The following is a 56,631-nucleotide window of genomic DNA, read 5'->3' as shown; positions in this document are numbered from 1 at the left end:
GTACCCGCGCGGTACCCGGATCTGCGTGCAGTTCAAGGGCCTGTCCACGAAGGCGTGTGTCTCGCTGAAGTGACCGGCCGGGGGCGGTTGCAACCGTTGACGTTCGGGGTTTGTCTTCATCGTCATGACAGTCACTCGAAGATCGCCGTCTGTGCCGAACGATCGGGAGCTGCGGTTGTGGAGGGTCGGCCGAGCACTGACCCTCTCCTTCTTTGTCGCGGTCCTGGTAGCGGGCTGCATCTTCATGGGCTTGGTGTACCTGCTGGACTTCCAAGAGATCGACAACACTAAGAAGCTCGATGCCAAGACGCTCTTTGACCTGGTGAAGCTCTCCTTCGGAGTGGTCGCCGGGGCCGGGGCGCTCGTCGCCCTGGTCGTCGCCTACCGCCGCCAGCGCGTCGACGAGGCTGGCGCCCACCGCGACGCCACCCGCCTACACACCGAACGCTTCTCCCAAGCCGTCGACAAACTCGGATCCGACTCACCAGCGGTCCGGCTCGGAGGCGTCCACGCCCTGGCCGGCCTCGCCGACGACGCCCCCGACGACGACTTGCGCCAGACCTGCATCGACGTCCTATGCGCCTACCTCCGGCTGCCCTTCTCTCCCGACCCCGGCGACCTGCCCACCCTGCCCGACGGGACTCCGCCCCCTGAAGAACGACGTGACGCTCATCAGGACAAGAAAAACCGGTACCTCGCACTGCGCGAAGTACGGCACACAATCCTGCGGCTTATCGGGGAGCACTACCGCATCCCAAAGGGCACTCACCGCTCGTGGCAAGAATGCAACCTTGATCTGACGGGGGTCACCATCGACGGCGTGATGGACTTCACCGGCGCGACGTTTTCCGGCGGCGATGTGCACTTCGACGGTGCGACGTTCTCCGGCGGCAGCGTGCGCTTCGACGGCGCGACGTTCTCCGGCGGCAGTGTGCACTTCAGTGTCGCGACGTTCTCCGGTAGTAGCGTGCGCTTCACCGGCGCGACGTTCTCCGGCAGCGACGTGCACTTCGTCGGCACGAACTTCTCTAGCGGCCACGTGCTCTTCACTGGCACGACCTTCTCCAACAGCTCCGTGGACCTCTTTGCCGCGAGGTTCTCCGGTAGTGACGTGTACTTCGGCAATACGAGGTTCTCCGGTGGCAGCGTGCGCTTCATGACCACGACGTTCTCGGGCGGCAGTGTGCACTTCCACGGTGCGACGTTCTCGGGCGGCAGTGTGCACTTTGACGACGCGAGGTTCTGCGGCGGCCACGTGTACCTCGACGGGACTACTGGACCTGCTCCATCTGGGCTCCTCGAAGCAGTCGGTACCCCAATACCAACCGAAGTTCACCTGCGCCCTGACTGGCTTCCTGTCATTACATAGGAGCGAGAGCAGAATTAACAGCGGAGCGGGTTGACAAACGCTGTCCTCAGCAATCGACGAAGCCATGGCAGAGACGTGCGCCGCACTGATCTGTCAGGCTGCCCACTCGAGTCCGAGGGCGGCGAGCACGGCGAGTTTGTCGGCGGCGAGCTTGGCCCGGCGGGTCTTTGAATTCGTGAGAAATACACCCAGCTTCACGGGGTGTTCCTTTCCGTCGACGATCACGGTTTCGATGTGGGCCCTTGGGACGGTCACGGTCCCGGTGCGGTTCTTGTACTGCTCCAGCGCGAGGACACCTCGCTCGAATGCCCCGGCCGCCGGAGCCGTCTTCCTGGCCGGCGCTGCGGGCAGAGGTGTCAGCCCGAGCCCTTCCAGCAGCTGTCGCTGTTCGGGGAGCAGGCTTTCCCACACGGTGTGTTCGCGTTGCCGGTTGATCCATGCTCCGACGTCGCAGCCGTGGACGACGACCCCCGGCAGCACTTCGGTCAGCCCGCCTTCCTCGGAGAGCAGGGCGCGCGCGGTGGCGTAGTGACGCTGCCACTCGACGGACCACTCGGGGCACCATTCCGGATCGATGCTCTCCAGGGCGGCCCGCCGCTGCGCGGCCCGCTCCTCGTCCTTGCCGAGCCCGCCGGCCTTGCGGAGGTTCGCGAGCCACTGACCGACCGCCACCCCCTGCACCATCGCGTCCTTCGGGGCAGCCAACGTGCCGTGGACCGCGTGGTAGGTGCGAGCCGCGGTGAGGTTCTTCCAGAATCCGGCGTCCGCGACCGACCACACCATGCCGAGTTCGTTCAGCAGCTCGGTCCGCCAGGCTTTCAGAGTGCCGAGTCGGAAGGCCCTGCGCTGTTCGCTGACCCATGCGCCCAGCGCATACGTGATGCGGTCCTCGCCGAGCTTCACGGACGCGTCCAGCGGCACCTGGGCGTCGCCGTGCTCGCGCGCCCAGGTCCGCAGTGCGTTGTAGCCGGTGAGCCAGATTTCGGAGTCGGGGTGCAGGACCCGGGTGCGCAGGAACAGCGCGACCGCCCCGGGATTCCGGGGGAGGGAAAACCGCAGCAACGGCACGTTGGCGCCCGGGTGTTCCTCCTCCTCCTCCTCCTCGGCGGTGCCGTCCTCTGCCGTTTCCTCGTCAGTGACGGTCTCGGTGCCGGCCGCCGCCTCGATGTCGTGGTCGGCGTCGTCCTCCTGGACGTCGCCGTTGTCCTCCTGGTCGTCGCCTTCCTCGCGGACGGGATCGAGTGCGACCACGGACGTGGCCTGTCCCCGGGCGGTCGTGGTGGACAGCGCCATACGCTCGATGACCCGCTCGTCATGAGCGCGCAGCCCCTGGAGGACCGAGACCAGGGGGCGGTAGCTGGAGGACGCCATCATGTCGGAGGGGTCCTCGCCCGCCTCCAGGAAGACCGGCACGACGATTCGGGACACCTTTCCCTCGCCGGGGTCCTGGCGCAGGCCCCGCCCGATGATCTGCACGATCTCCACCGGCGAGCTGCGGGTGTCCGCGAACACCACGGCTCCGACGCCGCGCTTGCCTCTGATGTCGACGCCTTCGCCGAGCACGCGGCAGCTGGAGAGGACACCGAGGTCGGTGACCCATCCGTCCTCGTCGATGCCGTCCGCGAACCGGTCCAGCACGACCCTGCGGTGCGTGGCGGGGTGTTCGCCGCACAGCCACTCCGCACCCACCCGCCCCGGATAGGTCACGGGGTCCGTGGCGTGGAACTCGGCCGCCGTCTCCGGCAGGGCGCGGGCAAAGGCCATGGCGTCCATGGTCCGGGCGTGGAACGTCATGAACGACCGCACCCCCGACTCGTCGGCATGCTTGAGCAGCGCCTCCTGGAGCGCGGCGAGCCGCCGCCCGCGCCGCTCCTCCGGCGACGCGTCCGGCCCGGGTGCTTGCGGGTCCCGGATCTCCAGCACGTCGATCTCGAACCGCGCCAGAATTCCGCGCTCGACGCTTTCCATCAACCCGAACTCGAACAGCACCGGCCCATACAGCTGCTCGTCGTCCATGGACGCGACCAGGCGCCCGCCGGTCTCGTCCGTGCCGGCACTTCCGGGTGCGGCTTCCCACAGTCGGGGGGTGGCCGTCATGTACAGGCGCCGTTCGGCAGGGATGCGCGCCTGGTCGTGGACGGACGCCCACGCCTTACCGAGATCACCGGAGGTGCGGTGTGCCTCATCGACCACCAGGAGGTCGAACGGACGCATCTGCTGCCCGTAGGAACCGCGCAGCGCGCGTTCCAGCACTCCCGGAGCCGCGCAGTTCTCCTCGTCGTCCTGGTCGTCGATGAGGCCTTGGGGGGAGAGGCTCGCGTACGTCGCGAAGACGAGCATGGGACCGGCCTGCGCGGTCCACAGGGCGAGTTGGGTGGGGTTGGTCGTGCACCGCACATCGAGGGCGTCCAGCAGCGGATCGGCCCCGAGACTGCACACCGCGACCGCCGGGGCCTTGTGCCCGACCGCCCGCCAGGCTTCAACGGTCTGGGTCAGGAGATCGAGCGTCGGGACCAGGACGCCGACCACGCCCCGGGGGACCATGCGCAGCGCGGCCACGGCCGCCGTGATCGTCTTGCCCGAGCTGGTGGACATGTGGACCTGCCCGCGCTGCCCCGCCGCAGGCACGGAGCCGTCCGTGGGGAGTGAGAGGCCCTCGATGATCGAGTCCACGGCCTCGACCTGATGCGGCCGAAGCGAGATAACGCCCTGCATACCCACCACTCCCGAGATCGACGTCCGACGCACCGGACGCCGTTGCTTCCCGCAGCGCCGTTCCGTTGTGCTGACGACGACGGTAGCGCACTCGCACAAGACTTGGTCACTGAACGTCCAATTCAATGCCGGAAGTCGTCCAAGTGCGCTAGGGTCGCGGCATGAGCCAAGAGAACAGCGTGGAAGCGCTGCTTGAGGAAGCGAGGCTGAACGCCTCCATTCCGGCGCCGGCTGAGCGTCAGCGTCTGCGCGAGGCCGCGAACCTGTCCCGCGCGCAGGTCGCCGCAGCGGTCGGCGTCGGCCGTACGACGGTTGCCAACTGGGAGACCGGCCACTCGGATCCGACCCCGCCCGGGCGCCTGCCATACCTGAAGCTGCTCAAGGGCCTCGCCGAGATCTACCCGGCCACCTCCGCACCCGCAGCCGCAACCGAAATCACCGCGGATCCGGCCCCGGAAGCTGCCCCGGTTCCGCCCGCGTTTGTCGCGGCCCCGGAGACGCTGCGCGGCCCGGACGGGCGGGCCATCGAGGGAGACCCCGGCCCCTGCATCCGCTGCGGTGTGGAGACGACCTACCAGTCGACGGACGGCCGCCCGCTGCACTCCGGCGCCCTGTGCCAGCCCGCCGGCCCCGCCGCCCCACAGACCGCGCCCGCCGCCGCCAGCTCTTCGGCGGCACCCGCCCCAGCCGCCGCCCCGGCTGCACACGCGCCTGCCTCACCGACGCCGGCGCCCCTGCCTAACCGGCCGGAGCGCCGAGCCCGCAGCGCGGCCCGAGCCCAGGCCGACACCACTCTCCTCATCAGCCGCGCCGTCCAGGAGGAGGCCGAGCGTGCCGGCGGGGACGAGGAAGCGGCGCTGAAGGCGCTGATCAAGCGTGCGATCCCCGACGTGATGCACCTGTTCAACGAGACCCGGGCCACCGCCCGTTACGACTACACCGCCTACCCGGCGCTGCCTGACATCCTGAAGAAACCGTCGAAGAAGGACCCGGATCAGATCTGGGAGGCGCGCCCCAAGTTCCACCACCCCGGCTACTCGCTGCGGGCCCCCGGCGACATCAAGGTCACCGCGCTCGATGTGAACGCGGCCTATCTGTCGGCGCTCAAGTGCTGGCTGCCGATCGGGAAGCTGGAGCACAGCACCGGCAGCGAAGGTGTCGAGCCGAAGCGCTCCGGAGTCCACCTGATTACCCCCGCCGAGTGGACGCACGCGCATCTGCCGGACCCGATCGGCGACCGTGACGAGCCCGGCGCCCTCTGGGTTACCAACAGCACGCTGCGGCTGCTCCAGCGCCTGGCCGGTCCGAAGTACGGCCTGACGGACGCTCCGGTCATCCACGAGTCCTGGACGTCTGGCGCGACGGAGAACTTCTTGGACGCCCTGCGCAAGCTGCTGTCCGCCGCCCGTGACGAGGCGATCGAGAACGGGGACGCGCTGACGCTGGAGTACGTCAAGGCGATGTACAGCAAGTTCATCTCGACGATGGGGGAGTCGATCCACAACCGCGAGATGGTCCGCCCGGACTGGATGCACATCATCCACTCCCAGGCCTACGCGAACCTGTGGGGCAAGGCGTACAAGGCCAGCCAGGCCGGTCTCGATGTCGTCGCGATGATGGGCACCGACGAACTCCACCTGACGGGCGACTGGCGAAAGGTGTTTCCCGAGGGCCGGGGTGTGGCCCAGATGAAGATCAAGCACGGTGACGGCAAGGCGTCCGGTGAGTACACCGTCGGCAAGGTGGCCGGCTGATGGCCGGGCGGTGGATGGACCTTGGCATGTTCAACGCCCGCGGCGTCCCGGGCGCGGACGCGTTGGGTGCGGCAATCGAGAACATGGTCACCGGCATCGCCTCACCCGTGGACAGCGACCGCGGGCTTTCCGCCCGCCTGCGCTACCTCACCAAGACCGATGCCGGATACGAGGCCATGGACCGGGCCGGTATCCACGTTTCCCCGCGCACCCTGATGGCCTGGCTCGCGGAGGAGCGCACCCCGAACAAGGCGAACCGGACCCGGCTGGACGCGGCGTACTGGGATCTGCGGCGTCGCAACGTGGCCACCGACCTCAAGCACCGCCTGAACAACGAGGGCCGCGGGACCCGGGTGGAGATCAACCCGGTCGACCAGTCCGGGGTCGAGCGAAGGCACCAGCGCGATGTGGCCAGCCGCAGCATCAACGTCCGCGGCGTATGGGACCGCGCAGTGGACGCCTGGCTCGAGGAGGACCTGGCCGAGCTCGACGCGATCTGGGATCAGATCATCGAAGACATCGGCTCCGAGTACGACGCGTACAGCAACGTCTCCTCCATCGGCTGGGCCGCCTGAATAAGACCAAGGCCTCGCCACAGGGCTGCCGGTGGCGGGGCGTCTGCGCTACTCCTGTGCCGGCGGGAGCTGGGCCGTCGGCGGCTCGGAGCGCCGACGGTGACGGGATGTCCGTGCGGCGCGGGCAGCGGCGGCGACTGCTGTGGTGACGACGGCGGCGGCCAGGCTTCCCAGGAATTCCGGAAGCGTCTCGCGCAGGACTGTGAAGAGGTGGGACACGAAGGCGGTACGGCGCGCCGAGGACTCCGTCGCGCGCCGGTTCCTCTCGTGCTCGAAAAGGACACAGCTGTGCACCGACTGGCCGGGAGTCTCGGCCGTGGACAGTAAGGACCACGCGCGGCGTCCGGCGTGTTCCGCTCGTCCGTGCGTGGGTGATCCTCCCTCAGTGCGATGAACATCCTTCCGTCCCGGTAGGCGCCGTGTCCCGGCTTTTCCCGAACATGGCCCACGGACTTCCGCACCTTCGATTCGGCGCCTCCGAATCGCGGACGGTAGTGACCGCGCCGGAACGCTGGAAAAAGGGTTACCCGACGAGCTGCCTTGTCCGGCTACCGTTCCGGCATGACGACCACGCCTCGCCCGCGCTTCACTGTTCGTGCCGGCCTCACAGAGGCTCCCGAACATGACGGCCCCTTCGAGGGCATGCCCGGGCACCTGACGAAGCCGCTGCAGGAGTGGGTGGGGCACGCGCTGGAATCTAGGGAGTTGGTCAACTACTCCGACGAGGAGGACGTGGAGCGCACCATCTGCTTACGACTGCGCATGTCGCCACCACAGCGTCTCCAGACCTCGGCGCCCTATCACTGGACTCTGACCCACGCCGATGGCGCGGATCTGCTGGACGTGGTCGACGCGGTGCTCGCCTACAAGGTCGAGCGCGAAGTGAACGACCCGGAATCGATCCGCAGGCTCAGCATCCTGCTGGATGAAGCGGGGTCTGCCTACCGCGTTGCTGAGACCTTGGACGGGCTCGAGGAACGCGTCACCCCTGGCGTGCGGGACGCGGTTCGCCGGACCGTCGCGGATGCGGCAGTCGCACCAGCCGCAGGGTCGGCCGCGGATCATCTCGCTGCCGCGTGGCAGGCCGCCTACGGGCGCAGCCCTGATCCGACGCGTGCGTACAGCGAAGCCATCAAGGCGGTGGAGTCCGCGGCGCACACGGTCGTCCAGCCCAACAACACCAAGGCCACACTCGGCTCCATGCTGGGCGAGATCAAAAACGTCCGGCATAAATTCACCACCGCGATCCCCACTCCGAGCGACAACCCGATCGCTCCGGCGGAGGCGATGATGCGCGCGCTGTGGGAAGGCCAGACCTCGCGCCACGGCGCCCAGAGCGGCACAGTGCCCGAGACCCTGGAGGCCGCCCGCGCGGGCGTGCACCTCGCTGCCACGCTCGTGCAGTGGTTCGTCTCCGGAGCAGTCGCCCGCTCCTGATCTGCCCTTCGAGGCTGGCCTATCGGTGGTGGCCGATGCGCTGGTGCAGCTCCGTCTCCCTCGTGGTGGCGACGTACCCGCCCGAAATGGCGAGGTATCGCTGCGCACGCTCCAGGATCGGCGTGCCAGGGAGCTCGGTTCCGTGCACTGCCTGCTGCACGAGATGCCGAACGGCCACCACCGCGTGAAGTGCAGCCTCGATCCGGGCACCGCCCGGTGTTGCTCCCGCCAGTCCTGACGGCAGCCCCAGCACGTGGTGGTCGTGATCCTCCACGACGCCGGAGTCGATCGAGGCGGCCAGGGTGGCCTGGACCTCCATCAGCATGATCACCACGTCCTCCCACTGCTCCGGAGTCGGCCGCTGCGAACGCTGCTCCTGCATCTACTGCCCCCGTTCTCTAGCTGGTCTGTGCGTGTTGCCCTGCCTCTTCTGGGCTCCCCGCTGAGATGGCAGAAGTTGACGGACCAGACGCAAGGTGGCTATGACGTCGTCTACCGGACCCAGTGTGACGGCCCGAAATGGCCCCACTTTGTGAAGACCACCGACGGGCGACGGGGCCGTGTGAGTGACGCTCAATGCCCCACGACCTAACGGAAGTCGTGATTCTGTTACTCCAAGCGCCACCGTCCAGCACTGGGACGGGGTGGCGGTCAGGGGCAGGCGTGGGGAGAGGTAGAGGTGAACGAGGAGAGGTTCAGCGAGATGGCGGGCCAGCTCGCTCGGGCCAGCTTGGATTCGTGGCGCGCGGGAAACCGAGCCTTCGCGGTGCTGCATTGCGGCATCGGGTGCGAACACATTCTCAAGGCCCTCTTGTGCCGCCACGACCCGCTTCTCATCTCAGAGAAGGGCGACCGGGCCCACCGCTTCCATGCCCTCGGATTCGGAAACGCGCCAGGAGTCAAGCCGCTGGCCGAGGCTCGAACCATCGGCATCACGGAAGCGTTCAGGGACGCGACGGTCTTCATGGACGGACGTATGCCCCTCGACGAGCGCGGCTTTCACCCGGTCGCCGCATCACGCAACGGCGTTGCTCATTACGCGCACCACAGCGAAGAGTCTGCGGCCGAGGTAGTCAAACTCGGTCTCCAGGTCATCGAAGCCGTACGCGCCGAACTGTGCCTCGACTCCTCCACCTTCTGGGGCGAGTACCAGCCCGTCTTCACGAACCTGGACAAGGTTGCCGACCTGCCGAGCCAGAAGGGTCAGAGCGACCGGCCGGCCATCGAAAGAGCGACCGAGGACCTAGCGTTTCGCCAAGCCCAGAAGGTCTTCAGCGAGCTCACCACAGCCGCCCGGACGGCTCAGTCGGTCATTTCATGGTGGGCTGAGGCGCGGCACGCCGACGTCCAGGAAGCTGTAGCCCGCCCGACCTTGAGCGCAGCCCTGCTCACCGCCCTCGACTCCGCTGGGGACCGGATAAGGGACGCTGCGAGAGAGCTTCTCGTCGCCTACGACATAGGCCCCTACACCTTCCCGCTCGAAGCTCCGCCCAGCCCTCCCGAGATCGAGCAGCGGGCGCGGACCGCAGTGATGGTGAAGGTTGTACTCGCATCGAGCGTGGGCGCCGCCATCCGTCGGGTTCACAACGACTTCCCTGCCTTGTCCATCGCGCCGATCCTGGCTGAAGTCAGCGCTTCAGGGCGTCTACTGGAAGACGCCCTGGCGAAGCCCGGCACACGCCGCTGGTGGCATAACTGCCCGGCCTGCGGATACAGCGGCAACGTCTACGGTGACCTGGAGCCCAGGGGCTGCTCCTGCGAAGGGGAGTGGGACACCTGCCCGCACGACGACCGGAACGAGGGGGTGGGAAGTATCCAGTCGTTCCTCTGCCCGTTCTGTGGGCTACTCCTGAATCACAGCGCGGAGCTGGCGGCGGCCGGCGTCGCGCCAGAGACGGCAGTTCCCTCGGACGCGTCACCGGCGAGTGGGTGACATAGAACCACCGCCTGCGCCAGGACAGCGTGCAAGATCCGCCGGACAGACCCTAAGCGCCACGAACACCAATGTCAGTGGCATCGGCGACGATGGCCCCGCCCGGCACCACACCACCCCTTGGTCTGAGAGGACTCCTCGTGGCCCAATCCTTCACCGTGCAGCTAACCTTCGGCAGCCACCGCATCGAGAATGTCACCTTGCAGTGGGGGGTTGGGATGGGCGGCGATACGCGAAGAGACGCTCCCAGCTGGGGCACTGACATCGAAGTCCCGGCTGTGATTGAACTCCTCGATCTGATTACAGCTGGAGCGATCACTGCCGAGCAGGCCCGAGACAAGCTGGAGCGTCTGACAGCCGCAATCAAAGAGCGGATGGATCGCGAGTATGAGGAGATGATCGAACTGATGGAGCAGCCCATGCCTCGTGCAGTGCGCGAAAAGATTCGCTTCGATGACCGGTGGGTGTATGCCATATCGACCGACGGCACCCCTGGCTCAGTCAAGATCGGCGTTGCGAAAGACATAGCCCTGCGGATCAAGTCGTTGCAGTCAGGCTCCGCGACCAAACTGGAACTTCTCTGGAGCGCTCGCGGTGGGTTCCCTCTTGAGCGCTACCTGCATGAGCAATTCAACGCCAGGCGCACCCACGGGGAGTGGTTCGACTTCGAAAGCTGCCCCGACCCCGTCAAAGAGATCAACGAGGCCGCTCACGCCTTCCTCCAGCAGTTCGCCGAGGAAGGCTCCACAAACCCCTAAGTCCACTGGACTCGTGCATGCCCCCGCGGTGGACTCCTTCATACCGTCGGTGGTCTTCACAAAGTGGGGCCATTTCGGGCCGACCCGCTGGGGCCGGTTGACGACGTCATAGCCACGCAAGGCCAGGCTCCCGGTATTGCCCCGGGCCACCTGGCCTCACTTCTGAGAGCCCACGGCCCTCAGCGTCTTGACTAACGTAGCGGTCAGCCGACGCGGGCGGCGACGTGTCCTCTGATGCGTGCACGTTCGCCCTTCAGCTCTTCTGATCTTCTCTGCACCAAGTCAAGCGAGACAGTCAGGGTGATCCCCCTGCCGCAAGACGCCCGGAACGAAACCTGACCGGGATCGCACTATTCCGGCTTGCGGACCAAGAAGCTGGAAATCGCTGCCTTCGCCTCTTCTGCGGGAGGCTCCACCAGTCGAGCGGTGACAACGAACCCCGTCTGCTGCAGCAGTTCAGAGATCGTGTCCGCTGGCAGTCGATAGGACTCGAAGGTCGCCGGATTTTCACCATAGGCAAGCATTCGACGCTGGCGCTCACGCTCTCCAACGCGACAGACCAGCATCAGGTATCCACCAGGCGCCAGCGTCCGGTGGAACTCGCCGAACACGGCCGGCAGCAACTCCGGCGGCGTGTGGTGAGTGGAGTAGTAGGCCAGAATGCCGCCAAGATCGTGGTCGTCGATGGCCAACGCGGTCATGGAGCCCACCGCAAACCGCAGGTGCGGATAAGCATCCCGGGCCAGTTCGATCATCCTCGGCGACACGTCGATACCGAACGCCGAGAGCCCCAGGTCAGCCAGGTGCGCTGTCACCTTGCCAGGACCGCACCCCACGTCCGCAACCGGCCCACGCCCGGCCGCCTGCACAAGTTCGGCGAATGCGGCCAGCATCGCGCGCGACAGCGGATCCAGTTCGGCAGGGGCTACTACGGTTGCTGCGTAGTCGGCGGCCACAGTGTCGTACGACTCTCGGACCGCGGCGAGGTAGGTGGTGTCAGTCACCCCGCGAGCCTAGCTGCAGGGGCACCAAGGACATCCGGGGAACCTGCCAATCCTTGATCACGCGCTTCTCCCTATACCCCCGCCTGGGGCGGGTGGTTGGGATGCCAAGGGAGAGTTGAGGACCGTGGTGGGAGCGATGGCCCCGCGGACGGTGCTGATCTGTCGTTGGAAGGGGAACGGCGCCTGTTCGAACCGGGCTGCGGGCATTCAGCGGCTCTTCCGCAGTGCCAATGGACGAGGGGTCCGTCCCCCAGAGGGCTCGGTCCGTTGTTGTGGGGCGGTAGGGAGGGCGGTGACGCCCAGGGCGGCGTCCCGCGCGGTGAGGGCCTCGTCCCGTTCGGTCAGGGCCTCGGCCCGTTCCCCCGCCAGCCGTTCGATCATGACCGCGTAGATGCCCACCAGCTCCGTCAGCTGCCGCTTCTCCTTGCGGACCCGGGCCAGCTCCTCGCGGAGCTTGTCGATCTCGGCCTCGGCCTTCTTGACCGGCTCGCTCTTGTGCCGGGCGGCCTTGAACTCCGCCTGGTACTTGGCCATGAGCTTGTTCGGATACTTGTGTGTCAGCAGCCACCGCTTGACCTGGGCTTCCTCGGCCAGGTCAAGGATGGTGAGCTTGCCCGAGGAGTGCAGCGGCGTCCCGGCCAGCAGCCGGTCGGCGGCCGTCCGCAGCTTGACGCACAACTCCTCCGGCGGATCCGGCTCAGGACTCACGACACGCCTCCCTCGGGCCGTCCGCGTTCATGCTCGGCAATGAGGCTCTCCAGATGGGCGAGGCGCCGGCGTTCGCGTCCGTAGCGGATTTTCGGGCTGGCCTCGTCGGCGACGATGAGTCTCAGTTCGCCGGTCTCGGCCCTCAGTTCGTCGATGTTCTCCTCGGTGCGGGCGATGTTGCGGCAGGCCGGCCGGCAGTCGTCGGTGTCGGGGGTGACCCGGGCGTCATCGAGTGCGGGTTCCAGCTCGCAAAGCGCCGTCGGGAAGGCGAAGACGCAGGTCATGCCCTTGCCCGGGTAGATCTGCAGCGAGGGGTTCGCCATGACGTGCCGGGCCTGCTGACCCGTGCGAAGCACCCGTCCCGCGAACTTCGTCGCCCCGCCCGTCACCCGGGACCGGTAGGTGTCCGCCGCCGGACCGCTGACGTGCTCGCCCGCCTTCAGACGCCGGTCGGCCTCCTCCAAGTCCTCCAGCCGGGTCAGCCACCGCTCGAACGCGAGATCATCGGGGAACCCAGACGCGTAGTTGCCTAATGGTGGAGTCGGGTATTGGAACTGTCTGAATGCCCCGACAGCAGCTCCACATTGGTAGGCAGCCTGGGAGCGTGTGAGCCACCCGACGGTCGAGACATCAGATGTGCGCATTGTCGTGAATCGCCCGTTTCATTGCAGATAGCCGCTAATAAGGCTAGTTGAGGGATGGTGGAGTGCCGTTCCGTGGAGTCACCCCCACCCGGGCTCAGTCGATCGCGGCCAATAGAGCAGCGGGCGATGAGGCGCAGAAGGTAGGATCCCAATCAATTGCCGTGTCACGGGGGGATCTATGGGAATCGACGATCGCGGATCGGCTCCGTTTCGTTTCGAGGTAATCAAGAAGTACCCTCCACGAGGGCCTTTGCATCAGTACCGGCTCGCTGCAGCAACGACATTCACTTGCTCCCGATGCGGGAGAGATAAGAAATCTAAACTCGTGGTCTCCATTCACGACGAATGGGGCCTCCTCTTGTGTAACGGCTGCTATGGGCGGTTGCTCTCGATCTGGGAAATTAAGGCCGGGGATCTTGAAGATTCGGATCGCCACGCCGAGTTGATTCGCCTACTGGTCGGGTTGTCTGGCGAGGCAGATGTTGAGCAGGCGCGTACTGTTCTTCTTGCTCGCGATTCTCGATCCACCCTGCTTTCGGCGCCCGCACTCACAATGCTGGCAACGGCGGAGGCTGTCGCGGACGGGTTCGCAGTGAAAATGGCCACCGAGCTCGACTGGTCAGCTGCGATCATCGGCCTGTGCAAGGCCGTCGAGTTGGAGGCCCTCCGCCTGATCTGCGATCCCCTGCGCCATGCAGTGTCCGACCTGGACCTGGCGACCGACCTTGCTGACAGGGACTTTCGCCGGATGGCACAGTTCTGCAAGAGAGGGAAGCCAATTGAACTTGGAACCCTCGCCCACTTCATGGAAGCCACGACTAGGTCGCAGAATAATGGGACCAGTCCGCTTGCATCCGCGCTTCGGTCTCTCGCTCTCCAGTGGCCCCGGTCCGATTGGCTGTTCGAAGCGGACGGCTTTGTAGCCAAAGTGCGGATGCTGACCAAAAATTACAGAAACCCGGCAGCGCATACGGCGTTGCTTTCCCATGCCGAATACCGCTCCTGCGTTGAAGTCGTTCAGGGGAAGGACGGCCTCTTGTGGAAGATGCTTACTTCCGTTGACTCGACACGACGCTAAATCTATATTCTCTCAATGCCTAAGGTCGCGATTGTGTCCTCTGGCTGACGTCGGCGGCATAGGCGGCCCAGTCTCCGGCTGATGCTTGCTGCCACTGGACGGCGACTTTGATGTGGACGCCGAGCATGCGGGCGAGGATCGCTGCGGGGACTTCGGTGGCGAGGGTGAACAGTGCGGTGGAGCGGTCCTGCTTGGGCCGGATCCCGATCTTGTGGAGGCGCTGGCCGATCCGGTCGTCGCCGAGGGGGCGTCCTGGCTGGCCTCCGGGGAAAAGCCAGGGAGCGTCCTCCGAGGTGCCGATCTTGGCCTTGCCGCGGCGGGTCGCGACGAGCTCGCGGACCAGGGCGGCCAGCGGCGCGGGGAGGACGACCGGCGAGGTGCCGAACGTGATGGAGACGGTGTCGTCGTCGAAGTGGACGTCGTCGACCGTGAGTTGGCTGATGGTGGCGATCTTCTGTGCGTAAAGGATCAGCAGCAGTCCCGCGACGCGGTCCGGGGTCGGCAGCGTGCCGTCGTTGAGGAGTCGGCGGGCGTCGGCCCAACGTTTCTCGCTATCGATGGTGCTGAGCGGGCCGGTCCAGCGGACGGTGCCGTAGGTCAGGTCACGGGCATGCCGGTGCTGTACCGACCAGGGGACGAAGTGGCCGGACTCGTCGCGGTAGCTGACCGTAGGGTCGGCCATCCAGCGTTCCAGGTCTGCCTGGGCGCAGGTCCCCGGTGTGAGCCCTTCGCCGCCACCAGCCGCCGCACGTTCCAGGACGTCCCGGTGCTGCAACACGACCGGATCCGTGTACGCGAGGGGAAGATCCACGCTTTCCCCGTGAAAGTAGACCCTCCATCTCACCTGTCGGATCTTGCAGAACCCCACGTCACGCCAGGACCGCTACGGCCGGCGTTCACCCAAACGAGCTACATCCTTCGCGACGATCCCGAGCAACACGGATATGCAACAACACGCGACTGGATAGAGAAGGGACGAATGTCCCGAGTGGAAATGGTGCGTCTGCCGCTTTGGTGGGTGGGTCAGGGGACGTCGCCAGCCCAGTCCCATCGGTCGGGGTCGCTGGCCCGCGGTTCGTAGTCGGCGCGGCCGCCAGGCCCGAACTGTCCCTGGTTTGTGATCAGCATGGCGCCGGCGGTGCGTTCCTGGTGGGTGAGGCCGGTGACGTCCAGGAGGAGCCCGTCCAGCGGCCCGCCGACCAGTTCCACAGGAGAGCTGCGCCCCTTCGGCTTCTTCCTGGAGTCCGTAGGCTCAGCGTCCTTCAGCGTCCCCGGCTTACCCGCCGTTCTGAGCGCGCGGGGCTGGCCAGGCCACTGCGGGTGATGTCTGTCAGTGTGGTCGGCAGCGGATCTCTTTGCCCACCTGATCAGTCAGCTTGTGCGTGATCTCAGGGGCGGTAGTAGCGGGCCAGATGATGACGAGGTGTTCTTCGACGGGAGCCTCATCGGAGTAGACCATGACGCGCTCGTATCCTGCGTCGCGTCCGCGTGCATGGACGCGGACGCGGAACGGCCCGGGCTGTGCTTCAGTCAGGTCGGGGAGGCCGGTGTCCGGGCCATCCGCCGTGATGATCGGTTGGTCACCGGGGAGACTCAGACTAACTTCGACGACGTCGTCCCAGCGCGATACGTCTACATCTGCAGGAGGCTCTCTGCGAACATCGACGGTCACGAAGACGCCGCCTGTCTCCGTACCAGTCATGATGACTGCGAATTGTCCGGCCACCGCCAATCCTCCCGGCGCGTTTAGTGACGCGATCAAACCATTGAAGCCGGTGTAGTCCCATTCGGTCACGTCAAAGACGTCGCCCACGATCCAGTACTGACCGTAGGAAACTTCCAGCCGTGTGGATGCTCTGGTCATTCCGTCCTCCTCAAACCTCAACCCAGAACTTATCGCCATCCAGGACCCGTTGAGCTTTGAAGAACCCGCTTACGAGCCCGCCTTGGCTGTTCTGCTCACCGACAGGCACCCAGGCCCACCCCCAGTCTGCTGCGGGAGATCGAGAAGCACCTTCTCTCGTTTTGGCAAAGGGATATTCGTCGCAACTTTGGCCAGAGGGACGTGGGCGAGAGCGTGGGCAAGCTGTACGCCGGTTGGCCTGCTCCAACGTGGCACTGGTGGTGCGGGTCAACGCGACGCCACCCAGTGCTTTATTACCCAGGTGAGAAGGGCTGCCCTGCTGGATCCTGCGGATGTTCGCTGCGATGCCGGGCAACCGCTGCATCTCCGTGAGCGTTGGAACGTACTCAGGGAAGACGCAGCCCGCACCGATTCCCTTGATGGTGTCGTCGCACCGGTAGATGGGCGAATGCCAGTTCGTCGCGCCCTCGGAGAAGCCAGGCCTTTCGATCTTGATGGCATACCGGATTTTGTCCGAGTGTGCAGAAACTGGGGAGTCTTGGTGCGTGATGATGCCCTTCACGACTGCATTTGCAGTCAGGTCTTGCCTGCTGGATACGGGGCTGGTCGTCTTGCACGTCCCCCTGCAGTCCGCGTCCAGTGTGAGCGTTGTACCTGAGGTATCTCCGGTGACGCTCGTTACTTGGAGATTGAAGTCCTCAAGGGACGTGAGGCTGTTGTTTTTGAGTTGAACTTCCTGTCTGATCACGAAGTGAACTGTTCCGACGGGAAGACCACCGCGGAAGAGTTCAGCCTTGCCCGTCGAAATCTCACAGGCCTTGAACCGGTCGAAGCCGCCAGGCAGTGGAGCACACAGCATGCTGGAGGCCGCAGCCGGGGGCTGAGGTGTAACCCCAGCGCCGGGAACCCGCGTGACTACGATCTGGCCTGGACCGTTCTCCGTATCAGTGCATCTGTCGCGCGACGAGCTGGTCTCCGCTTGTGTTGTCCAGGGCACCAGACCACTTCCTCGTTGCCCACTACCGTCACCGGCCCTTTCATACGAGACCGATGCGGCACGAGGGGAGGACTGTGTGGTCGGATAAGCGGCTACAGGGCAAGGTGTCCGTTCCGGCTCTGCGGGCCCTTGCTCCGCAACCTTCCGTGCGGTGTCGATGAGTGTGCGGAGGTCGCGGTACTTCTTTTTGGCTTCGTCTGCTTTCTTCAGGAACGGGGGTAGTTCCTTGGCGGTCTTCTTGATGGCGCTGGCGAGCTTGCCTGTCTTCTTGACGGCACCGACGCCGAGGAGGGTGCTTCCGACGTCGGTCACTGTCCAGAGGCACTTGAGTAGGTCGCCCTGTGCGCACTTGACGATGTCGTTGATGTCGAAGGTGTCGAGCAGGATGTCGAGGCCGTTGTCCTTGAGCCAGTCGGTGATGCTGGTCTCGAGGAGCTTCTTCGCTTCGCGGTACTCCTCGACGCATTCCTGACCGCAGGACTCGGCGAGGAGTTGTTCGTCCTTGTGCTGCTGGGCGATGTCGGCCGCGCCGCCGAGCCGGGTCCAGTCGGCCCCCGTGCCGTTCCAGCGGTAGGCGGTGGTGAGGTCGGGGGAGAGGCCGTAGAGCTGGGTGTCGCTGACGGTGAAGGTGGCGCCGGGTCCGCCGATTTCGGTCCACGCGTCGGGGGTGTTGTTGTACTGGTGGATGTTGCCGGTGGTGGGGTTGGTCGCGAAGAGGCCGGCGCCGCCGGCGTAGATGTTCTTGGCGGGTCCGCCGATCTTGGTCCAGGCGGTTCCCTGCCCGGTCCATTCGTAGACGGCCGTGTGGTCGGGGTTGATGCCGTAGACGCGGTCGTGGCCGACGGCGAACTGGGCGCCGGGACCGCCGATCCGGGTCCACTTCCCGGGCTTGCCGTTGTACTTGTAGAGGTCGCCGGTGTGAGGGTTGGTCGCGAAGAGGCCGGCACGTCCGGCGTAGATGTTCCTGGCCGGTCCGCCGATCTTGGTCCAGGTGTCGCCGTGCCATTCTCCGATGCCGTCGGGGACCAGCCGGTAGAGGTGCTTTCCGGTGACGGCGAACTGGCCGGCCGCGCCGCCGATCGGGTTCCAGGCGTTGGTGGCGGCGTTGTACTTCCGGACCTGTTCGTTGCCGTCTGCGGTCGTGAAGACGCCCGCGCGGCCGGCGTAGACGGCGTTCGCGGCGCCGCTGAGGGGTGACCAGCCGTCGCTGCCGCGCTTCCAGAGACCGCTCTTGTCGGCGGTGAGGGTGTAGAGGTCGTCCTGTGCGGTGACGGCTATGCGGGCGGCGTGTTCGTCCAGGGTGTCGGACGGCCCGGCGGACTGGACCGGCGCCGGGGTGATGTCCCGTTGCCCGTTCTGGTCCGGGGCGGGCGCCTCGGCGTCGGCTTCGGCCGGTTCGGCAGGGTCTCCCGCGCTGTCTGTCTCTGCCCCTTCCTCTTCCACCGGGGCGGGGACACCTTCCTGCGGTGTCGGGGCGCCCGGGGTGACGGGGGCGGGTTCCTGTGGCTGGGGCGGAGCGGGTGCCGGCGGGGGCTCCTGGGCCGGGGGAGGGGCTGGCGCGGTTGTGGGTGCGCCGAGGGGGGTCCAGTCGGTGCCGGTGCCGGCCCATCGCAGGACCGCGGTCCCGTTGGGGGCGAGGCCGTAGAGGTGGGTGTCGCTGACCGCGAACCCGGCACCGGGCTCGCCGGTCTTGGTCCAGGAGTCGGGCTGCCCGATGTACTTGTTGAGCTGTCCGCTTATGCGGTCGGTCGCGAAGAGCCCGGCGCCACCGGCGTACAGGTCCTGGGCGGGGCCGCCGACCCGGCTCCAGTCGGTGCCGTGCCCGCTCCATTCGAAGACGGCCGTGTGGTCGGCGGCGATCCCGTAGAGGCGGTCGCTGGTGACGGCGAAGTCCGCACCGGGTTCGCCGATCTGTGACCAGGTTTCGGGTGCACCGTCGTACTTGAAGATTTTGTCGTCGGGGGCGGTGGCGAAGAGCCCGGCGCCGCCCGCGTCGAGGTCCTTGGCCGGCCCGCCGACCTTCGCCCACTGCGTGCCCTGGCCGGACCATTCGTAGACGGCGGTGCGGTCGGGGTTCAGCGCGTAGAGGCGGTCACTGGTGACGGCGAAGTCCGCACCGGCCTCGCCGATCTGCGACCAGGCTTCGGGGGTGCCGTCGTATTTGAAGACCTTGCCGGTGTCCCGGGCGGTGGCGAAGAGTCCGGCGCCGCCCGCGTACAGGTCCTGGGCGGGTCCTCCGACCTTGGTCCAGTCGGTGCCCTGCCCGTTGTACCGGTAGACGGCGGAGTGGTCCGCGGTGAGCGCGAAGAGCTGGTCGTCGCCGGTTGCTGTCACCGAGCCCAGCGGGACCGGGGCACCGGCCGGGTTGGGTTCGTCGGCCAGGGCGGGGAAGGCGGAGAGGACGCCGGCGCTCAGCGCCCCGGCCAGGACAACGCCAATGCGTCGCAGGACGGTCGGTGTTCTGCCGGTGCGGGACCGGGCATGGTCCCCCACGGGTGTACGGGTCACGGGATGCTCCAGGGTTTGGCCGGGAAGTGCTGGAGCTCTCACGGTGTGACCTGGTCTGATTGTCCTCAACTGCCGTTATGCGTAAGCGCAGATGGGACGCTGTGGAAGCGGTGGACAACGCGGACAACTAACGGGGGATCCACAGTTATGAAGGCTGGACGTCCGCAGGGCGGGCCCAAGGGGCAGTCGGAGCAGGCCAACGCGCTGGCGGTGTTCCTGCGGAATCTGACGAAGGACCTCACGGTCCGCGAGCTCGCCGACCGGTACGCGGGCGGCAAGACACTCTGGGGCGAGTACCGCTCGGGTACGAAGACGGTCCACCTGCACCTGCTCGAGAGCCTGGTGCACGACACGGTCAAGGACGCGCGCTCCCGCACCGAGCTCCTGGCAAGGGCACGACGCCTGCACGCCGAGGCGGTCGCCGCACAGCAGCCCGCCACCCCCGCGGAGCCGGACCATGGCAATCAGGGGGTGAGTCCGGAGCAGGCCGTGGGCCAGGCCACGACGACTCTGCAGGACGCCGAGCGGCTCATCCACATCCTTCTCGGCGTCATCGCCGGCCTTCAGATGCAAGCCACGTCTCCCGGATCTACCGCGGCGGCGGGTCCGGTGGCACTGACCGCTGCGCAGAGCACGCAGGCGGCGGGTGATCTGCGCGAAGCGCAGGACCGGCTGATCCAGGTCCGCCTGGTCCACGACGCGGTAACCCGCGTACGGGACGAGGCAGCCGCCTACCTGCCGGCACCCCATCCCACCGACACCGAACAGACCCCCGGCAGTCAGGGCCCCGGTGACGATGCCGCTCTACCGGCCCGGTACGCCGCGGCGTCACGCGGCGCGGCCGCGATCCTGCTCGTCTCGCGCACGGCGCTGGCCGAGCAGCACACCGCCGCCCGGATCCTCAGCGCCCGGACCGCGGGCGTCGGCACGGTCCTGTACGGGGTCGAGGCAAGCTCCAGCCCCGCGACGGCTCTGCCCCCGGCCGTTTCGCCCGAGACTCTCGGCGGGCCGCAAGCCAGGGACCGGTCACCGCGGTGGCGAACCGCCCTCGTCGCGACGGCAGCCGCCGTCGCGCTCACCGCCGTGGTCTCGGGAGCCGTCGTCGTCACCACGCTCAGCATGCGCAACCACGACTCCCCCCAAGACGCCCAGGAGAAGAGCCCCGAGCCCGCGGCTGCGGCACCCCGCTCGTCCCCGGCCCCGAGCCTGAGCCCTTCGCCCACCGCTACCGCGATGCCTTCACCGACCCCCTCGACAGGCCCGTCCTCCATACCTTCACCTGTCCGGACCCGCAGCACCTCCACCGTTCCCGACCCTTACGTCGGCGCCTGGGAAGGCGAATTCACCGAGCCCGGCGAACAAGCCCCCTCACTGCGCCGGATCGTGGTCCGCAAGGGAACCGTAGGTACGAAGATCGCCGACGTCATCACCCTGTCGCGGACCACCCTGTGCCAGTCCGAGGGAACCCTCCGCTCCACCGGCACACTTCTCCTCATCACACCCAGACCGACGTCCGGCACCCCCACCCATCTCTGCACATCGGCCAGCGACATCGCCCTGCGGCGCGACAGTGACGCAGGCCTGACCTGGAAGTCGGACGGAATCACCGTCCCTCTGCACCGGGCAGCCTCCTCCCGGAGCGCCGTGCCCGCTTCCTACGTAGGCACCTGGTGGGCCCAGGACGGGAACGACCCCACCTCCACCGTCCGCATGACCATCCGCCAAGGTGTTCCCGGCAGGACACGTGCCGAGTTCACGTGGGACGGAGACGCCCACCACTGCGAGGGCTTCTCCGTCCTTGCCTCAGCCGGCGACACGCTGGCCTTCGGCCCGGAGACCGTCACCGCGTCCGAACCCGAAGGCTTCTGCACCCAGACCCCGAGCCGCACCATGACCCGCCCCGACAACGGGAGCATGCACGTGGAAATGGCCGCACCCGACGGAACTGCACCCCGCGCCTTCACCTTCACACGGGCGAACTGAATACCTCCGGCATGCCTTGGCGCCTCGGCCGGCCCTCGCGGCGGAGGACCGAGGTGATCGCAGCCGGACTTGCGGGGGCTTGCCCCTCAATGGGCCACACTGCGTCAGGGCGTGTCACCGGCCCAGTGCAGCCGGTCCGGGGCGCCGGGCTGCCCCCGCCCGGCCCGTGCGCGCCGAGCTCAGTGATGAGCGCCGCGCCGTCCAGCAGCTGCCGCACGCTCCACCCGGTGACGTCGAGGCGCTGTCCGTCGAGCGGTCCGCCGATGAGCGCCGCGTACTCCAATAAGAGGCGTGTGGTGCGGGTCGGCCGGGTCTCGCTCTACTGGCTGGTGTGCTGTTGAGCCGTCCCGCTCAGCTCTCCTCGATGCTCTCTGCGGTCTTCTTCCTCGTCACGCGGATGACTCGGCGCCGTTTGATCTCGGCGGTCTCGTTCAGGCGGTCCAGGTGGAGGAAGTGCACGTTGCGCATGTGCAGTGCGTCTGCCTCGAATGGACGCACAGAACTAACAAGGGCGGGCGGGCCACGTCCTCACCTGCCCGCCGGGTGCCGGACTGGTCTTGCGCTGTGCATCGTGCGTGTTGTTACAAGGCGTCGGCCCACGCGGGTACCGGCCAGTCGTGCACGTCGCCGAGTGCGAGACGCACGGGGCCAAGGAGCCGGTGTGCGAGGTCGGGGGAGAGGTCCTCGACGGCGAGTGCGACGGCGCCGCACGCGACTGACTTCTGCTCGTCGGAGAAGCTCCCGATTCTCTTGCCATGGGAGCGCGCGGTACGTGCCAGGGCGTCTTCGGTATGCCGGATCAACACGTTTTTCAGCCCAGCGCGGCCCCGGGATGCCGCGAGGTCTCCCGCCTCGTACCAGGCGGGGTCTTCACGGTCTGTAGGCCATGCCTTGTTGTAGGAACGCCGCAGTGTCAGGACCTCTTGCCACGTTGCCTGTTCGAGGCGGGACACCAGCGCCGCTACTTCACGGCCTCGCGGCCCTAAGGGCTGTCCCGCAAAGATCCTGAAGCCGCCTCGGGCATGGCGGCCGCCTTGCTTATCCGGCGAGGGCGAGGTTGTGCATCCGGGCGATGCCGAGCATGGCGTGGTGGACGCCATCGCCTTTGAGGCGGCAGTCGCGGAGGATCTTCCAGGTCTTCATGCGGGCGAAGACGTGCTCGACGCGGGCCCGGACCTGTTTGTGGGACTTGTTGTGTTCCTCTTTCCAGTCCGGGAGTTCGCTTTGGCCGCGCTCACGGCGGTGCGGGATGACGAGGCCGGTGCCCGGGTAGCCGCCGTCGGCGATCGTGACGGTGTTGCCCACGGCAGCCTTCGCGCCGGACTCCTCCCACGCCTTACAGTCGTTGCGGTTCCCGGCGAGCGGCCGGCCGACCACGACGACCAGGCGGGTGTCGGCGTCGATGACGACCTGGTGGTTGGTGGAGTACCGGTAGTTCTTCGACCGCTCGGCGATGGCGTGGTCACGGGTGGGGACCAGGGTGCCGTCCACGATGAGCACGGTGCCCTTGGCGAACCGCCTACGGGGCTGGAGTGCGAGCAGGGGGCCGAGGTGGTTGATGACTCGGCCGGCCGTGGACTTCGAGACGCCGAACAGCGGAGCGAGCTGCCGCAACGTCAAATTGGTGCGCCAGTAGGCCGTGACCAGCAACACCCGGTCCTCCAGCGGCAGGCTCCACCGCCGGCCTCGGTGGACCACATCTGCTCCATCGCGCCGCAGCGTGGTCAGCAGCTTGCCAAAACAGCGCGGGCTCAGCCCCGCGAACGGGGTTATGCAGGACGGCTCCGATGCCGTGATCACACTCACCACATCATGATCACCACTCAGGCCGGCCCAATGCCGAAGCAATCCCACAGTTACCCTGCTCGGGGCAGTCCACAGTGCGCAAGACCGGGGGAAACCGTGAACCGACCTCTGCTGTTCCTCGACGTGGACGGGCCGCTCAACCCTTACGCGGCCAAGCCGGAGAGACGTCCCGACGGCTACACCACACTCAGAGTCCCACGGAACGACGCCCATCAGGACGACAGAGGCCTCTCGTCCCGACGGCCCCTGCGGCTCTGGCTCAACCCAGAGCACGGACGATCTCTGCTCCAGCTCGGCTTCGAGCTGTGCTGGGCCACCACATGGATGGACGACGCCAACCGGTGGATCGCACCGGTCCTGGGCCTTCCAGAACTTCCCTTTGTGGACTTCGGCGACGTCCTACTCCAAGAGCGCCCGGATGGCGTCCACTGGAAGACCGGGCCGCTGGTGGACTACGCAGGCGGCCGTCCTTTCGCATGGGTGGACGACGAACAGAGCGAGCTGGATCAGACCTACGTGACCGCCCACCACCAAGGCGCCGGGCTCCTGCACCACGTCAACCCGCGGATCGGCCTACGGGAGAACGACTTCCACTCGCTCGCCGACTTCGCCCGGTCCCTGGACACCTCACGAACCACCAGTTGAGCACCTCGCCAGCTCTTCCGGCTGCTCTGCACTCGGAGCCAAGATCTTTGCGGGACAGCCCTTAGGCAGTGTCGTCAAATGTCACGCCCGCATCAGGAGCGATGCGAGGGTGAGGTCCAAGTCGTCGTATGCCAGGCCCAGGAGCTCTCCGCGCACCGCGACCCGCCGGCCGCCAGTGGAAGACGGTCGGTGCACGACTACTGGGGCGCTCATGCCGAGCGACTGCCCCCGCCTGCGCGGCCTACGCCGCTCCAGCCGCCCAACGAAACCCGCAGGTCAGACAGCGATATCCTGCTGGAGCACTAGATGCGCGGCCTGGACAAGTCCTAGCCTCGTGATCCTGCCGCAGCCGTGTAGCGGGCGTACTGGAACTGAGTGTGCAGGGTGTCGGGGTGGTCGGGGCCGAGTACCCGAATGCGATCGGGAACCAGATCGGCGTACAGCTCACTTGCGCCTGCCGCGTCACCCGCCTCAGCCATGCAATAGGCATGCCAGTCCCGCGCCCGCAGCGTCTCGGGATCGTCAGGGCCAAGCACTCGAACGCGGACGGAAACCAGATCGGCATACGCGTCCCGCGCAGCCCCCATATCACCTGCCGCAGCCGTGTAGCGGGCGTACTGGAACTGAGTGTGCAGGGTGTCGGGGTGGTCGGGGCCGAGTACCCGAATGCGATCGGGAACCAGATCGGCGTACAGCTCACTTGCGCCTGCCGCGTCACCCGCCTCAGCCATGCAATAGGCATGCCAGTCCCGCGCCCGCAGCGTCTCGGGATCGTCAGGGCCAAGCACTCGAACGCGGACGGAAACCAGATCGGCATACGCGTCCCGCGCAGCCCCCATATCACCCGCCGCAGCCAGCGACTCTGCCTCAAGGGTGCGTTCTTGCAGATCCGTTGTAATGGGACGTGTCGTCGATGGCGGCTGGAGCGGGGCGGTCGGGGCCGCGGATGTCGGACTACCGAAGCCTTCGATCACCGCAAGCGCCTTTGCGGGGAGCCAGCTTGCTGCGAAGTGGGGCGCGACGGTCCGGTCCCGATGGTGCCTGAACTCCTCCAGGATCTGGCCCAGGGTGGGCCTCACTTCCGCCGCCTTGGAGAGGCACCGCCCCACCAAGTCAGCCAGCTCGCTCGGCAGACCATTCAGGTTTGGCGGCTGATACAGAGTCTGTGCCAGGACATCGCCCACGCTCGGCCCCTCGAACGGTGAGTGCCCCGTCGCCGCGAACACCATCACCGCACCCAGCGCAAACACATCACTGGCCGGCTCGGCGGCTCCCCGGATGTGCTCCGGGGCCATGAACCCCGAGGTGCCCATCACATTCGTGGAAGCCGTACCCGCCGCGTCCAGCGCCTTGGCGATCCCGAAATCGATCACTCGCGGCCCATCAGCAGTCACCAGCACATTCGCCGGTTTCAGGTCCCGGTGCACCAACTCAGCGCCATGGACCGACAACAGGGCCTCCGCGATGCCAGCCGCAAGCCACCACACGCCTGCCGGTGGCAGCGTCCCCGCCCGCTCGATGAGGGTGTCAAGCGGCGGCGCGGCAACGAATGCGACGGCCATCCAGAGCAGTTCCGCGTCCGGGGGGGACACCTCGACCACAGGGGCGGTGAACGCTCCGCTCACCGCCCGAGCCGCTGATGCCTCCCGCACGAAACGTGCCCGGAACCCGTCCTCGTCCGCAAGATGCGGGCGGATTACCTTGAGTGCGTACAACCGCGTGCCGAGGCCACGAGCGAGGTAGACACGGCCCATTCCGCCCTGCCCCAAGACCCGCAGCACCGTATACGGACCCACCATCGTAGGGTCCCTGCCGTCCAGCGGACTGCCCCACATCAGATCCGCCACGAAGCTCCCATCGAACGGACTGGCCCCTGCAGCCCATCATTGCCGAATCGAAGACGTCATCGCCACCGCCGTGTGCGGGATGTGACTCAGCGCCGCGTCCAGCCCCTGGCGTAGCCGGACCGACCAACGGCCAGGAAGCCAGCCCGGCCGCCCATCCAGCAGCCACGCGACTGAGTGGACAACTCCTAGGTTTTGCGTCAGATGATCTTGCGTGGTGGATCAAGGTCCGGTGATACGTCGCCCTGAACTGTCGGATGCCGAGTGGGAGTTCATTCGGCCTCTGCTGCCGCGGGCGCAGCGAGGGCGGAAGCGGCTGGACGACCGGACGGTCCTCAGCGGGATCGTCTGGAAGTTCCGGACGGGCACGCCCTGGCGGGACGTGCCCGAGCGGTTCGGGTCCTGGGCCACGCTGCACACCCGCTTCCGTCGATGGGCCAGGGACGGCACCTTCGAGCGGATGCTTCGGGAAGCCCAGGCGCGGGCGGACGCGGCGGGTGAGGTCGATTGGCTGGTGTCGGTCGACTCCACCATCGTCCGAGCCCACCAGCACGCTGCCGGGGCCCGAAAAGGGGGCTCCGAAATCCGGCACTCGGCCGCTCCAGGGGTGGGCTGACCAGCAAGATTCACCTGGTCTGCGACGCCCTTGGACTACCGCTCGCTTTCGTCCTCACCGGCGGGAACACCAACGACTGCACCCAGTTCGCCGCCGTGATGGAGGCGATACGGGTGCCCGGCATCGGCCCCGGCCGCCCCCGCCTGCGGCCCGATCATGTCCTGGGAGACAAGGGCTACAGCTCGAAGGCGATCCGGGCCTGGCTGCGGCGCCGGGGTATCACGCACACCATCCCCGAACGGGCCGACCAGATCCGCAACCGCGCCCGGCGGGGCAGCCGCGGCGGACGCCCGCCGGTGGTCGATCGCGAGATCTACAAGAAGCGCAGCGTTGTGGAATTGGGGGTGTTCTCGACTGCCCACTTGCGGAAGAGGATGAGTGCCTCGGTGAGGTTGCCTGGTCCGCACGCCGTGTGGAAGGCCATCTCGGAGGTCCAGGCCATGACCCAGTCGTCCTTGCCGCGCTTGAGATCGTGGCGGGGGAATTCGTGTCCCTCCAAGTCGGTCTCCTCCAAGTCGATGCGGACTGACCAACCGGGGTTATCGAGCGTGACGATCTTGATGCCCCACTCGTGCTCCCACTCCTCATTGCACTGGGCGGAGTACCAACCCTGCAGCCAGTCCAAGACGTTCTCGGCATCGTTCATGGCACGAGATGCTAGGCCAGCCGCGAGTCCAGGACCGGGCGCGGCTGGTTCCACTTGCCCTGGGAGTCGCGGTGGCCGAGCCGGTACACGTGCGAAGGCTGACCGATCAGGAGGGGCAGCAGCTGCAGCAGATCGTGCGACGAGGCAGCACCAACTCGGTGCGCTACCGGCGCGCGATGATGCTGCTGGCTTCGGCCGGCGGGAACCGCGTGCCGGTCATCGCCCAGCTCGTGCAGGCGGACGAGGACACGGCGCGCGACGTCATCCTGGCCTTATCGAGAAGTAGTGGTTCTGGCGCAACTTCTGTGAACTCGTATCGGCCTCGACCATGGCCTGCCTCGGAGTAAGCCGTTAACCTGCCGGTTCTTCAGGACGGCCGGCCTCCGTCGCCGAGCGACGGGTCGCCTTCACGGAAGTTGAGCCAGAACCGCAGTAGTGACGTCACCTGTCGATGGGTTCGGGAGGCGCCCCGATCCGCGGTCAGGTGATGTTGATCCATTTTGGAGGCGTGAGGGCTATTGCTCTGGCTTTTACCGCCTCGCGAGCGCGTGAGCACGCGCCGAGGATCCCGCCACGGTTGGCGGACCACAATTCAGCTCGCCAAAGTTCCCTGGTGGAAGTACAGGCGCCAGCTCGTTCCGGTCATACGCCACAGGGAGCTTCGCCATACACGGCGCCCGTTGTTGTCTGCGAAGTACGTCAGGTGAACGAGTCCCGGAGCGAGTACGACCCCGGACATCTCGCTGACCTCGACCGGAGAGTCTGGGTCCACTGAACCGGCACTCGTCACGGAGAGAATCGACCTTGCGTCCCAGCGCCTTCCGGATGCTCCGATCTCGGTGAAGTCGGGGTCAAGAAGCTGCAACACCAGGGCCGGCGAGGCGCGCACGGCGGGGTCGAGAAGCCGCAGCTCCGCCTCGCTAGCCGCCTGAACTGCCCGCTCACTCTCGCCTGCCATGGACGCACCCTACGGACGCCCTCGTCCAGTCACAGCGAATAGTTGCGCAGGCGAGCAACAACCGGCAGTGAGCCTCTTCCAACCTGACGGGTAGTTCAGCAGGGACGAGGGTGCGAAGCCCCTTGAATCTCCTCGGTCGGTAACCCGCCGCGTACGGAAAGCCGGTCTTCCGAAGGCCTCGTCCGCCCCGGCGTCGGCGGTGCCAGGTTCTTCTCCTGAGCGACAGCTGGCCCCCGTCGGGCTGGAGCGGAGTCGGAGTCCGGGCCCGCGTGCCACCATGACTCCCGAGCGCTTCGCGACCGACACAGGGGAGGGAACGTGGGCAGCACCACGTCCGCTAAATGGTCCGGCTGGCGCAGCCGGATTGTCGAGATACCGGGCGCAGGGGACGGAAAGCCGGTCCTCTTGGAGTTCCGCGGAGGCTTCACCACGAGATTCGACCTGTCGACCGTGCGCAAGGGCCCCTATCATCAGCGGGCTCATGACACGCTCGTCACCATCGGCCGGACTGGGCCGTCGCACGTCGTCCTTCCGGCCGACTGCGACGCCCTCGCCATCTGGCGAATCACGGTGGGCAACGAGGGCGCCAGTGGCCTGGGCCGGTGGAAGGTGCGCATCGTGGACAGCGACGCGCTGCCTCAGCTCCCGACCAAAACAGCCCGGGGAAAGGGAACCCAGACCTTCGGCTATTTCAGCCCCAGGCCGTACTTCGAATACGCCCCGGTTGTGCACTACGACTTCATCGACTCCCCCGGCACCATCATCTACACGCCGGCCGACGGCGGGAAGCAGCTGATCCGTTTCACCTCCGCTGCCAACCAGAAGGGCACCTTGCGCCTTCCGCAGCACGGATACGTCACCCTGTCCGAACACGGTAAGTGGGAAATCTCGGTGACCTGACCCCACCGATTTGAGCGCTCTCCATTTTGATCAGATGGCGAGTTCGAGGGTGACGACGGCTCTGACGACGGCGGTGATCCGGCGACCGTACCGACGGGTCAGCCCTGGCAGCTGCTCGGCGAACGTCCGGCGCCCGCACGAGATGACCGGGCAGAGGAACCTGCGGACCCGCAGGCAGAGGATGACTCGTCTGCCTCCGCTGGGCGCATCAGCAGGAAAGCCCAGGTAGGAGCTGTGAATCCGCCGTGACCAGTTTCCGCACTCGGGACAGATGGCGGACTACCGTACTTCGGGCCTCTATGCGTACCGCTTCGTCCTCCACGTCGACCGACAACACCGCCACGTCGGCGATCGCCGGGAACAGCACCTCATCCAGCCGGAGCACCACTTCTTCCACGGGCCGAACTGTCAGCCACACAGCACCCGGTACAGGTCAGTTCCGGGCAGCCTCGCCAGGTTCCGATCGCCTGACAACCGTCACTCAGCGTGCATGCTCCACGAAAAGTGAGCCAGACCCTGAGAACGGCGTGCGGGTCATGTTGGAACGGTTGGCGGTCCTCAGCGAACGGATTCCCGCCCAGACCGAGTCCCGCGACCTGTTGGAAGTAGAACCCTTGGGAAGACCGGCGATCGCATCCGCCCGGTGGTCTGGCCAGTTGTTCACTGCTGAGGTCGGTGTTCTGCCGGAGCGAAGCGAGGCAGCCTCGATCGACGGCGTCGCGCGGGTGCGGAGGGGGCGGTGTCCGGAGCACTTCTCGTGCCTGGCTTGCCTTGTCACGGGCTGAAGGCGCGCAGTGTGGCGTCGACGAGTGAGTCGGTGTAGGCGATGTCGAGTGGACCGCTGCGATGTAGCCACCGCTCAAAAAGAGGGGCGTAAAGCATGGCGAGCGCGAGGTCCAGGTCCGCGTCGACGTTCAGCTGGCCGGCTTCCTGGGCGCTGCGCAGGCGTGCTCTCTTCGCCTCCTCCAAGGGCTGGGCGAGCCTTGTGTGGTACTCGGCTGCCAGGGCCGCGTCGTGTGTGATTTCGGTGTTGAGGGCGCGGATGAGCCTGTCGAAGGAGGGGTCGGCGAACTCCTCCGCTGTGGCACGCAGGACCAGTTTGAGGTCTGCGGCGAGGTCGCCCGTGTCCGGCAGCGTGACCGACTGCCCGTCCGGGTCTTCACTCAAGGCCAAAAGCGCCGCGAAGACGACGGCACTCTTCGAGGGCCAGCGGCGGTAGATGGTCTGTTTTCCGACGCCGGCGCGGGCTGCGATGGCTCCCACGGTGACCTCGGCGTATGGCTCTTCCGCAACAAGGGCACGGGTGGCGGCAAGGATGGCCTGCCGGGACCGTTCTTTGCGCCGGGAGTGATCCGGCCCTGAGGGGTGGGACATGAGGGGAGCATATCCTGCATGAAACGAGACGAACCGTATTGCATATCAGTCCCCGATGCCCCTAAGCTCCTTATGAAACGAGACGAGCCGTTTCATAAGGGGTGAGAGAGCATGTCGAAGGTGTGGTTCATTACCGGCGCGTCCCGCGGGCTCGGCCGGGCGTTCACCGAGGCCGCGCTGGCAGGTGGCGACCGAGTGGTGGCCGCCGCCCGCAGCATTGATTCCCTGAAGGGCCTGGCCGAAGAGTGCCCCGGCCGGCTGGTGCCGCTGCGGCTGGATGTCCGGGACCGAAAAGGCGTCTTCGAGGGAGTGGAGCAGGCGGCAGCCGCGTTCGGCGGTCTTGACATCGTCGTCAACAACGCCGGTGCGCTGCTCTACGGCATGGTGGAGGAAGCGACGGAGGAGCAGATCCGAGCGCACATGGATGTGAATTTCTTCGGTGCGGTATGGGTGGCCCAGGCGGTCCTGCCTCATCTGCGGGCCCGCAGTGGGGGGCGGCTCCTTCAGGTCACCTCGATGGGCAGCGGCGGCGGGATGGCCACCGTCGGCTTCTACGGTGCGGGCAAGGCGGCACTGGACTCGGTGAGCGAGGCTCTCGCGATGGAGGTCGAGGGGTTCGGCATCAAGGTCACCATCGTGCAGATGGGCGGCTACAACACCGGCCTGTTCACCGCCGGCACAACGAACACCGAACCTCTGGCGCAGTATCAGCCCCTGCGTACCGAGATGGAGGCGATGTGGGGCGACGCCATCGCCCCCGAGCCGGAGACCGCTGCTCCAGTCATCATGGAGCTGGCCCGGCTCCCCGACCCGCCCCGGCGCCTGATCGTCGGCAGCCAGTCCTTCGACCACGTGCTGGAGATGGACCAGGCCCAGGCCGACCTGTACCGGTCCTGGGAACACCTCAGCCGTATCGCTCCAGGCTGATGGCCGGCGCCCCGACGTCATTGGGCAGATTCTGTATCCCGTTGATGGACAGCGGATTCGGCGGGTACCCGGAGGTAACGCAATCGGCGGTTGAAACCGGTCTTGACCGCTCAGGGACAGTCGCCTGTAGTACGGCTCTGCTGCCGCTGACGACTGTGGGCGCCGAACCTCGGCGACAAATCCGATGCCTGCTCATCCGTCGTTGGGGGCAGCGTGCCGCCCCTCACGATCCGCCCCACGATCAGGCTGGCTGAGCATCCTGATGGCGGATTCTGAGGATCGTCGCAGACAAGTGATCGCCGTTGTATGACGGCGAGCAGTCTAGTGCCGGATCAGGCAACGTTTGCCCTGTCGACGACTGGGCGTAGGCGCCGGTCGTCGGCATAGCGGTTTCGCCAGATGATGTAGCGGCGGATCATGCTGCCCTGTTCCTTGTGAGTGGCGTGATCGGTGCCGTCGAGGGTGAAGTAGCGCAGGGCGGTGAACTGGGCCTCGATGCGGTTCAGCCAGGAGGAGTTCGTCGGGGTGTAGGCGATCTCAACGTTGTTCGCGGCGGCCCAGTCACCGACTCGCTGGCACTTCTTCGTGGTCAGGTGCGGGGAGAAGTTGTCACAGACGATTGCGATGCGGACGTGGGCCGAGTAGAGCGTGCGCAGGTAGCGGCAGAATTCCAGGAACTGCGTTCGCCTCTTGATCGGCTTGATATGGCCGTAGAGCTTGTCCTTGGCCAGGTCGTAGGCGGCGAACAGGTGACGCACTCCGCCGTAGCGGTTGTAGGTCGCCCGTCGACGACGGCGTGGCTCACGGTCCGGGTCCTTGTGCTTGCCGCCGCGTTCGGCCCACTGCTTCCCGGGGTGGGGCATCAGGTTGAGTGGTCCGAACTCGTCCAGGCAGAAGACGACTTCGGGCTCGCCGTCCTCCGGTATGACCTCCCGGTCGGCGATAGCGTAGAGGTGCTCGACCCTCGCCTTCTTGGCCGCGTAATCCGGGTCTCGGGAGGTCTTCCAGGTCTTCAGGCGTTGAAAGGAGACGCCTTCCTCGCGGAGCAGGATGCGTAGGCCCTCGTGGCTGATGTCGTCGACCACCCCCTCGGCGACCAGGAAGTCCGCCAGCTTGGTCAGACTCCAGGTTGAAAAGGGCAGGTCGTGCTCGGTCGGCTTGGACTTCGCGATCTTCTTGATCTCGCGACGCTCGGGCAGGGTGAAGGTCCTGGGCCGGCCGCCCTTGTACTTCGGATACAGGGAGTCGAAGCCGTCGGTGTTGAAGTTGTGGATCACGTCCCGGACCCGGTCTGCGCTGGTGAAGGTGACTTCGGCGATCTTCGCAACCGGCATGCCTTGGGCGGACAGCAGGACCATCTGGGCCCGCCGCCAGGTCACCACCGAACCGGTGCCGCGGCGGATGATCCGCAGCAGTTTGCGGCCCTCGTCGTCATCGATCTGCCGCACCCGCACCTGTCCCGCCACGACCTCGAACATAGCGGGCGTGGGCCCGTAGGCTGCGGACGGTGACCTACGACATCATGTTCCTGCGGGTTTTCCCGGGCCGTACCTTCGACGAGACCCTGGAAGAGATCAACTCCGCCTACGACCCGGATGCCGACCTCAAGCCCATGAGCCTGACCCGTGACCAGCGTGCCGCCTGGGACAGGCTGATACAGCGGATGTCGCGGGAGGTGGGTCCGGTCACCACCGAGGAGTACCCCTACATCCTGACCCTGTGGCGTGACGGGCCGGCCGGTCATCTGCAGCTGGACTACGCGGGGGACTCGGCCAACATCGAGATCCCCTATCGCTACCCGGGGCAGCAAGCACTACCGATCATGGCGGAGGCGTATCAAATCGCGCGGATGGTCGAGGAGGAGAGCGGCCTCGAAGGCTACGACTACGAGGCCGATCAGCCCGTCCGGACCGGTGACAGCGACGTAGCGGCAGTCAAGCTCGGCGGCATTGCCCGCTGGGCGCAGGAGCACCTCACCTGATCGGCGAGAGGCCCTACCCATGACGTCATGGAGGGGCGAACGTTGCCTGATACGGCACTAGACAGCCGCTCGGCCAGGTATCCCGGCCGAGCGGCTGTAGGTGGTTCCAGGCTGGGCGCCTCGGCTGCCTCACGTTGGTCTCGGCTGGGGTTTCGCAGGCAACCGAGGAGCTGATCGTCCGCTGTTACATCCGGAAACCCGCAGGTCCTCGCACCGCGGCGGCGGCGAGTTCCTTGATCCGGGCGACGGGTACGGGAACACCGGGTGCCTGCTGGACCCAGGCCACGAATTCCATGATGGTCAGGCCAGACGGCGGCTGCCCCACGTACGGGATGGCGTACAGAGGGGTGTTCGGTTCGCTGCGCCAGCTGTCGGCCAGTGTGCCGAGGTCCACCGCATCGAAGCCGAGGACATTCAGGAGGTCGGCCACCTCCTTCCTCGCGTCCGGGGTGTCGCCGGAAAGTGGCAGCGCGGTGCGGTCGGGAGCTCCGGCCGGGCGGCACAGCTCCAACAACTGCTTGGGACCGATGTTGTGCAGTGCCTTCACCACCTGGGCATCTGCGAGGTGGCGCTGCACCAGCTGACTGGAGGTCAGCTCGTCGCTGTCGAGTTCCGGTATTTCGAATTCGCTATGGGGCGCGTAGTTCATCGGGTCGATCACGGTCTTGCCAGCAAGCTCCGCTCGGGGCAACTGCTCGTAGGCGGCCAGCGGCACGGACGCGATGACAGGATTGCCAGCTCTTGCTGCTTCGGCCGGGGTGGCCGCGCGGGCCCGCTCGCCGAGCTCCGAAACGAGACCGGCCAGCGTTTCGGGGCCGCGTGAGTTGCTCAGGACGACGTGCAGGCCGGCCTCGACGGCGCGGCGGGCGGCCCCGAGGCCGACCATGCCGGTGCCGATGATGCCTAGGGTTGTTGTGCTCACTCTGTTCTCCGTTCACATGTCCCCGCGTCGCATCATCCGGCGGGCAGGGCGCCCCAGCGGGCTCGTACCCATCACAGCCGGAGTGACCTGCGCGAACAATGACCAAAAACGCCCGGCAGCGATCACAACATGTGATAGATCAGGCGGATGGAACTGAGAGCGCTGCAGTACTTCGTGGCTGTAGCCGAGGAGCTGCACTTCGGGCGTGCGGCGCAACGGCTGGGCATAGTGCAGCCGGCGGTCAGCCAGCAGATCGCCCGCCTCGAACGTGAGCTCGGCGTGCGCCTGCTCGACCGCACCTCACGTCGGGTACGGCTCACCCCGGCCGGCGAACGGGTGCTCGCCGCGGCCCGTAGGACCCTTGCCGCAGCGGCCCGGGTTCGGGTGGCTGCCGGAGAACCGGCGGCCGTCCTGCGGATCGGGGTGGCGTCCTGCGCCACCCGACGGCTCGACCGGGCGGTGGGCCGCCTGAGCGAGAGCGAACGCCCCGCCGAGCTGAGACTGGTAGACCTGCCGGTGGCCGCGCGACTCGACGCCGTCCGCGACGGAGAGCTGGACCTGGCGCTGGTGCGGGGCGTGCTCACCTCCGCAGCGGTGACGGTGGTGCGTGCCTGGTCCGAGCCGCTGCACGCGGTGCTCGCGCGTGGACACCCCGCCGCGGGCAAGCCCATGGTCAGCCTGCACGACCTCGACCCTTACGGTCTGCGGCTTCCCGCCCGAGACAGTGACCCGCCGATGCATGACGCGATCCTCGCCGCCCTGCCCATGGCCCCCCTGCGGCCTCCTGCCGGGGACATGCTCAACGTGCTGTTCGAGGTGGGCCGGGACACCGAGGGCTGGACGCTGATGTCGGCCGAGCTGCTCGACGTGTCCCGCTCCGAGCTGCTGCTCCAGATGCCGCTCGACCCGCCGATGACCGTCGATGGCCACCTCGTCACCTCACTGGCCACCCCGGAGCCGTGCGTGGCGTCGTATGTGGCCGCGTTCGCGGACTGAACTCACGCCTTGGCGTCGTTTCATTGCTCCAGTGCGGTCAGGTCGATGGCGTCGGCCATGGCCCGGTATCCGGCGGGGTTGGGGTGGATGTGGTCGCCCATGTGCAGGGCCTGCCGTATGCGGCCGGTGCTGTCGGGGTCCAGGGCGCGGGCGAAGTCGACGACGGCGTCGTACTCGCCGCTGGTGCTGATCCAATGGTTGACCTGGGCTCGGACTGTCTCGCCCGCGGGGGACCAGCCCGCCGCGCCGCGGTAGGGGGTGAGCGTGGCGCCTACAGCCCTCACACCGCGGGCGTGGGCGGCACGGATCAGTGCGCGGTGCCCGTCGATCAGTTGGCGTGCGGTGACCGGTGGGTCCGCGCTGCCGGTACCGCCCTGCGCAGCGTCGCTCTGTTGGATGTCGTTGATGCCCATGAGTACGATCACCGTGCCGACACGGGGCTGTTCGAGGACGTCCCGCGCGAACCGTGTGACGCCGGCGTCGCCGCCCAGGGGCGAGTCGGTGAGCAGCTTGTTGGAGCCGATGCCGGCGTTGAGGACCGGACGGGGGACACCGGCAGCTAACAGGCGTTCGGCGAGGAGGTCGGGGTAGCGGTCGTCGCGGTCGATGGTCGCGCCGAAGCCGTCGGTGAGGGAGTCGCCGAAGGCGACGACCGCGTGGGGCGGGGGGCGCTTTCCCAACGTCTCGACGCCTTCCAGGTAGTACCAGGACCCGTAGGCAGGCTCGACTTTGTCGGTGTAGTGGGTGGCCGTCGGGTCGCGGTGGTGCTCACCGGCGGCACGATAGGTGGTGGTCATGGACAGCTGGTGGTAGGTGGCCGGTCCAGTGGCGTCCTGGAAGTACAGACTGATCGTGAGCCGGTCGAACTGCTCGATGGGCAGGGCGGCGGGGTCACTGACGGCGCGCCCCTTTACGGGGATGGTGGTGGAGAGGGCGCCGGCAAATCGCAGGGGGTGCATGGTGCCCGGGTGTACGGCCCCGACGCCGGCGGTGTGGCCGATGCTGGCACCGGTGAGCTGCAGCGGCGTGTCGCTGTAGGCGTTGGACAGCCGGATCCTGACCTGCGTGCCGCCGCTGTGGACGCGGATGACCTGCCGGACGGACTGGTTGGTGAAGCCCTGCTCGGCCCAGGTCTCGAACCACGGCGCCACGGAGGGCCGCATGACCGGGGCGGTCCACGCCCCATGCCAGAGGGCAGGGCCGGACGCCGAGGGTGTGGCCCCGACGGCGGCGGCTGTGGCGGGCGCGGCGTGTGTGGGCAGATAGGGGCGGGGCTGGGGTGAACTCATTGCTAGACGCTCTTCCTTCGGTGCGTGGTGGTGGGTCTCTCGGGCATGGCTCGGGCGGGCCCGGAGGCGATCGGCTTGGTCGCCGCCGGGCCCGTACGGGCCATGCGCTGTGACGGGGCGCATATCGGAAGTCGGCGGGTGCATCCCAGCCTGGCGTTCCGCTGCACACTGGCATCCTTGCTCGGAGCGCTCATCCGGCCATGCGGGCGCCGACATCGACTGACCCTCGTCCCGGGTGCGTGTTCGCCGGTCTTCCTGGCTGACTTCGTCGGCCACCGGGACGAGTCGGACGACGCCGAAGACGCCTACGCCTTCGGTGGCCTGGACAACCGGAGATCTTTGAGTCGCTTGATCACAGCCACTCGTTTGACCGCATGCGCCTACTCGGTGGTGGAGGTGCGCCACTGCTCGGCCATCGGGACGCCGGGCAGTGGCTTGCCGATCAGTGCGAGGGGGATGAAGAAGTTGACCTGTCCAATCGCCATGGCGAGGGTGGCCAGCGCGGTGGCGTCGTAGTGCTCGGCCGCCCGCGCGTACAGGCCGTCGGGAACTCGCTCCCCGTGCCGGGCGGGCGTGAGGACGGCTTCCACCAGCTCGAGTGCCGCCCGCTCGGCCGGGGTGAAGTAGGGAGCGTCCTTCCAGGAAGCGACGGCGGCGATCTTCTCCTCCGGGACTCCCGCACGGCGTGCGTTGGCGGTGTGCATCACCGTCAGGTAGGTGTTCTCGACGAGCTGCCCGGCGCGCAGGTGGGCCAGGGAAACGGTGCTCCGCGGAACCGCACCGTTGCCGGTGATCTTGAACAGGGCGGTGCTGATGTCGCCGAGTTCGGGGACCAGCCTCTGCGGGTCGGAGAACCGGGAGGTGAGTGTGCCGAGGTTGGTGGTCATCGTGTTCATGGGGCGTGTCCCTTTCCTTGTGCGGGCCGTTAGCCGGCCTGCCTGATCAGCTCGTTCACTGCACTGACGTCGCCCGCGGGGAGAAGGTGACCGGCCGGCACAGATTTCTTCGGCCGGTCCTGTACCAGTGCTGCGAGCGCGTCCATGACGTCGGCCCTGCCCCGAGAACACGGAGCCCTCGGGGCAGGGCCGGCAGCGGAAGGGACATTCCCGGCGAGCAGGGCACGGGGCAGTTGAAGGGTTAGTTCTGGGCGGACGTGAGGTCGAGTCGGGCCAGGCGTTGGGGGTCGGACAGGATATCGATGGCGGCGATCCTGCCTCCGGTGACGGTGAAGCTCATGACGGACAGCGGCTGCCCATCGAGGGTGTTGACCAGGCCGGCGGAGCCATTGACCAGTGCCGCGTGCGTAGTGGCAGCGGTGGCCATCCGCTGGAAGGTATCGAGCTGCCCAGCCACCGCGGCGGCGCCGCGAATCGTGCGCAGGCCACCGTTCAGGGCACCGCCGTCCGCGCGCAGCACCACATCCGGGTCGAGGAGCGCCAGCAGAGCATCGAAGTCGCCGCCACGGGCGGCGGTCAGGAAGGCGTCCACCACTCGGCGCCGGCCGGACCGGTCCGGGTCCGGGGGCGGCGCCGCGCCGCGGACTCTCAGCCGAGCCCGGCTGGCAAGCTTCTTGGTCGTCGCGGGTGTGCGGTCGACGACCGGCGCGATCTCCTCGAACGACAGGCCGAAGAGGTCGTGCAGCACGAACGCCAGCCGCTCCGCCGGGCTGAGCGATTCCAGCACTACTAACAGGGCCAGTCCGACCGAGTCCGCCAGCAATGCCTGCTGCTCAGGGTCCGCCCCGTCTTCCCGGCTGATCACCGGATCGGGCAGGCGGTGCTCCCATGGCTCCTCGCCGCGCCGCTTGCGGGCACGGAGCATGTCGAGGCAGACCCGGCTGACCACGGTGGTCAGCCAACCGCCCAGATTGTCGATCCGGCGGTCATCGGAGCCCGACAACCGCAACCACGTTTCCTGGATCGCGTCGTCCGCCTCGGCCAGGGAACCAAGCATGCGATACGCGACCGCACGCAGATGAGGCCGGTGCTCTTCGAACCGCATGGCCAAAAACTCAGGTGGGTTAACCATCACAGACCTTTCCTAGCCGGGCATCACCTACTTGACGTTCCGCAACCCCGAAAGGTGACCGTCTTGTCTGCATCGGCTTTGAAGACCGTCTTCCACGGCCCGTCCTGTGATCCCGGCCCGTATCCTGTAGACCATGCCGTTGATCACCCGTGGGTCCTCCACACGCGGCCGCGGAATGAGCGGAGCGAGTAATTCCCATTCCCCATCGGTGGAGTTCATGACGGCGCACCGCGTCGCCATGTTCCACCATCTAGCGACGCGCGATGACAGTCCTTAGGAGGGCGACCCCGGCTTCACATGGAGGCTGCAACCTTTCGCTGATCCCGGCCGGTGAACGAGGTTACCGGGCGGTATCTCGACCGAGCATGGCAAGTGCTGCGATGGCGGTCAGATAGGGGACCGGGACGACGAGCATTCCAAGTAGCCAAGGCCAGATTCGACGCCCATTGGCCGCAGGGAAGAGCACATCAACGGCAACGATCCAAGCCCGCCGAAATAACGACGCCGGCCCTGGCCCACCCCGCCCCTTCGATGACGTCGACACTGCCGCCGTGGGTCTGCCCGAAACCTGAGTTGTCGAACGTGCAAGCGCGATACTCCGTCAGCAGCAACCATGCCGAGTGCAAGGGCACCATGGCGGGCAACCCGATGATGAAATTCACCCACGCCGGCGCCAGTTGCCTCCACCGCGACGGGCCTTCGGGCCTCGACGTGTCGTTGCTTCCGAACGCGGCCTGCCCTACGTCCCCCCTGGCCGCAGCGTATCTGATCGGGGAAACATGGTCCTCCGATCGGTCTAGGAGCCGTGCGGACTGAACTCGTCCCGCCAGCTCCACGGCGTCCTGCTCGCCGAACGGCGGGACATCGGCTTCGGTGGCGTCCAGGCGGAGCCGTTCCTAGCGCACCAGGTGGCGCCACACTCCATAGTCCTGTGCCACGTCCGCGCTGAACTCTGCAACGAGCACGGGGGCTACCAGGGCAGGTTCCAGTGGGGTGCGGCTGTTCCAGGACGCGGTGGAGCGGACCCCGGTCCACGGGTGGTCCGGGTCGCCTGCGGTGAGGTGCTCGGCGAGGTCCCCGGCCGGCCTGCGAACACCTGCCCACCCGCCCCGGGCAAGCCCTGGCGTCATGCACGCCCGTCGGCACGCACGCGACTACGAACGCCTGATCCGGCCCTCCGAATCGTTGATCACCTGGGCCGCGATCACCCTGATGACCAGGCGCATCACCCGCCGAAGCTCCCGCAGGAGCGGACAGCCCGCCTCCCGCGAAGCCCACCGCGACTGATCATTGCGGCACTGACGGTCAGCAGACCCACCAAGAAGCCACCGGGCCCTCAAGCAGGTCCAATTGTCGCACCGGCACGCCGACTGTCGGCGTACTCCTAAATATGCACACCTGGGTACGGATGAACGTGCTCAGGCCCTGGCGATTCAGCGGAAGGCGTCGGCATTCTCCGAAACCCACTGCCGGAACGGGCGGGCCGGCGTCCCGGTGACCTGGGAAACCGTCTCGCGCACCATCAGTAGCTCGGGGTTCAGGTCTCCACCGATGACGTCGAGCACCGCGTCCGCGGCCTCGACCCCGAAGACCGCGACCATCTGCGCGTAGGCCTGCCGACGGCTGATCTCGGCGAAGGGGACCTCCCGACCCAGTACTGCCGCGATGGCCTCGACCTGCTGTCGGACGGATATCGGCTCGGGCCCGGTCAGGGCATAGGTGCGTCCGTGGTGGCCGGGCTCGGTCAGTGCCACCCGGGCCACCGATGCGATGTCCGCGGGGTGGATGGTCGGCAGCACGGTCTCGGCGTACGGCGCGCGGACGGTCTCGCGGCCACGGATGGAGGCAGCCCACATCAGGGCGTTCGACGCGAACTGCGTCGGCCGCAGGACCGTCCAGGCCATGCCGGTTTCCTTGAGCAGTTGCTCCACCGCCAGGTTCTCGTCGGCGGGGCCGAGGTGCGGGTGGGTCTGGACGGTGATGGACGACACCAGCACGACGTGCTTCACTCCCGCCTGTCGGGCGGCTGCGAGGATGTCGGCGTCCGAGCCCAGACGCGACACAAGAAACAGCGAGCGCACTCCCTCCAGCGCGGGCTTCAGCGACGCGGGCTCTGCGAAGTCGCCCTCCACACTCTCGACCCCTTGGGGGAAGACGGCCCGCGCGGCATCACGGGTGAGCCCTCTCAGCGGCCCGACACCGCGTGCGTGCAGTTCCTTCAGCAGGGCACTGCCTATGTTTCCAGTGGCTCCGGTCACGAGGATCACGAGCGGGTTTCCCATCGTCGGATGATCGAGTAGGGGACACGCTAGAACCTCAATCACGCTTGAGGTCAAGAAGACGCCTGGCCATGCCCGCGAGTGGGCACGTGCTGTGCACGTTCACGTGTACGCCGACACCGACTCCATAAACGAAGGGGGTTGAGGAGCATCGGAACGAAAACCGGCGCTCAGCCTTCCTCGCCCCTGGTGGACGGCTGACGGGGCGTCGGTCACGTAACCCGTCTGAAGTCGTTCCACGGATAACGCCCTATTATCTGCGGCATCGCTGATCACGGCCTGCGGCGACATCTGCAGGGCCGTGCGCGAAGCGACCCTGTTATCTGTGGCAAGGAGAGGACCGTGCGCGCGGTCGTGCAGCTGCCCGCCGGTAGGCGTTGACCGTTCGCACGGCGGCCGATGTCTTCCTCGATTCGCTCGGCACCGCCAACACCCTCCGGTCGTACGGCGTCGGGGCCGGCAAGACCGCCGAATGTCTCGGCGAGGCCCGCCCGCTCGCCGCCGTCGCGACCGCGAGATCGGCGGAGCACTCGAACAGCTGTGGGGCGAAGCAGCAGTCAACACCTGGAGCGCACGCCGGGCAGCGGTGCTCTCGTGGCTGGGCTGGTGTGCCGAGCGCGGGTATGACGGCCTGCGGGTGCCGGCCTGGGTGAAACGGCTATCCCCGCCGGACTCCCCGACACCGGCCCGCTCGAAGATAGCGGTCGACCGGCTGATCGCCCGCCAAGATGTCCACCTCCGGGAGAAGACGCTGTGGCGGATGCTGTACGAGACTGTCGCGCGGGCGGAGGAGATCCTCGGCGTCAACATCGAGGAGCTGGACCTGGCGGGCCGCCAGGCCCTGGTGAAGGCCAAGGGCGCTCAGCCGCGTACGCGCCGCCGGGGCGCCCCGCGCGAGAACTTCGTGATGGAGACCGTGTACTGCGACCACGGCACCGCCCGCCTCCTACCCCGGCTGATCAAGGGCCGCACCCACGGCCCGGTGTTCGTAACCCACCGAAAGCCCGGTCCAGGCAAGGTCCTCGCGCCACGCGACATTTGCCCGGACACCGGCCTGGTCCGCCCGTCATACGGCCAGGCCCGCACTTTGCTCGACGCGCACAGAGCCTTCGGCGGCGTGCCCGGTACAGGCTGGAAACTGCACGAAGACCGGCACTCCGGCCTCATCCACCTCGGCGAAGCCGGGGCTACCTGCCCATGCTCATGGCGAAGTCGCCGCACAAGAAGCCGGAGAACGTCCGCAAGTATTTCCATCCGTCGCCGGGGGCGATCGCCTAGATTCACCAGCCTGTTGGCGCCAGGCGATGCTTGGCGCTGACCGCTGGAGATGTCATCGGAAACGCCGGAAGAAAGTGCGGACGTCGGCGGTGAAGAGGTCGGGTTGTTCCACTGCGGCGAAGTGGCCGCCTCGAGGCAGTTCGGACCAGTGGACGATGTTGTGATCCTGTTCCGCGAGCCGCCGGACCGGGCGGGCGATGTCAGCTGCGAAGACCGCGATGCCGGTGGGGGTGGCGAGGCGACTGGCGCGTGTCGGCTTCGAGGGGTGGGCCGCCTCCCAGTAGTGGCGGGCCGAGGATCCGGCGGTCGCAGTGAGCCAGTACAGCATCACGTTGGTCAGCAAGCGGTCGCGTGAGATCGCATCCTCGGGCACGTCGGCACTGTCCGTCCACTCCTTGAACTTCTCGGCGATCCATGCGAGTTGCCCGACCGGAGAGTCGGTCAGCGCGTAGGACAGCGTCTGAGGACGCGTCCCCTGGATCTTGGCGTACCCCGACATCTCGGGCTCCGCCTCAAGGAGCCGGTTCAGGCGGGCCCAGTCCTCGTCCGTGAGTTCGGCGGCCACGGCGGGGTCGTCCGGCGGGAGGGTCAGCAGGGTGTTCAGGTGGATCGCGACGACCTGTTCGGAGGCGACAGCGGCCAGCTCCAGGGTGATCGAATGCCCCCAGTCGCCGCCCTGCGCGCCGTAGCGACGGTAGCCCAGCCGCCGCATGAGCTCGGCCCAGGCCTCTGCGACTCGAGGGATGTCCCAGCCGCCCTCTCGGGTTGGTCCGGACAGGCCGTAACCCGGAATGGAGGGGATCACCACGTCGAAGGCGTCGGTCGACGCACCACGGTGGGAGCGCGGGTCGGTGAGGGGACCGATGACGTCGAGGAACTCCACGACGGACCCCGGCCAGCCGTGGGTGATCAGCAGCGGCAGCGCGTCCGGCTCGGGAGAGCGGATATGCAGGAAGTGGATGTCCGCCCCGTCGATCGTGGTGGTGAACTGGGGGAGCCGGTTCAACTGCGCCTCCTGCTCGCGCCAGTCGTACGTCGTGCGCCAATAGGCGGCCAACTCCTTCAGGTACGTTGACGGTACCCCCTGTGACCAGCCAGGAGCGGTCGGTTCGTCCGGCCACCGGGTGGCGTCCAGCCGTGCGGCCAAGTCGTCCAGGGCCGCCTGGGGAATGCTGAGTTCGAAAGGGCGGATTGCCGTCTGGACATCCTCGTTCATGCGCGCTCCTCCTCTTTCGGATCGCCCGCGAGGATGCGAGCGGCTGTGACGTCCTCCTCGTCCCAGCCCCAGTGCCCCGGGTTCTCCTGTTGCTGGGCCTGCTCGTCGATCCACCGGTTGTGCGCCTCCCAGGCCGCCTGCTTGCTGGTGCCCAGCGCGGCGCCGATCTGGGACCACGAAGCCCCGGCCTGACGCGCGGAACGGACGGAAAGCTGACGGCCGTAGGCGGCCTTGCGGGCAATCACCTCACCGAGCGCAAGCATCTCCAGCGCCTCGCTGCGCCTCAGGGGCACCTCGGCCGGATCGGGCGACGCGGTCGCGGCATCGTCCTCGTCGAGCGGCGCCGCGAGGGCGTCGCGCGTCCGCAACGCGTCGTAGCGCGCGACCGCGGTCAGCAGCGTGAACCGACGTTCAAGGTCATCGAGAGTCGACATGGCCCGAGTATTTCGTCAGGTCACCTTGACGTCAAGGTGACCTGACGGTTCTGGCTTGCTACGCCGTCTACCGCGTCCGGGGCGCGTAGCGGCCGCAGGCCGCCGGGCAGGTCAGGAAGTTGGAAGGAGTACCGGCCCAGCATGTTGATGTGGTGCCGTACGAACGGTGAGAGGCGGGCGACGTCCTCGTCACGGACGTCGAAGCCGTCCGCACGCAGCTGGTGCACCGCGGCGTCCATATATCGGGTGTTGAAGAGCACGAGGGCATTGAGGGACAGGCCCAGGGCGCCGATCTGGTCTTCCATGCCGTCCTGGTAGAGCTGTCCGTTCCGACCTTGGAAGATCTTGGGGGCAAGGGTGGCGGCCTTCCTGCAGGTTGGCCTGGCTCTTGATCTGGCTGCGGTAGCAGGGCTCGTCGGCCAGGCGCAGGATGTGCAGGGGCTTGGCGATCCGCCCGCAATGCGCGATCGTGTCACCGAGCGGGTCGGGCGCCCGTCCCACGACGGCATGCGGATCACGTCCTACGCGCGCACGGCCCCGATGTGGATGGAGCCGATGATCCCGCAGGATGTCCTCCCGCTGGCGCTCGATCCGGGGCGAGGTCGACCCGGCAATCCCGATGTCCGCGTACACGTGAACGTACCCAACTGTGTACGGACGAACGTGCTCAGCCGTTGATGTGCTGAGGCGAGTGCCTCGCTCGTGGGCCGGCTACACCTCGTTGAAGCCGCGCGACGCGTCGTAGATGTCGAGTTCGATGAAGACCACGTAGAAGCTCGTTACGACGTACTGGACCATGACGTGGTTCTCCCAGGCCGAGCGGGTCACCGTATCGGTTGTATAGGTGAGATGACTGCCAGCGCCCTCTGGCTCGGCTGCGATTCTGTCGACCAGACGCAGGAACGTTTCTCGATCTTCGGCCGGCATGTAGTCACGGAACCGCGCAACCTGCTCGGTGAACTGCACTCGTCTCTTCATCAAGGCGGGACTCTATGGGCACGGTCAACGCCCTCGCCGGGAATTTCGGCCCGGTGACACTAGGCGGGTGGAAAGTTGGTGTAGGGGTGGGGTGTGGGCTGGGGTGTTGGGGGTTGGGTGAGAGGGCGGTTCGTGGGCAGATGCTCTTTTCCGATTGAGGGTGGGACAGGAGAACTGATTCGTGGCGTCGCCGACTGCTACTTCTCGGTAAGGCTCCCCGTGTAATGTGCAGTCGCGTTCTGCACTTATTACGGAGGGATCCGCATGGACGCCGAAGTCGTACGCTCATGGGTGGAGGGCTGGGTTGTCTCACGCGGAGCCGCGCCGCCGGTGTCCGAGCCCTGGGGCTTCACCGTCGACGTCGGGCTGACCGGTCAGGTCACCCGGCACGTGCTGATGGATGCTGACGAGTCACTGGTCCGCCAACTGACGGAGACGGTTACCGTCCCGAACACCTGGCTCAAGCTCTTCTTGCCGCCGCAGACTGTCGCCTCGTGGGCAGCGTCCGGCTGGCGCCTTGATGACGACGGTTTCCTGATGTCGGCACTGCTGCAGACAAACGCCGCAGTGGCCCCCGACGGCTACCAGGTGCGTACTTGGGCGCGGGGCGGCGTCACGCGGGTGCTCGTTATGACGGAGGATGGTGCGTTCGCCGCCCGTGGTCAGGTCGCCATGCCTGGTCCTGGGCGCACCGCTGTCTTCGACCAGGTCGAGACTTCGCCGGCCCACCGTCGCAAGGGACTTGGCAGCCTCGTCATGAGGACGCTTGAGAATGCCGCTGTTGCCACGGGCTCCTCGTCTGCTGTGCTGGCCGCGACGGTCGAGGGGCGGGCGCTTTACGAGTTTCTGGGGTGGCGCACCCACGGCCCGCTGACCAGTCTGGTCCGCGAGGTTCCACCGCAGAGGCTGGAGATTTGAGCAGACGTTCGCGGGCCGGTGTCTCTTTCCGGGTGAGCGGGTCAGCGCAACGCCGGCTGCTGTTTCCTGGCAAAGTTGCCTGTGTCGGATTCGGTGAGCAAACCTAGCTTGACCAGGCGTCTCAGCTTGGCTCGGGCGGATAACCTCGCCGTTCTTGGGCAGTAGTTCGTGGCCGAGCCCCTGGCAGACTTCCCTGGCCCGGAGGGAGCCGGTCGCTTCGTTGAACGCAGCGAGGATGCATGGGTAGTCCGGGTGCTCGGGTAGTTCTGGCGGGGAGGCGGGGAGCCGGTCGGCGACATTGGGGACGGTCTTGCGGGTGATCGCGAGGTGCTCAAGGTGTGTCTCGGTCTCCCGTAGCCGGGCCTGCAAGCCGTCGATCTGTGCGCGGAGGTCGTCGGCCAGCGCCCGGGCGGCGTCTCCCTGAAGGTCCGGTGCCTCCAGCGGGGGCTGGATGTTCAGGAGCTCACCGCCTCTTGGCGCCAGGTGAGGGTGTTCGCGCCTGTGAGGCGGCGGATCATGACGTGGGACATCGCCCAGTGGACGCGGGAGGAGGCAAGGACGGGTGGTGCTCGTAGTCGCGGACCAAGCGCCGGTGCAGTATCAGGATTCCGTAGGTCTGCTCGACCCTCCACCGCTTCGGCTGGGGCACGAAGCCCTTGTCGTGCGGGTTGCGTTTGACGATCTCGACGTCGATGCCCAGGCCGGCGCCGTGTACGACGACCTGCTTCTTGAAGCCCTGGTCGACCAGTGCCTTCTCGACGGTTTTGCCGGCGTGCTCGGCGACTTGGTCGAGCAGTGCGATGCCCGCGGCGTTGTCGTGTGTGTTCGCGGCGAGGACGACCACCGCGATAACCAGGCCCAGTACGTCCACGGCCAGTCCGCGCTTACGGCCGGGCACCCGCTTGGCCGGATCGAGGCCGGTCGTGGCGGCAGGGACCCCGGCGGCCGCATGGACACTCTGGGTGTCCAGCACCACCAGGGCCGGGTCCTCTAATCGATGGGCTCGCTCCCGGACCTGCCAGCGCAACTTCGTGGATGACCTGGTCGGTCCCGTCATCCCGCCAGGCCGCGAAGTAGTAGTACGTCGCGCTCTTCTGCGGAAGGTCGTGCGGGGTTAGGCCCACTGGCAGCCGGTCCGTCCCTGGTAGAGGATCGCGTTTACGATCTCCCGCGTGTCGTAGGCGCCCTGATGGCCGCTGACCGAGCGATGCCGGCCCTTCCACGCGGTGATGACCGGCTCGATCAACGACCACTGCTCGTCCCATAAATCGCTCGGGTACGGCTTGCGTTCACTTATCCCGCCACCCCCACAGGCCACGGGAGCGCACCAGCAGATTCCGTATTCGCTCACACCATCAGGCGACCACAGAACAACTCAGAGAGTCACAAACCGCCCTCTGAGCCCAGCGAAGACGCCCCACACTCTCGGCATTTGCACCTGGGGTCATGCTCCTCGTCGTGGTTTCGGAGGTGTGGCGTTCTGAGCGTCGATGTGGTAATGACCTCATCGAGGCTGTGGACGGTGGCCCATGCTCGGTGGGCGTGCTGGGCGGATGTGGTGGTGGTGACCAGGATGCCGCGGCGGGTGGCGTCGAACATGAGCAGGTCGTTGCGGCCGTTGCCGTTGCCGTTGCCGATGGCGATGACGTCACGTGCGTGAAAGGCGTGCCGGGTGGTGAACCGGTGGAGCTGGTCGGCCTTGAGCTGTTCGGTCTCGGCGGTGAAGTCGAGGTCTGTGAGCCAGCCTGTGTCGTCGAAGCAGAGTTGCCCGTTGCCGTAGCCGTCGGCGGCACTCAGGCGTTCGGTCATGATGTCGACGTAGAGCTGGGCGGAGCTGGAGATCAGACAGAGCGGTACGGCGCGCTCTCGCAGGGCCGTCGCGAGGCGGACCGCCTCGTCTTTGATCTCCATGGCGTTGAAGGCCGCCTCGATGTTCGTGCGGTGGGCGCGCCCGGAGCGGCGCAGCAGCTCCAGCAGGGCTTGCCGGCTCTGGCTGTGGCTGAGTTCGCCGGCCTGGTACCGGCGGAAGAGCATCGCGGTCTCGGCGGGTGGCGCGTGCAGCGCCCGGCACAGTTCCACCATGGAGCTGCGTGAGGTGAGGGTGTGGTCGAGGTCGCAGACCACGGCGCGTACTGGGCGCCGCTCGGCCGGCGTTGAGGATGCGGGATAAAGGGGCATGGTTCTCCGGCTGTCGGGGCGCGGTCAGCTGCCCATCCGTCGCTCGCTGCGGTGGTAGGAGTCCACCGCGTGGGTGAAATCGCTCTCGCTGAAGTCGGGCCAGTACGTGTCGGCGATGTGCAGGTGGCTGTAGATGCTCTGCCAGGGCATGAAGCCACACAGGCGGGTCTGGCCGGCGGTGCGGATCATCAGGTCACAGTCGGGCTGTCCCGCCGTGTCGAGGTGCCTTTCAATGTCGCCGGCGCTCACGGGCCCTGCGTTCGTGGTGGCGCGCAGGCCGTCGACGGCGCGCATGAGTTCGTCGCGCCCGCTGTAGCCGACGGCGAAGTTGGCCACCGGTCCTGCCACGTCGGCCGTGGCAGCGACGACCGTCCGCAGGTTCTGGGCCAGTGACGGAGTGAGCAGGTCCAGATTGCCCATCAGATTGTCGGCGCAGGTCGTGGACGAAGGCAATGACGGCCCAGCAGAATCGGCGGCTCTGTTCTGGGATGAGGCGGCCGGGGGCGAAGCAGGGCAGGGCGCCGTCAGGGAGCCAACGTCGCCCGGACGGCCTCGCTTGCCCGTGGCTGGTCTCGTGCTCTCGGCCTCAGTTCGGCAAGGCGTGTCCGTTCGTGCCGCGCACCCGGGCCCGCAGCCCGGCCGGGCTCAGTCAATCGTCTTGATCACCCGGGCGGGCACTCCCGCGACCACGGTGTCGGCAGGAACGTCACGAGTGACCACCGCACCGGCAGCGACCACAGCACCGGCACCGATGGTCACCCCCTGCGTGATCACGGCAGCCGTCCCGATCCATACGTCGTCCTCGATGACGATCGGGGCGAAGGAGAGGTACTCGCGGCGTTCGGCCAGGGTCAGTGGATGGCCTCCGGTGATGAGGCTTACCTTCGGGGCGATCATGACGCCGTTCCCGATACGGATGCCTCCCTTGTCCATGAAGGTGCATCCCTGGTTGACGAAGACGTTCTCCCCGAACGTCGTGTTCAGCCCGTGCTCAGTGAAGAACGGCGGGTAGATCATCACCGACTCCGGCAGCGGGCCGCCGAACACAACAGAAAGTAGTTCCGCGCGACCTTCGCTGTTGCTGAACGGAAGCACGTTCAGCCGAGACGTCGCATCGGTCACCTTCATGATCCGCTCTGCGTGGCGCGCGAACTCAAGTGTCTGGACATACATGACCTGCTCTGTGCGGGTAGAGATGCGCTGATTCCACCACCGCGCAGAACGCTCGATCAAACAACCCCGCACCACTCCAGACACAACCAATGATTGTGAAAGTATGGTGGGAATCGTGGGTGTTGAAGCGCTGCGGACGTTCGTGACCGTCGCCGGGACCAGGCCAGTTCCAGGCCGCGGCCGACGAGCTGGGGGTCAGCCAGCAGGCGGTCTCCAAGCGGATCGCGACCCTGGAGAGGCAGCTTGAGGTCATGCTCTTGGTGCGGACCTCCAGGGGCTCGCGGCTGAGCATGGACGGGCAGGTCTTCCTGCCGCACGCCAGGAAGGTAGTGGCGGCCATAGAACAGGCCGAGCAGGCCGTGCGACCTGGCAGCCGTCCCTTGCGCGTTGATGTCCTCAATCGGCGCATTTTCCCGGCCCAGGCCGTCTATCGGTTTTACCGCTCCCACCCCGAGACGGAGCTGGACGCGGTCACGCCGAGCGCGGAGAATGCCGCCCAGGCCGCCCAGGCGGTGCTCGAAGGGACTGTCGAGGCGTCCTTTTGGTTTCGGTGTATGAGCTGATGTACACAGTCAGGTACAAGCTGACGTGCAGAGGACATCGCTGCGATTACTGGTTCTGAAGTGGTGTCCCGTACGTGGCATCAAGCACCAGAGCGAGCAGCCGGTCGGGCTGTCGCGCGTCGTGGCCGCGGGCTGTGGACAGCGCGATCCCGACGACAAGTTGGACCAGGTCGTCGGCGGTCAGGTCGGCGCGCGCCGTTCCCCCCCGCTGGGCCTGGGCGAGAAGATCGGCTGCGGTGTCCAGGATCAGCCGATGACAGTCGAGCCCCAGCGCGACCGGCTCTTCAACCAGCAACGCGCCCCCCAGCCCTTGGTTGGCCCTGGCGTGGACGAGGAACGCGCGCAGCCATTGCGTCAGCGCGCCGTCGGCGGATTCCGAGGAGGACAGCGTCTCGGCCAGCTCGCACAGCGTCTCGATCTTGTCCCTGAGGACCGCGGTCAGCAGGGCGGAGCGGTTCGGGAAGTGACGGTACAAGGTCCCCGGGCCGACGCCGGCTCGGCGGGCGACCTCGTTGAGGGACGCCTCTGGTCCGGCTTCGGCGAATACTTCCTGCGCCGTGGCGATGAGACGTTCCCGGTTGAGTCGCGCATCGGTACGCCGCGGTCGTCGTGCGGGGACGTGCCCGTGTGCGGTCGTCATCGTCCCGTCTTTCGGTCGAGTTTAGGGCAGTTAGGCGGAGCGCCACTCCGTATAGTAGCGTCAATCAAGCGGAGAACCTCTCCGGAACTTATGGCCTGAGGAGCGCGGATGACGGACAGCGAACGGATCGAGCTGGGACGAGTCGGGATCTGGACCTTCGCTTACGAGAGGCAGCCTGCCGGGCGGGTGCGGGAATCGGCCGCGGAGATTGAGGAGTTGGGTTATGGGGCCATCTGGTACGGGGAGGCGTTCGGCCGCGACACAGTGGGCCAAGCGTGGCTGTTGCTGTCGGCGACACAGCGCATCGTCGTCGCCTCCGGCATCGCCAACATCGCGTTCCGGGACCCGATCGCCACCGCTACCGCGGCACGAGCGCTGGGCGAGGCGTTTCCCGGACGCTACGTCCTCGGCCTGGGCGGACATCGCGTCGACGACACCGTCCACGAACTGGACGGCTACCCCGTACCGGCCCGCGGCAGAGCGGTGACCACTATGCGCGCCTACCTGCAGGCCATGGATGAGGTGCCCGCCCACGGCCCCATAGCGGATCCGGCCCCGCGCCGCGTACTAGCCGCACTCGGTCCGAAGATGCTTCAGCTGGCCGCCGAACACACCTGGGGCGCACACCCCTACTTCGTGTCCACCGAGCACACCGAACAGGCGCGCCAGATCATGGGACCGAACGCCTTCCTCGCCGTGGAGCAGGCAGTGGTGCTCGACACCGACCTGAGCCGCGCCCGCCAGGTGGCCACGGCACACGTCGCCGACTACCTCTCAGCACCGCATCAGGAAGCGAACGTTCGACGACTCGGCTTCAACGACGAGGACATCCTCGGCGGGCCGAGCCGCCGGCTGGTGGATGCCATCGTTGCCTATGGGGAAGCAGAGGCAATCCGCCGACGAGTTCGGGAGCACCTCGACGCAGGAGCTGACCACGTCTGCCTGCAAGTGCTCACCGCCGACACCACCTCTCTGCCCGAGCGCCAGTGGCGGGAACTTGCCGCTGCTCTCCTGCCTCACCACACAGCATGAGTAACGCCCCGTCTCTGCACGTGATCTCGTACTTCGTCCTGCGCATGGGCTTGTACGCAGACAGGCTGGAGATGTCAGGTGGTAAGTGGACGAAACGGGATGACGTTGTCCGGGGTGACGTCCAGGCCGTTGGGAGGCTCGCTCATTTGGGTGAGAACGGCGCTGGCGAGGGCCAGTCGGGTTACCAACTGGCGAAGCTCTTCGAGTGCGGCTCGTTGGTTCGCGATGGTCCTCGTGAGCTTGGTGACGGTCGCCCGTAGCTCCTTCTCCGTCTTTGTGAGCCTTTTCATGCCTCAGATTGAGGCGCGACGGAGACAAGCACGGTGTTCACGATGTCGGTGATCCAGTTGGTGCTCCAGCGCAGCTTTCGCTCGTGATTTGGCAGGAGGGCCCTGATTGCCCGACCAGATACCCTGCAGCCATGGGGGACACAGGGCTGGCTGCGTTAGGGAGCAACGACTCGGTGAGGTCTGAGGGCCCGTCGTGGTGGAGGCAACTGGTGCCGGTGTGGGTGAACTTCATCATCGGCTTACCCGCGATGGTGCCCTTGCACTCGGCATGGTTGCTGCTGACTGAGTACCGCTCTTGCGCGTTCAACAGCGCAGGGTTTCAGAGTCACTGCGGGAGTGTCGACGTCATCGAAGGGGCCGGGTGGGCCAGGGGCGGCGTCGTTATATTCGGCGGGCTTGGTTTGTTGCTCGTCGTCGCAGTTGATGTGCTCTTCCCCGCGGCCTATGGACGTCGGATCCGATTCGTCGTGTCAGCGGGCTGCGGGGTTACGTCGAGTGCGAGCGGTGCGACGACGGCGCCATGCGAGCCGGACCCTCCGGGCAACCCCAGACAACCAGTGCGACGAGGAGCCCAGACGCGACGTTCTCAACGATGTTCATGGTGAAACCCTCCCAACGCCTGTGGGGCCAATGGACAGATCTGAACAGCGAACTCGCTACTCCCCCTCTTGACACCAATAGGCCCTGGGCGACCACACCCAGGGCCCCCCTGCGCTCTTCGCTTGACCGCCCAGCTCAACGACCGACGGCACCCGGTGGAACGCCCACTGCATACCGAGCTTCCGCAGCGGCGTCGAGCTGCTCGGCGTCCAGCCGATCCCGCCTCGACTGGGTGTTGGAGATCCACACGCCGAGTCGTACGGGCACCGACTCTGCCCCACCATCGACCTCGATCTCGACGACCGCGCCGCGCGGGACCGGCCGGTCGCCCTCCCGCTCCACCCACTGCGCCAGGGCAGCCAGACCCAGCTGGAACGCCACCTGAGCCTTGCTGCCCATGTTCTTCTGCCGCTGCAGCCACCGCCCGATGTCATCACCCTCGAACAGCACCCCCGGCTCGATGACCGGCAGGACGCCGTCGGCGTCGACCAGGTCTGCGAGGGCGCGGTAGTGCCGCCGCCGGTCTAGGGCCACGGGCAGTTCCAGTCCTCATCGACCGCGGCCAGCTGCTGCGCGCGCACGGCAGCCCGCTCCGCGTCCTTGCCCAAGCCGCCCTTCCGGCGCAGGTTCGCCATGTGCTGGCCGACCGCCACCATCCCCTCGCTCTCGCCCCACACCGCGTCCTGACGCCGCGCGAGGTGCCACATGGCCCGCCGATAGGACCGGAGCGCGGCGAGCTTGTTCTCCCAGTCTTCCTCGCCCGGCTCCCATCCCATCCCGGCCTCCGGCGCGTCCAGCAACGTCTTGCGCCGCTCCTCCAGCTCCCCGGCCCGCAGCGCCTTCGCTGACGCATCGCCCCAGGGGTCCTTGGTGACGCCGACCTCGACCTCGGCGTCAGCCCGACGGTCGCCGTACCCGCTACGAGCTGGTCGATGAACGCCTCGGTCATGCCCTCGACGACCTGCGCACCGCCGGGGTTGCCGTCGATGCCGACCGCACCTGCCCGGACGCCGATGAGAAGGGCTGCCGCTGATGGCCGCCGACGTATCCCTATCGCTCGGGCCCTCGCCGGCTCGTCGGCATGCGCTGACCCGCCGGATACGGTTCCTCGTGGCCGCGACCATTACTTACAACGTGATCGAGGCGGTCGTCGCCCTCACCGCCGGGAGCCTCGCCTCCTCCACCGCCCTTATTGGCTTCGGCCTCGACTCCGTCATCGGGTCTCCTCCGCCACCGCGGTCGCCTGGCAGTTCTCCGCCCGCGACCACGCCGTACGCCAGGCCCGCGAACAGCACACCCTGCGGATCATCGCCGTCTCCTTCTTCGCGCTCGCCGCGTACGTCACCATCGACGCCGTCCGCGCCCTGGCCGGCACCGGCGAGGCCGAACGCTCCATCCCCGGCGTCGTCATCGCCGCCCTCTCCCTCGCGGTGATGCCGTTCCTCTCTGCCGCCCAGCGCCGAGCCGACCGCGAACTCGGCTCCGCCTCCGCCGTCGCGGACTCCAAGCAGACCCTGCTGTGCACCGGGCTCTTCGTTCCTCCGCTGCTTCTGCACGATGCCGGGATTCCCCTTCGTCCAGCAGCGACGGATGGATCAAGTTGCGGGAGGTGGTGAACTTGTTCTCGGCATTCAGCACGTCCACCTTCCTCGTCCGGCTACCTTCGCTTCCACCACCGGCGCCGCTCGCCGCAGGTTGCTCCTCGAGGTTCCCCGCGGCCCCGTCTCCCGGCTGCGCCTGGCCCGGCATCGACGGCTGCGCGAGCACCGGCCGCTCCGGCGCCGGTATCAACGCCGCGAGCGCCCGCTGAAGGTCTGCGATGTGCTCACCCCGCGCCGCCAGCTGCTCCCGCAGGTGCTGCGCCTCGGCCTGGGCCAGGAGGCGGTCGTAGTCGGCCTCGGCCATGGCCAGCGCGCGTCCCCCAGCACGTCGGCCGCGCGTCAGGCGTCCTGTTCGTCGAGGATCCGGCGCACCTTGGGAAGTGGCAGGTTCAGGCCGCGCAGGGAGCGGATCAGGCGCAGACGCTCTGCGGCGTCGGGGGCGTACCGGCGGTGTCCGCCGGTACTGCGGGACGCTTCCGGCAGCAGTCCGCGGTCCGAATAGAAGCGGATGGCTTGACGCTGACACCGGTGTGTTCGGCCAATTCACCGATGGTGCACAGACCGTCGTGCGACGAGAACACTTGAACCTCCCTCAGGGGGAGTTCCTACGGTACCGGAGGGCGCTGCCGGTGATCGGTCCGGTGCGCGCAGCGTAGTGCGACGAGGAGGAACAATGACCGTATTCGTTCTGGTGGCCGGGGCGTTCACCGGCCCGCATGTGTGGCGGGACACGGCGGCCCGACTGGCCGCGGAGGGTGCCGAGGTACACGCCGTGGCCCTCACCGGGCTCGGCAAACGTCTCGGAGATCCGGGTGAGGCCATCGATCTGGAGACCCATATCGCGGACGTGCTCGCGGTGATCGACTCGGCGGCGTCGGGCCGGCCCGGCCGGGAGATCGTGCTGGTGGGCCATGACTACGCCATCCACCCGGTGCTCGGCGCGGCCGACCGGCGGGCGCGGTCGGTCGCGCGGATCGTGCACCTGGACGCCGGAATGCCGAGAGACGGCGTTCCCGCTCTGGCTGCCGTGCCCGACCCGTCCCTGCGTGAGGAGCTGTCGGAGCGCGCGGCCCGAAAAGAGCAGCCAGCTGTGGCCGGTGAGCTGCCGCCCCCGGCCCGGAACGAGTGGTCACGCTGGGGAAGCACCGCAGGCCTCTCGGATGCGGCGCTCGACGGGCTCACGGCCCTCGCGGCGCCGCAGCCGTTGGGGACGCTGGTCCAGCCGCTGCGGCTCACAGGCGCCGTGACCGCGGTGCCGGTGACCGGGGTGCTGTGCACCGGCAACGGGCCAGGCATCGAGATGCTCCAGATGATGGTGGACGTGGGTGATCCCGCCCTGCGGGCTCTGGCCGATGCCCGGGTGCCCTTCTTCGAACTGCCGACGGGGCACTGGCCCATGCTCTCCTGCCCCGTCGCGCTGGCCGAGGTTCTGATCGATGCCGCCTCCGGCAAGGGTCGAAGGCTGGCCTCCGGCGACGATGCCCGACCGCCCGCCCATCTGCGGCCGTTCCTCCTTGACGTACCCGAACGGCCGCGCGAGCGGACCGGGAACACCGACCTGTACCTGCCGGACGGCCCGGGGCCGCATCCGGCCGTGGTGTTCGTGCACGGTGGCCCGGTGCCCGCTGGAGCACGGCCCACGCCCCGGGACTGGCCGACCCTCAAGGGATACGCACGTCACGTCGCCGGGCTGGGAGTCGTGGGTGTGACGCTGGACCACCGCCTGCACGCCGTGACCGACTACGGGATTGCCGCCGCAGACCTGGCCGACGCGGTGGACCGGGTGCGCGCCGATCCGCGGGTGGATGAGGGCCGGGTCGCCCTGTGGTTCTTCTCCGGCGGGGGCCCGCTCACCGCGGACTGGCTGGCGGCGCCTCCGGCCTGGCTGCGGTGCGTGGCGGCGAACTACCCCATCCTGGCGCCGCTGCCTGGTTGGGGAATGGCCGACACCCGATTCCACCCGGTCCGGGCGCTCGCCCACGCCGGCGACCTGCCGGTGGTACTGGTCCGGGCGGGGCGAGAGAGTGCCGAGATCGCCGCTACGGTCGAGGAATTCCTCACCGAGGCCAGGCGTTGCGGGGCGAACGTCGAGATCGTCGACGTACCGGACGGGCGTCACGGGTTCGAGACGCTCGACCCGACCGACGAAGCGCGCGAGGCTGTGCACCGCGCGGTGGGCTCGGTGCTGGCCCGCCTCACCGCCTAGGGTACTAACGGCCTTGGGGGATTTTCAGGGTCCCTCTGATTCTCTGAGGCACATGGGGATCGGGGCACTCATCACCCGGACGCGACGGCTGGCGGCACACGAGGGGCGGTGGATGTCGAGCCTCGGGCTGTGGGTGGCTCGGCGCTCGCACGGGGTCGGGGAAGCGGACATCGCTGTCGGGTACGCGCATGCTCAGGCGCCGACAGCGTATGGGCTGGTCTTCGTGTTCGTGGTCGAGACGGTCGGGGTGTCCTTCATGCTCGCCGCGTATCCGGTCGCCCACCTGGTCATGCTGCTTCTCGATGTCTACACGGTGTTTTTGGTCTTGGGGCTGCATGCCGCCGCCGTCACCCGGCCGCACGTCGTAGGGCCGGGTGCTCTGCGGGTACGGCGTGGTGCAGGGCTCGATCTGCGGATACCCGTGGAACGGATCGCGTCCGTCCGATACGACCTGCGCTTCCCGGACGCGAACACGTCCGAGGACGGTGTGCTGGACGTGGCCATCGCCTCGCAGACCTCGATCACTATCAAGCTGACCCGACCAGTCACCACCGTGGGCCTGTTGGGGCAGCCCACGGAGGTTCATACGGTCCGCTGCCACGCCGATGAACCGCAGACTGCCGTCGCGGCGATCAAGAAGCTGCTGCCGTCAGATAGCTGACAGGGCTGGCCGCGATGCCCGCAGGCTGCTGATCACCACCGACCAGAGAAAGATGCCCGCAATGTGGAGTCCGGCCAGGTAGATGGTCGCGGTTTTCTCGTAGCGGGTGGCGATGCCTCGCCACGGTTTCAAGCGGTTGGTTGGGTAGGCCGCGCGGAGAGGTGCCTGCAATGTGCAGGCCCTTTCCGCACGGCCCTCAACGAACCCGCCGTACGCCTTTCCCCGTAACGGGCTCTCCAGCGACCTATTTCGTGACGCGACTGGTTGGCTTTCCTGAGTGGATCGTGTCATGGCAACGGGTGCAGACAACCAGAGTCTTGCGGCG

Annotated in this window: 49 protein-coding genes and 11 pseudogenes (2 of these 60 cut by a window edge); 25 read left to right on the top strand and 35 right to left on the bottom strand. The window is 67.2% G+C overall.

Annotated features, from left to right (window positions below):
• Both OG379_RS40440 and OG379_RS40435 read left to right on the top strand, forming a co-directional pair.
• A protein-coding gene (locus OG379_RS40440; RefSeq protein ID WP_331735259.1) for a hypothetical protein crosses the window boundary here: on the top strand, positions 1 to 73 show its 3' end. 356 nt of this gene lie to the left of the window's left edge; 73 of the gene's 429 nt are visible here — the last part of the coding sequence; the start codon falls outside the window, past its left edge; it ends in the stop codon at positions 71 to 73.
• Positions 74 to 124: 51 nt separating this feature from the next.
• A complete protein-coding gene (locus OG379_RS40435) occupies positions 125 to 1,369 on the top strand; it encodes a pentapeptide repeat-containing protein (protein WP_405668966.1) in 1,245 nt (414 codons plus the stop codon).
• Between the two features lie 93 nt (positions 1,370 to 1,462).
• Here OG379_RS40435 and OG379_RS40430 read toward each other — a convergent pair whose 3' ends face one another.
• Complete coding sequence (locus tag OG379_RS40430; protein ID WP_331735253.1) at positions 1,463 to 4,084, bottom strand: Helicase associated domain protein; 2,622 nt, start codon at positions 4,082 to 4,084, stop codon at positions 1,463 to 1,465.
• 161 nt (positions 4,085 to 4,245) lie between these two features.
• On the opposite strand from OG379_RS40430, the gene OG379_RS40425 reads away from it, so the two are divergent.
• The 3 genes from OG379_RS40425 to OG379_RS40415 all read left to right on the top strand — a co-directional run bounded on the left by OG379_RS40425 (position 4,246) and on the right by OG379_RS40415 (position 7,850).
• Complete coding sequence (locus OG379_RS40425) at positions 4,246 to 5,838, top strand: helix-turn-helix transcriptional regulator (protein ID WP_331735250.1); 1,593 nt, start codon at positions 4,246 to 4,248, stop codon at positions 5,836 to 5,838.
• Entirely contained in the window at positions 5,838 to 6,413 is a 576-nt protein-coding gene (locus OG379_RS40420; RefSeq protein WP_331735247.1) for a transcriptional regulator, read from the top strand. The genes OG379_RS40425 and OG379_RS40420 overlap by 1 nt, the downstream gene beginning before the upstream one ends.
• A gap of 561 nt (positions 6,414 to 6,974) precedes the next feature.
• On the top strand, positions 6,975 to 7,850 hold the full coding sequence (locus OG379_RS40415; protein ID WP_405668963.1) for a hypothetical protein: 876 nt from the start codon (positions 6,975 to 6,977) through the stop codon (positions 7,848 to 7,850).
• Positions 7,851 to 7,869: 19 nt separating this feature from the next.
• Here the strand turns inward: OG379_RS40415 and OG379_RS40410 are convergent, their stop codons facing one another.
• Complete coding sequence (locus OG379_RS40410; RefSeq protein ID WP_331735239.1) at positions 7,870 to 8,232, bottom strand: hypothetical protein; 363 nt, start codon at positions 8,230 to 8,232, stop codon at positions 7,870 to 7,872.
• A 297-nt stretch (positions 8,233 to 8,529) separates the two neighbouring features.
• Between OG379_RS40410 and OG379_RS40405 the strand changes: the two genes are divergently transcribed.
• A complete protein-coding gene (locus tag OG379_RS40405) occupies positions 8,530 to 9,783 on the top strand; it encodes a hypothetical protein (protein WP_331735236.1) in 1,254 nt (417 codons plus the stop codon).
• 140 nt (positions 9,784 to 9,923) lie between these two features.
• A complete protein-coding gene (locus OG379_RS40400; RefSeq protein ID WP_405668961.1) occupies positions 9,924 to 10,541 on the top strand; it encodes a GIY-YIG nuclease family protein in 618 nt (205 codons plus the stop codon).
• Between the two features lie 350 nt (positions 10,542 to 10,891).
• Here the strand turns inward: OG379_RS40400 and OG379_RS40395 are convergent, their stop codons facing one another.
• The 3 genes from OG379_RS40395 to OG379_RS40385 form a co-directional block, all read right to left on the bottom strand.
• Positions 10,892 to 11,545, bottom strand: coding sequence for a class I SAM-dependent methyltransferase (locus tag OG379_RS40395; RefSeq protein WP_331735229.1), 654 nt, complete (start codon positions 11,543 to 11,545; stop codon positions 10,892 to 10,894).
• A 207-nt stretch (positions 11,546 to 11,752) separates the two neighbouring features.
• Complete coding sequence (locus OG379_RS40390) at positions 11,753 to 12,253, bottom strand: hypothetical protein (RefSeq protein ID WP_331735225.1); 501 nt, start codon at positions 12,251 to 12,253, stop codon at positions 11,753 to 11,755.
• On the bottom strand, positions 12,250 to 12,717 hold the full coding sequence (locus OG379_RS40385) for a hypothetical protein (RefSeq protein ID WP_405668959.1): 468 nt from the start codon (positions 12,715 to 12,717) through the stop codon (positions 12,250 to 12,252). The genes OG379_RS40390 and OG379_RS40385 overlap by 4 nt, the downstream gene beginning before the upstream one ends.
• 505 nt (positions 12,718 to 13,222) lie before the next feature.
• Here OG379_RS40385 and OG379_RS40380 point away from each other — a divergent pair.
• Entirely contained in the window at positions 13,223 to 13,975 is a 753-nt protein-coding gene (locus OG379_RS40380; protein ID WP_331735219.1) for a hypothetical protein, read from the top strand.
• 19 nt (positions 13,976 to 13,994) lie between these two features.
• On the opposite strand, the gene OG379_RS40375 is transcribed toward OG379_RS40380, so the two are convergent.
• The 4 genes from OG379_RS40375 to OG379_RS40360 all read right to left on the bottom strand — a co-directional run bounded on the left by OG379_RS40375 (position 13,995) and on the right by OG379_RS40360 (position 19,344).
• Positions 13,995 to 14,786: a hypothetical protein gene (locus OG379_RS40375; protein ID WP_405668957.1), complete on the bottom strand. Its 792-nt coding sequence runs from the start codon at positions 14,784 to 14,786 to the stop codon at positions 13,995 to 13,997.
• Positions 14,787 to 14,998: 212 nt separating this feature from the next.
• Positions 14,999 to 15,241: a hypothetical protein gene (locus OG379_RS40370; RefSeq protein ID WP_331735680.1), complete on the bottom strand. Its 243-nt coding sequence runs from the start codon at positions 15,239 to 15,241 to the stop codon at positions 14,999 to 15,001.
• 64 nt (positions 15,242 to 15,305) lie between these two features.
• Positions 15,306 to 15,839, bottom strand: coding sequence for a hypothetical protein (locus OG379_RS40365; protein WP_405668955.1), 534 nt, complete (start codon positions 15,837 to 15,839; stop codon positions 15,306 to 15,308).
• 10 nt (positions 15,840 to 15,849) lie between these two features.
• The gene (locus OG379_RS40360) at positions 15,850 to 19,344 is read right to left on the bottom strand and encodes a NucA/NucB deoxyribonuclease domain-containing protein (RefSeq protein ID WP_405668953.1); all 3,495 of its coding nucleotides are present in this window, start codon (positions 19,342 to 19,344) and stop codon (positions 15,850 to 15,852) included.
• A 147-nt stretch (positions 19,345 to 19,491) separates the two neighbouring features.
• On the opposite strand from OG379_RS40360, the gene OG379_RS40355 reads away from it, so the two are divergent.
• Positions 19,492 to 21,327, top strand: a complete 1,836-nt coding sequence (locus tag OG379_RS40355; RefSeq protein WP_331735207.1) for a hypothetical protein — start codon at positions 19,492 to 19,494, stop codon at positions 21,325 to 21,327.
• 1,038 nt (positions 21,328 to 22,365) lie between these two features.
• On the opposite strand, the gene OG379_RS40350 is transcribed toward OG379_RS40355, so the two are convergent.
• Entirely contained in the window at positions 22,366 to 23,136 is a 771-nt protein-coding gene (locus OG379_RS40350; protein ID WP_331735202.1) for a transposase, read from the bottom strand.
• Positions 23,137 to 23,229: 93 nt separating this feature from the next.
• On the opposite strand from OG379_RS40350, the gene OG379_RS40345 reads away from it, so the two are divergent.
• Complete coding sequence (locus OG379_RS40345) at positions 23,230 to 23,778, top strand: hypothetical protein (RefSeq protein WP_331735200.1); 549 nt, start codon at positions 23,230 to 23,232, stop codon at positions 23,776 to 23,778.
• Between the two features lie 326 nt (positions 23,779 to 24,104).
• Here OG379_RS40345 and OG379_RS40340 read toward each other — a convergent pair whose 3' ends face one another.
• Entirely contained in the window at positions 24,105 to 25,625 is a 1,521-nt protein-coding gene (locus tag OG379_RS40340) for a serine/threonine protein kinase (RefSeq protein WP_405668950.1), read from the bottom strand.
• A 229-nt stretch (positions 25,626 to 25,854) separates the two neighbouring features.
• Between OG379_RS40340 and OG379_RS40335 the strand changes: the two are divergent.
• Positions 25,855 to 26,576 (top strand): annotated as a pseudogene (locus tag OG379_RS40335) (IS5 family transposase); the annotation flags it as partial.
• Here the strand turns inward: OG379_RS40335 and OG379_RS40330 are convergent.
• Complete coding sequence (locus OG379_RS40330) at positions 26,552 to 26,884, bottom strand: immunity 53 family protein (RefSeq protein WP_331735192.1); 333 nt, start codon at positions 26,882 to 26,884, stop codon at positions 26,552 to 26,554. The pseudogene OG379_RS40335 and the gene OG379_RS40330 sit on opposite strands and share 25 nt — an antisense overlap.
• Before the next feature lie 71 nt (positions 26,885 to 26,955).
• On the opposite strand from OG379_RS40330, the pseudogene OG379_RS40325 reads away from it, so the two are divergent.
• Positions 26,956 to 27,150 (top strand): annotated as a pseudogene (locus OG379_RS40325) (IS630 family transposase); the annotation flags it as partial.
• A 326-nt stretch (positions 27,151 to 27,476) separates the two neighbouring features.
• Here the strand turns inward: OG379_RS40325 and OG379_RS40320 are convergent.
• On the bottom strand, positions 27,477 to 27,842 hold the full coding sequence (locus OG379_RS40320) for a DUF4440 domain-containing protein (protein ID WP_331735189.1): 366 nt from the start codon (positions 27,840 to 27,842) through the stop codon (positions 27,477 to 27,479).
• Between the two features lie 318 nt (positions 27,843 to 28,160).
• Between OG379_RS40320 and OG379_RS40315 the strand changes: the two genes are divergently transcribed.
• Complete coding sequence (locus OG379_RS40315; RefSeq protein WP_331735186.1) at positions 28,161 to 28,742, top strand: hypothetical protein; 582 nt, start codon at positions 28,161 to 28,163, stop codon at positions 28,740 to 28,742.
• Between the two features lie 30 nt (positions 28,743 to 28,772).
• Here the strand turns inward: OG379_RS40315 and OG379_RS40310 are convergent, their stop codons facing one another.
• The 3 genes from OG379_RS40310 to OG379_RS40300 all read right to left on the bottom strand — a co-directional run bounded on the left by OG379_RS40310 (position 28,773) and on the right by OG379_RS40300 (position 30,116).
• Entirely contained in the window at positions 28,773 to 28,967 is a 195-nt protein-coding gene (locus tag OG379_RS40310) for a hypothetical protein (protein ID WP_405669068.1), read from the bottom strand.
• Entirely contained in the window at positions 28,951 to 29,139 is a 189-nt protein-coding gene (locus OG379_RS40305) for a hypothetical protein (protein ID WP_405668947.1), read from the bottom strand. The genes OG379_RS40310 and OG379_RS40305 overlap by 17 nt, the downstream gene beginning before the upstream one ends.
• Before the next feature lie 377 nt (positions 29,140 to 29,516).
• Positions 29,517 to 30,116 (bottom strand): TetR/AcrR family transcriptional regulator, encoded by a 600-nt coding sequence (locus OG379_RS40300; protein WP_331735180.1) that lies wholly within the window; start codon positions 30,114 to 30,116, stop codon positions 29,517 to 29,519.
• 111 nt (positions 30,117 to 30,227) lie between these two features.
• Here OG379_RS40300 and OG379_RS40295 point away from each other — a divergent pair, with 111 nt between their 5' ends.
• Entirely contained in the window at positions 30,228 to 31,043 is an 816-nt protein-coding gene (locus tag OG379_RS40295; protein WP_331735177.1) for an SDR family NAD(P)-dependent oxidoreductase, read from the top strand.
• Positions 31,044 to 31,375: 332 nt separating this feature from the next.
• Here the strand turns inward: OG379_RS40295 and OG379_RS40290 are convergent, their stop codons facing one another.
• Positions 31,376 to 32,509: an IS630 family transposase gene (locus tag OG379_RS40290; protein WP_331735676.1), complete on the bottom strand. Its 1,134-nt coding sequence runs from the start codon at positions 32,507 to 32,509 to the stop codon at positions 31,376 to 31,378.
• Positions 32,510 to 32,550: 41 nt separating this feature from the next.
• On the opposite strand from OG379_RS40290, the gene OG379_RS40285 reads away from it, so the two are divergent.
• On the top strand, positions 32,551 to 33,024 hold the full coding sequence (locus OG379_RS40285; RefSeq protein WP_331735174.1) for a hypothetical protein: 474 nt from the start codon (positions 32,551 to 32,553) through the stop codon (positions 33,022 to 33,024).
• Positions 33,025 to 33,208: 184 nt separating this feature from the next.
• Here the strand turns inward: OG379_RS40285 and OG379_RS40280 are convergent, their stop codons facing one another.
• Positions 33,209 to 33,946, bottom strand: a complete 738-nt coding sequence (locus OG379_RS40280; RefSeq protein ID WP_331735172.1) for an NAD(P)-binding domain-containing protein — start codon at positions 33,944 to 33,946, stop codon at positions 33,209 to 33,211.
• A 147-nt stretch (positions 33,947 to 34,093) separates the two neighbouring features.
• Between OG379_RS40280 and OG379_RS40275 the strand changes: the two genes are divergently transcribed.
• Positions 34,094 to 34,942 (top strand): LysR family transcriptional regulator, encoded by an 849-nt coding sequence (locus OG379_RS40275; protein ID WP_331735169.1) that lies wholly within the window; start codon positions 34,094 to 34,096, stop codon positions 34,940 to 34,942.
• A gap of 20 nt (positions 34,943 to 34,962) precedes the next feature.
• Here OG379_RS40275 and OG379_RS40270 read toward each other — a convergent pair whose 3' ends face one another.
• The 4 genes from OG379_RS40270 to OG379_RS40255 form a co-directional block, all read right to left on the bottom strand.
• Complete coding sequence (locus OG379_RS40270) at positions 34,963 to 36,231, bottom strand: SGNH/GDSL hydrolase family protein (protein ID WP_405668943.1); 1,269 nt, start codon at positions 36,229 to 36,231, stop codon at positions 34,963 to 34,965.
• Positions 36,232 to 36,611: 380 nt separating this feature from the next.
• Entirely contained in the window at positions 36,612 to 37,127 is a 516-nt protein-coding gene (locus OG379_RS40265) for a carboxymuconolactone decarboxylase family protein (RefSeq protein WP_331735164.1), read from the bottom strand.
• 241 nt (positions 37,128 to 37,368) lie between these two features.
• On the bottom strand, positions 37,369 to 38,232 hold the full coding sequence (locus OG379_RS40260) for a sigma-70 family RNA polymerase sigma factor (RefSeq protein WP_405668941.1): 864 nt from the start codon (positions 38,230 to 38,232) through the stop codon (positions 37,369 to 37,371).
• A gap of 923 nt (positions 38,233 to 39,155) precedes the next feature.
• Entirely contained in the window at positions 39,156 to 39,389 is a 234-nt protein-coding gene (locus OG379_RS40255) for a hypothetical protein (protein WP_331735158.1), read from the bottom strand.
• On the opposite strand from OG379_RS40255, the pseudogene OG379_RS40250 reads away from it, so the two are divergent.
• Positions 39,388 to 39,492: pseudogene (locus OG379_RS40250) on the top strand (IS5/IS1182 family transposase); the annotation flags it as partial. The gene OG379_RS40255 and the pseudogene OG379_RS40250 sit on opposite strands and share 2 nt — an antisense overlap.
• 200 nt (positions 39,493 to 39,692) lie before the next feature.
• Here OG379_RS40250 and OG379_RS40245 read toward each other — a convergent pair.
• On the bottom strand, positions 39,693 to 40,526 hold the full coding sequence (locus OG379_RS40245) for an NAD(P)H-binding protein (RefSeq protein WP_331735673.1): 834 nt from the start codon (positions 40,524 to 40,526) through the stop codon (positions 39,693 to 39,695).
• Positions 40,527 to 40,880: 354 nt separating this feature from the next.
• Here OG379_RS40245 and OG379_RS40240 point away from each other — a divergent pair.
• Positions 40,881 to 41,856 (top strand): annotated as a pseudogene (locus OG379_RS40240) (site-specific integrase).
• Positions 41,857 to 41,868: 12 nt separating this feature from the next.
• Here the strand turns inward: OG379_RS40240 and OG379_RS40235 are convergent.
• The 4 genes and pseudogenes from OG379_RS40235 to OG379_RS40220 form a co-directional block, all read right to left on the bottom strand.
• Positions 41,869 to 43,032, bottom strand: coding sequence for an epoxide hydrolase family protein (locus OG379_RS40235; RefSeq protein WP_331735156.1), 1,164 nt, complete (start codon positions 43,030 to 43,032; stop codon positions 41,869 to 41,871).
• Complete coding sequence (locus tag OG379_RS40230; RefSeq protein ID WP_331735153.1) at positions 43,029 to 43,466, bottom strand: hypothetical protein; 438 nt, start codon at positions 43,464 to 43,466, stop codon at positions 43,029 to 43,031. The genes OG379_RS40235 and OG379_RS40230 overlap by 4 nt, the downstream gene beginning before the upstream one ends.
• Positions 43,467 to 43,486: 20 nt before the next feature.
• Positions 43,487 to 44,060 (bottom strand): annotated as a pseudogene (locus OG379_RS40225) (Tn3 family transposase); the annotation flags it as partial.
• Between the two features lie 117 nt (positions 44,061 to 44,177).
• A complete protein-coding gene (locus OG379_RS40220; RefSeq protein WP_405668938.1) occupies positions 44,178 to 44,432 on the bottom strand; it encodes a hypothetical protein in 255 nt (84 codons plus the stop codon).
• 276 nt (positions 44,433 to 44,708) lie between these two features.
• On the opposite strand from OG379_RS40220, the gene OG379_RS40215 reads away from it, so the two are divergent.
• Positions 44,709 to 45,362, top strand: coding sequence for a GNAT family N-acetyltransferase (locus OG379_RS40215; RefSeq protein WP_331735144.1), 654 nt, complete (start codon positions 44,709 to 44,711; stop codon positions 45,360 to 45,362).
• 455 nt (positions 45,363 to 45,817) lie between these two features.
• Here OG379_RS40215 and OG379_RS40210 read toward each other — a convergent pair.
• From OG379_RS40210 to OG379_RS40195, 4 genes and pseudogenes are all read right to left on the bottom strand, one after another.
• Positions 45,818 to 46,659: pseudogene (locus OG379_RS40210) on the bottom strand (IS5 family transposase).
• Between the two features lie 86 nt (positions 46,660 to 46,745).
• Entirely contained in the window at positions 46,746 to 47,540 is a 795-nt protein-coding gene (locus OG379_RS40205; protein WP_331735141.1) for an HAD-IB family phosphatase, read from the bottom strand.
• A gap of 24 nt (positions 47,541 to 47,564) precedes the next feature.
• Positions 47,565 to 47,960 carry an undecaprenyl diphosphate synthase family protein gene (locus OG379_RS40200; protein ID WP_331735138.1) on the bottom strand — a complete coding sequence of 132 codons (396 nt, stop codon included), beginning with the start codon at positions 47,958 to 47,960 and terminating at the stop codon, positions 47,565 to 47,567.
• 225 nt (positions 47,961 to 48,185) lie between these two features.
• Entirely contained in the window at positions 48,186 to 48,713 is a 528-nt protein-coding gene (locus OG379_RS40195; RefSeq protein ID WP_331735135.1) for a sugar O-acetyltransferase, read from the bottom strand.
• Between the two features lie 115 nt (positions 48,714 to 48,828).
• On the opposite strand from OG379_RS40195, the pseudogene OG379_RS40190 reads away from it, so the two are divergent.
• Positions 48,829 to 49,255 (top strand): annotated as a pseudogene (locus OG379_RS40190) (LysR family transcriptional regulator); the annotation flags it as partial.
• Between the two features lie 67 nt (positions 49,256 to 49,322).
• Here the strand turns inward: OG379_RS40190 and OG379_RS40185 are convergent.
• Positions 49,323 to 49,916: a TetR/AcrR family transcriptional regulator gene (locus OG379_RS40185; protein ID WP_331735133.1), complete on the bottom strand. Its 594-nt coding sequence runs from the start codon at positions 49,914 to 49,916 to the stop codon at positions 49,323 to 49,325.
• 108 nt (positions 49,917 to 50,024) lie between these two features.
• Between OG379_RS40185 and OG379_RS40180 the strand changes: the two genes are divergently transcribed.
• Positions 50,025 to 50,948, top strand: a complete 924-nt coding sequence (locus tag OG379_RS40180; RefSeq protein ID WP_331735130.1) for a TIGR03620 family F420-dependent LLM class oxidoreductase — start codon at positions 50,025 to 50,027, stop codon at positions 50,946 to 50,948.
• Between the two features lie 946 nt (positions 50,949 to 51,894).
• On the opposite strand, the pseudogene OG379_RS40175 reads toward OG379_RS40180, so the two are convergent.
• Positions 51,895 to 52,734: pseudogene (locus tag OG379_RS40175) on the bottom strand (helicase associated domain-containing protein); the annotation flags it as partial.
• A gap of 2 nt (positions 52,735 to 52,736) precedes the next feature.
• On the opposite strand from OG379_RS40175, the pseudogene OG379_RS40170 reads away from it, so the two are divergent.
• A pseudogene (locus OG379_RS40170) lies at positions 52,737 to 52,871 on the top strand (transcriptional regulator); the annotation flags it as partial.
• Positions 52,871 to 53,376, top strand: a pseudogene (locus OG379_RS40165) (cation transporter); the annotation flags it as partial. The pseudogenes OG379_RS40170 and OG379_RS40165, both read left to right, overlap by 1 nt.
• A gap of 405 nt (positions 53,377 to 53,781) precedes the next feature.
• Here the strand turns inward: OG379_RS40165 and OG379_RS40160 are convergent.
• Positions 53,782 to 54,020, bottom strand: a pseudogene (locus tag OG379_RS40160) (MerR family transcriptional regulator); the annotation flags it as partial.
• Positions 54,021 to 54,112: 92 nt separating this feature from the next.
• On the opposite strand from OG379_RS40160, the gene OG379_RS40155 reads away from it, so the two are divergent.
• Positions 54,113 to 55,645 carry an alpha/beta fold hydrolase gene (locus tag OG379_RS40155; protein WP_331735124.1) on the top strand — a complete coding sequence of 511 codons (1,533 nt, stop codon included), beginning with the start codon at positions 54,113 to 54,115 and terminating at the stop codon, positions 55,643 to 55,645.
• A gap of 112 nt (positions 55,646 to 55,757) precedes the next feature.
• Positions 55,758 to 56,306: a hypothetical protein gene (locus tag OG379_RS40150; protein ID WP_405668934.1), complete on the top strand. Its 549-nt coding sequence runs from the start codon at positions 55,758 to 55,760 to the stop codon at positions 56,304 to 56,306.
• A 244-nt stretch (positions 56,307 to 56,550) separates the two neighbouring features.
• Here OG379_RS40150 and OG379_RS40145 read toward each other — a convergent pair whose 3' ends face one another.
• On the bottom strand, positions 56,551 to 56,631 hold the 3' portion of the coding sequence (locus tag OG379_RS40145; protein ID WP_331735667.1) for a hypothetical protein. Its footprint extends 12 nt past the window's final position; the window shows 81 of its 93 coding nt (coding positions 13-93); its start codon lies off the right edge, out of view; the stop codon is at positions 56,551 to 56,553.

Source organism: Streptomyces sp. NBC_01166 (assembly GCF_045039765.1).
In the GTDB taxonomy this organism is placed as follows: Bacteria; Actinomycetota; Actinomycetes; order Streptomycetales; family Streptomycetaceae; genus Streptomyces.
The sequence above is the reverse complement of the archived record's forward strand: the minus strand, read 5'-3'. Positions and strand labels throughout refer to the sequence as shown.

Coding starts and splice junctions, on each gene's coding strand:
- OG379_RS40435 (WP_405668966.1), top strand. CDS start 125: ATGACAGTCACTCGAAGATCGCCGTCTGTGCCGAACGATCGGGAGCTG.
- OG379_RS40430 (WP_331735253.1), bottom strand. CDS start 4,084: ATGCAGGGCGTTATCTCGCTTCGGCCGCATCAGGTCGAGGCCGTGGAC.
- OG379_RS40425 (WP_331735250.1), top strand. CDS start 4,246: ATGAGCCAAGAGAACAGCGTGGAAGCGCTGCTTGAGGAAGCGAGGCTG.
- OG379_RS40420 (WP_331735247.1), top strand. CDS start 5,838: ATGGCCGGGCGGTGGATGGACCTTGGCATGTTCAACGCCCGCGGCGTC.
- OG379_RS40415 (WP_405668963.1), top strand. CDS start 6,975: ATGACGACCACGCCTCGCCCGCGCTTCACTGTTCGTGCCGGCCTCACA.
- OG379_RS40410 (WP_331735239.1), bottom strand. CDS start 8,232: ATGCAGGAGCAGCGTTCGCAGCGGCCGACTCCGGAGCAGTGGGAGGAC.
- OG379_RS40365 (WP_405668955.1), bottom strand. CDS start 15,839: ATGACCAGAGCATCCACACGGCTGGAAGTTTCCTACGGTCAGTACTGG.
- OG379_RS40355 (WP_331735207.1), top strand. CDS start 19,492: ATGAAGGCTGGACGTCCGCAGGGCGGGCCCAAGGGGCAGTCGGAGCAG.
- OG379_RS40330 (WP_331735192.1), bottom strand. CDS start 26,884: ATGAACGATGCCGAGAACGTCTTGGACTGGCTGCAGGGTTGGTACTCC.
- OG379_RS40320 (WP_331735189.1), bottom strand. CDS start 27,842: ATGGCAGGCGAGAGTGAGCGGGCAGTTCAGGCGGCTAGCGAGGCGGAG.
- OG379_RS40300 (WP_331735180.1), bottom strand. CDS start 30,116: ATGTCCCACCCCTCAGGGCCGGATCACTCCCGGCGCAAAGAACGGTCC.
- OG379_RS40295 (WP_331735177.1), top strand. CDS start 30,228: ATGTCGAAGGTGTGGTTCATTACCGGCGCGTCCCGCGGGCTCGGCCGG.
- OG379_RS40275 (WP_331735169.1), top strand. CDS start 34,094: ATGGAACTGAGAGCGCTGCAGTACTTCGTGGCTGTAGCCGAGGAGCTG.
- OG379_RS40270 (WP_405668943.1), bottom strand. CDS start 36,231: ATGAGTTCACCCCAGCCCCGCCCCTATCTGCCCACACACGCCGCGCCC.
- OG379_RS40265 (WP_331735164.1), bottom strand. CDS start 37,127: ATGAACACGATGACCACCAACCTCGGCACACTCACCTCCCGGTTCTCC.
- OG379_RS40260 (WP_405668941.1), bottom strand. CDS start 38,232: ATGCGGTTCGAAGAGCACCGGCCTCATCTGCGTGCGGTCGCGTATCGC.
- OG379_RS40255 (WP_331735158.1), bottom strand. CDS start 39,389: ATGACGCCAGGGCTTGCCCGGGGCGGGTGGGCAGGTGTTCGCAGGCCG.
- OG379_RS40235 (WP_331735156.1), bottom strand. CDS start 43,032: ATGAACGAGGATGTCCAGACGGCAATCCGCCCTTTCGAACTCAGCATT.
- OG379_RS40230 (WP_331735153.1), bottom strand. CDS start 43,466: ATGTCGACTCTCGATGACCTTGAACGTCGGTTCACGCTGCTGACCGCG.
- OG379_RS40215 (WP_331735144.1), top strand. CDS start 44,709: ATGGACGCCGAAGTCGTACGCTCATGGGTGGAGGGCTGGGTTGTCTCA.
- OG379_RS40205 (WP_331735141.1), bottom strand. CDS start 47,540: ATGCCCCTTTATCCCGCATCCTCAACGCCGGCCGAGCGGCGCCCAGTA.
- OG379_RS40200 (WP_331735138.1), bottom strand. CDS start 47,960: ATGGGCAATCTGGACCTGCTCACTCCGTCACTGGCCCAGAACCTGCGG.
- OG379_RS40195 (WP_331735135.1), bottom strand. CDS start 48,713: ATGTATGTCCAGACACTTGAGTTCGCGCGCCACGCAGAGCGGATCATG.
- OG379_RS40185 (WP_331735133.1), bottom strand. CDS start 49,916: ATGACGACCGCACACGGGCACGTCCCCGCACGACGACCGCGGCGTACC.
- OG379_RS40180 (WP_331735130.1), top strand. CDS start 50,025: ATGACGGACAGCGAACGGATCGAGCTGGGACGAGTCGGGATCTGGACC.
- OG379_RS40155 (WP_331735124.1), top strand. CDS start 54,113: ATGACCGTATTCGTTCTGGTGGCCGGGGCGTTCACCGGCCCGCATGTG.
- OG379_RS40150 (WP_405668934.1), top strand. CDS start 55,758: ATGTCGAGCCTCGGGCTGTGGGTGGCTCGGCGCTCGCACGGGGTCGGG.